This window comes from Phocaeicola sp. (genome assembly GCF_057861905.1).
On record NZ_DBMACV010000020.1, the window covers coordinates 1 to 49,274 of the forward strand.

Sequence of the window (49,274 nt, forward strand, 5' to 3'; positions counted from 1 at the left end):
ATTGTTTCTTTGAAAACAAACCGGATGCATTGCAAGGATACTATATTGAGGACTCAAAACAACTGGCCTTATTCTAAACTTATCCCGAACTCAGGTAACTATTGTTATGCAAGAAATAACTGCAAGCGGTTTCACATGACTGACGACTTCTCTGTTCCTCAATATATGAGCCGAAAATTGCATTTGATGGACAATCCTGAATCACACGTTTGGCTACTTACCGGTATGAGTGATTTCTCCGATTGGGAAACAGCTTGGAGAGAAGAAATATTCAAACGTATAGCCATGAATCCACAGCATGCATATATCTTTCTGACGAAGCGTCCTGAACGAATTAACTTTCAAACAGGCGATGAAAACGTATGGATGGGAGTTACTGTGACCAGAGCTTCCGAGGAGAAACGGTTGAAGGCATTAAAAGACCACGTTCGCTCCAAACATTATCATGCCACTTTTGAACCTCTCTTCGAGGATGTGGGTGAAATAGATCTGGAAGGTTACGAATGGATTGTTATTGGAACAGAAACTGGTAAAAGAAAAGGGAAAGTGGATGCCAAACCTGAATGGGTACTTCATATTGTGGAACAGGCGAAAAGAAATCACATTCCGGTTTTTATGAAAGAAGATCTTCTGCCTATCATGGGAGAAGAACGAATGATTCAGGAACTACCAGAACAATTTATAGAAAAAATATGGAAAAGGAAATAATCAGAGAAATAGATGTGCAGAATGTCATGACCAAGTCATCATTACCCGTAGGTGGTTTTTCGGTCAATCCTTACGTGGGTTGCCCGCATGCCTGCAAGTACTGTTATGCTTCATTCATGAAACGCTTTACGGGACATACAGAGCCTTGGGGTACATTTCTTGATGTTAAACATTGGAAACCGATTGACAATCCGCACAAGTTCGACGGGCAACGAATTGTTATAGGTTCTGTAACAGACGGATACAATCCGTATGAAGAAGAGTTTTGCAGAACCCGTAAACTGCTGGAAGAATTAAGAGGCACTAATGCTGAAATCATGATCTGTACCAAGTCAGATTTGGTTTTGCGTGATCTTGATTTACTGAAAGATTTCCCGAAAGTGACGGTATCTTGGTCGGTCAACACACTTGATGAACAGTTTAGATGTGATATGGATCGTGCCGTAAGCATTGAGCGCAGGCTTGAAGCCATGAAGCAGTTCTATAATGCTGGTATACGTACCGTATGTTTTATTTCACCGATTTTTCCGGAAATTACGGATGTGAAAGCTATCATTAACCGGGTAAAAGATTTCGCAGATTTGATATGGCTGGAAAATCTGAATCTTCGTGGACAATTTAAGAGAGAGATCATGGATTATATACGGGAAAAACATCCGGAACTTGAAACCTTGTACGATGAAATATATAACAAGAAAAGGCAAGATTACTGGCAGGCTTTAGAGCAGGAAATCTCTTCATTTGCTCAAGCGGGGAGTTATCCTTATCGCATAAATGATTTGCCATACGGACGTTCTTTAAAGGGGAAACCTGTTATAGTTAACTATTTCTATCATGAAAAAATCAGGCTGAAAAAATAAATTCATCTGATTTGGCTGGAGAAAAATTACGGTAATGCTAAGTTGTACAGCTACGGGATCTGGTCGTAGCCGTACGGCCCTTTATCAGGGTATGGGGGACATTTAGTTTGAGATAGCCATCACTTTTTTAGATGATATATCAGTCTGCATACATTGTTTCGGAATGTTTTAGATTCTTGTGGTGTTCATTGTTTCAAATAATGTCTTTAACGATTCTGTAGTGCCAGCATAAGGAGGAATAATGAAAAAGTCATGTAAATAGAAGGCTTATTCTGTATAAATTCAATTGAATCTTTAGTAAAAATAAGTCTGGGATATTTTCTTTCACGAAAAAAAGTTTGTAGACTTGCACCCATATTTAGATAACATGAATTTGATGGTATGATTATAGGAATTGATGTAGGTGGAAGTACCACTAAAATTGTAGGAATGGAGAAAGGATGTATTTGTCATCCGATGTTTGTAACCGCAGCAGATCCTGTTACTTCGCTGTTTGGCGCTTTTGGAAAATATATATACGATCATTCTATTCAACTTTCGGATGTGGAGCAGGTCATGTTAACGGGAGTTGGCAGCTCATATATACAACAACCTTTGTATGGTTTGCCTACAGCCCGCACAGATGAATTTATTGCGAATGGACTCAGTGCACAATATGCTACCGGATTGGATAAGTTGATGGTTGTAAGTATGGGAACCGGAACTTCGTTTGTCCGGGTTGAGAATGAGACAATCCGCCACGTGGGGGGAATTGGCATCGGAGGAGGAACGCTGATAGGCTTGTCCCGTCTGCTGCTCCATACACAAGATATATTATGGGTATCAGAGCTGGCAGGAAGAGGTGAACTGAAAAATGTGGATTTGCAGATACAGGATATTTGTCGCACGTCACTGCCCGGACTTCCGTTGGATGCAACAGCATCCTTGTTAGGGAAGCTGGATAACAATGCCTCACCCGAAGATTTGGCATTAGGCTTAATTCACATGGTATTGCAATCTATTGGTCAGGCGGCCGTTTTGTCTGCTCTGGAAACAGAAATTCGTAATTTTGTTCTGATTGGAAATCTGACTCAATTGCCTCAGTGCCGTCCGGTTTTCGATACGATTGGACAAATGTACGATGTCCGTTTTATCATTCCTGATAATGCAGAATATCAGACTGCTATAGGAGCAGCTCTGGCTTATATTAAAAAGATAGAAACAAATCCGGTAAGGGGATAAACCTTATCGGATTATTTTATGTCCGTTTGCTTCCGAACCTGATTTTGTATCAGCAATATCTTTGCGGATGCAGCTGCAATCCGATGGTGGTGGTAAAGAGTTTATATTGATAAGTGAAGATTAAGTTTATAAGAATATTTAAAAAACGGATGGTCTGTATGCTTTTTATTTTATAATACTTACTTTTGTCTTTAAAAGAATTAATTATAAAATGTTATCCTTATGCAAAAACACATTGCCTCATTAGTCGCATGCAGTGCTATAGCTTCTGTATCTGCGTGGTCACAAACGACAGCTCATCCTAATATTATTATGTTTCTGGTCGATGATATGGGCTGGCAAGATACGTCTGTTCCTTTTTATAATGATGAACTGACACCGCTTAACAAACGATTTGTTACGCCTAACATGGAGCGGATGGCGCAGATGGGAGTTCGCTTTACCGAAGCATATGCTTGTGCTGTTTCTTCTCCTACGCGGTGCAGTCTGATGTCTGGAATGAATGCTTCAAGGCACAGAGTGACGAACTGGACACTGGAATTAAATGAAAAGACCGACGAACCCAGTGACATGATAACTCTTCCTGAATGGAATTATAATGGCATTCAGCCCGATTCTACAGAAGGCAAGATAAACAATTCTACAGCTATCACGTCACTTCCTCAAATTCTTAGGGAAAATGGTTATTGGACCATTCATTGTGGAAAGGCTCATTTTGGTGCAAGAACTACGCCGGGAGCAAATCCGATAAACATGGGATTCGATGTAAATATAGCAGGCGGGGCAAACGGTGCTCCGGGAAGTTATCTGGGAACAAAGAACTTTGGCGAAGGTTCCCGCTTTGCCGTACAGGGACTGGAAAAGTATTACGGACAGGACATCTTTATAACAGAAGCGTTGACGCGGGAGGCATTGACAGAAATGGAAAAGGCTGTAAAGATGAACAAGCCTTTTTATTTGTATATGTCGCACTATGCCGTTCATACACCTTACGATGATGACAAACGTTTCAGCGACAAGTATTGGGGAAAATATGATGAGCAGTTGAAGACCGAATTGAATGAGAATGAAGCCAAGTATGCCGCTTTGGTAGAAGGAATGGATAAAAGTTTGGGAGATATTCTCGATTATCTGCAGAGAAATCCGGAGGTTGCCAAAAATACGATTCTGCTTTTCATGTCGGATAATGGAGGACAAGGTTTAAGTAACGTGCGTCAGGGAGTTGCCAATCGCGACCAGAACTATCCGGCCCGTGGAGGAAAAGGTTCTGCATTTATGGGGGGAGTTCGTGAACCGATGATGGTTTACTGGCCGGGAGTGACTAAGCCCGATACGGAATGTGATCAGCGGGTTATTATTGAAGACTTTTATCCTACGATACTCGAGATGGCAGGAGTGAAGAAATATAAAACTCATCAGGTGGTAGACGGAGTCAGTTTTGCCGACGTTTTGAAGCATCCAGAAACGAGAAAAGACCGTGTACTGGTATGGCATTTCCCGAATCTTTGGGGAGAGTCGCAGAATTTGGAAGAAGGATATGGTGCCTATTCGGCTATAATGAAAGGAGATTATCATCTTATTTATACATGGGAAACACGTCAGCTCCGGCTTTATAATGTAAAGGAGGATATAGGCGAACAGCATGACCTGGCACAGGCTATGCCGGACAAGGTGAAAGAGCTGGCTGCCGAACTGTCTGATTATTTAAGAGAAAGGGATGCACAAAGACCGTCGTTGAAAGCTACCGGCGAAGTTATTCCATTCCCTGACGGAAAATAATGGCAGAAATTGCTAAAGTTTGTTGAAACAGGAAGAGGGTTATTGATTCGACTGCTCTCAGAGTTCTTGCACTGTGGAAAATGTAACTTTATTATTTGTAATAAGTTCTCATCAGAAATTCCTCTATTTTTGCTTTCTTCATCGGGGAGAAGGTAAGGATAGAGGAATAAAACTTGTAGTTCCCAAAGCTGATTTGCTTCAGTTTTATGGAGATAACCATGATCAGTCGCAGATGTCTTTTTGTGACGCTTAAAAAAAATGATAAAGCCGAGCTGTTTTCCCAACAGCCCGACTCCCATCAAACATCCAATAAAAAAAATTAGAGTTTGTCTTTTGGTTATTTTTATCTTATGAATAACAGCTCTCTATATTTAGGAAGTGTCCACATCTGGTCGTCAACAATCAACTCCAGCTTGTCGATGTGGTAACGAATCTGTTCCAGCATCGGAGAAATATTGTCGTGATAAGCAATTGCTTTTTCACGTTCGTCCGTAATCTTGTTGGCAACCTTGCGGGCTTCGACCATTGCATCTACATGTTCTTTGATGTAGATAGTATGTTCTGAAATCTTCCGGATGATAGCCAGATTTTCTGATGACAGGTGATCGGCTTCTTCGGCAGGGAAAAGTCCTTTCATCTTATATACATTATCCAGCAGTTTTGTCTGATAGTCGGTAGCGATAGGTACAATATGGTTCATGACCAAATCTCCCAAGACACGTGCCTCTATCTGAATCTTTTTGGTGTAAGTTTCCCATTTTACCTCGTTACGCGCTTCCAGTTCTTTCTGGGTCATGACTCCGGTCGATTCAAACATCTTGATGCTTTCCGGAGTAAGATAACGGTCGAAGATAAGCGGGCAACTGGTTTCGCAATCCAGTCCGCGGCGGGCAGCTTCTTCCTTCCATTCATCGCTATAACCGTTCCCGTCGAAGCGGATAGGTTTAGACAACTTGATGTATTTGCGGATTACCTGAATAATAGCAGATACTTTCGGCTCGCCTTTCTCCATCAGTTCGTCTACGTCTTTCTTGAATTCGACAAGCTGTTCGGCAACTGCGGTATTCAGTGCGATCATGGCGCTGGCACAGTTGGCTTCCGAACCAACGGCACGGAACTCAAATCTGTTTCCGGTGAAGGCGAAAGGAGAGGTACGGTTACGGTCTGTATTATCGATCAGCAGTTCCGGAATCTGCGGAATGTCGAGTTTCATACCATGTTTGCCGCCCAATGAAATCAGTTCGTCTGTAGAACTGTCTTCCATGTGGTCGAGTACCTTGCTCAACTGTCTTCCCAGGAAAGAAGAGATAATTGCGGGAGGTGCTTCGTTGGCACCCAGACGGTGTGCATTGGTTGCGCTCATGATAGACGCTTTAAGCAGTCCGTTATGACGATATACTGCCATCAAGGTATTTACCACGAAGGTAATGAAGCGCAGGTTTTCTTCTGCTGTTTTTCCCGGAGCCATCAGCAAGATGCCGGTATCTGTACCCAGTGACCAGTTGTTGTGCTTGCCCGAGCCGTTGACTCCCTTGAAAGGTTTTTCATGAAGCAGGACACGGAAACCATGAGTACGTGCAACTTTTCTCATCAGCGACATGATGAGCATATTGTGGTCTACTGCCAGATTACATTCTTCGAAGATAGGAGCAAGCTCAAACTGGTTAGGAGCTACTTCATTATGTCTTGTCTTTACCGGAATGCCAAGCTCCAGAGCCTGAATTTCCAAATCTTTCATGAAGGCTGCTACACGAGTAGGAATGGCACCAAAGTAATGATCTTCCAACTGCTGGTTCTTCGATGCTTCGTGTCCCATCAGGGTACGTCCGGTAAGAAGCAGGTCGGGGCGTGCTGCATAAAGGCCTTCGTCTACCAGAAAATATTCCTGTTCCCATCCCAGATAAGCAACAACTTTCTTGACATCCGGATTAAAGTAATGACAAACGTCGACGGCTGCTTTGTTGACGGCACGCAAAGCCTTCAGTAATGGAGTCTTGTAGTCGAGCGATTCTCCGGTGTAAGCGATGAATATGGTCGGGATGCACAATGTGTCGTCTACAACAAATACTGGAGAAGACGGGTCCCATGCACTGTAACCGCGGGCTTCGAAAGTATTTCGGATACCTCCGTTAGGGAATGAAGATGCATCCGGTTCCTGCTGTACGAGCAGTTTTCCTGAAAACTCTTCCATCATACCGCCCTTGCCATCGTGCTCAACAAAAGCATCGTGCTTTTCGGCTGTTCCTTCTGTCAGCGGCTGGAACCAGTGAGTATAATGTGTTGCTCCTAATTCCATAGCCCATCGTTTCATGCCTTCTGCTACTTTATCGGCTATTTCACGGTCGAGTGCAACTCCATTGTCCATAGCATCTACCAGTTTGCTGTACACTGGTGTAGGAAGATACTTGAACATTTTTTCACGGTTGAATACGTACTTGGCGAAATATTCGCTCGGGCGCTCTGCCGGAACAGGCACTTCTAAGGGTTTTGTCTGAAAAGCTTTTTCTACCACTCTAAATCTTAACTTTGACATAATACCTTGATTTTGATTGATTATTTAATAAGATGTTTGATATGTTTTTTTAATGATTGTATGCTGATTCTCCATGTTCGTAAATATCCAGACCTTCTTCTTCTACTCGCTTGTCAACACGGATGCCGACCAGCCTGTCTGTTATCTTGAATAGGATGTAAGTCATCACGGCACTGAATACGATGGATATGACGGTTGCCAGAATCTGTACACCCAACTGATGCCAGTCGCCATATAAAGCTCCCTTTACACCACCTTCGCCGGAGATGAACTGTGTAGCGAATACACCTGTCAGGATAGAACCTACGATGCCGCCTATGCCATGAACTCCGAATGCATCCAGCGTATCGTCGTATTTGAATTTCGGCTTGATGACAGCTACCATGTAGAAGCAGATAATCGGAGTAATCAGTCCGATGCAGAAGGCTCCGAAAATATCTACCGTTCCTGCAGCCGGAGTTATGGCTACCAGACCTGAAACAGCGCCTGTACATGCACCTACAGTCGTAGGTTTCTTGTTATGAATCCAGTCGATTGCCATCCATGTCAGTGCTGCTACGCAGGTAGCCAGATGAGTCACCAGAAAAGCATTGGCTGCTATTCCGTCGGCCTGCAAGCCGCTTCCGGCATTGAATCCGAACCATCCCAGCCACAAGAAAGCTGTACCCAGAAATACAAATGTGATGTTGTGTGGAGTGATAGGATGACCGATTTTATAATCACTTCTCTTTCCTGCCATAATAGCCATTACGAGAGCCGAAATACCTGCATTGATGTGTACTACGGTTCCTCCTGCAAAGTCTATCGCACCCATCTGCTGGAGGAATCCTCCTCCCCATACCCAGTGTGCCATAGGAATATAAACCAATATGCTCCACAATACGGTAAATATCAGGAAGCCGGAGAATTTCAGTCGTTCGGCAAACGCTCCCAGAATCAAAGCTGGAGTAATGATGGCAAACATACACTGGAATAAGACGAAGATCAGTTCCGGAATGTTGCCGGCAGAAAGGCTGGAAGTTGTAATTCCCCTCAGCAGGACTTTGTCGAATCCGCCTATCAGGAACGACCACGTGCTGCCGCTGTCCATCAGGCTGGTTCCGAAAACGAAACTGTAGCCGAAAGCAATCCAGATAACGGTCACCGCACAAACAATAAGCATACACTGCATGATGATGCTCAGTACGTTTTTCTGCCGTACCAGTCCTCCGTAAAACAGGGCGATACCTGGAATTGTCATTAGCAGTACAAGTAGCGTGGCTACAATCATCCACGCTGTGTTTCCTGTGTCGAGTATCATGTTTGTATCCATAGTTCTTCTTGTTTAGTTGTATATTGTATTGTTATTTTTCCTGTTCTGCGTTGTAAAGTGAGATGTCGCCTCTTTCTCCTGTACGGATACGGATGGAATCTTCCACCGGAATGACGAAAATGCGGCCATCTCCAATCTCACCTGTCCGGGCTGCTTTCATGACAGCCTGAATTGTTTTCTCCACATTCTTGTCGCGTACAACGATTGATATAAGTATTCTTTCTATCGAACTGGTATCGTATACGATTCCTCGATAGATACGGCCTTCACGAGTTTTTCCTACTCCTCTTACGTCGTAGTAAGAAAACCACTCGATGTCGGCTGCCAGCAGGGCTTCTTTGACATCTTCGAACCGTGTTCTGCGGATAATGGCTTCAATTTTTTTCATAATTCTTGTATTTGTATTTTGTAGTGTTATAAATGTTATCCTGTCTTTTTGTCCTTAAGAAAACTATACCCGTTGACTTTCTTTAAAACATTCCTGAAATAAGTTTGCTGTTACCATGCAGCTTTGATACAGGTCTGCGTTCTCTTTAGTTGTATTTCCCTTTTCATTGCTTTTCGTCTTAAAATAGTTTTTATATGTGCCTATATGAAAGTATTTTCTTCATATAAATACTATTGATTTATTTAAATCTCTTATTTAGTTTCTTTTTGTTTTTTCTGTATTGCAAAATTATGTCTTTTTGATTTTATAGTAAAGCCTAAGCGGTTAATTGTTTCTCACTAATTTATATTTGTTTCATATTATAAGTTTATGTGGTTAATTTCTTCTTGATTGTAATCATATTACTTTATTTGTATTTCAAATTGTTACCGCGTGCATAAATAATGAATCTTTTTGTATTGAAAAAACGCCGGAAGTCTGACCGTAATGTCGGTCAAAAATGATTTTAGGTGACTTATTGAATTGAAATTTGTATGCAGACAATATTATTTGTTGTCGTGAAGAGAAAAGAAAGGCCTGCCGAAAGTCCTTTTATTTTTTGTACAAAAACTTAGAAAATTTGTACAAAAGATTTTGAAACGTCTCGACGTTTTCCGGAAGATGCCGGCATGTCCTTGCCGAAACGTTTCCACGGATAAAAAACGAAAGCCGTTGTTACCCTGCATGCAGCAGGAAGTAACAACGGCTTCTTTCAGATATTGTATATTGCTTGTGTTCTTTTAAATCCAGTTCTGGATGCGCTGCATGGCTTCCAGACAGTCTTCGCGTTCGCCGAATGCCGTGAGTCGCAGATAGCCTTCACCGCTGGGACCGAAGCCCACTCCCGGAGTACTTACGATGTTGACTTCGTATAACAACTGGTCGAAGAACTTCCATGAGGTTGTACCTTCCGGCACTTTCAGCCAGATGTACGGAGCATTTACACCTCCATATACGCTGAGGCCGACTTTCTTCAGGCTTTCGCGCATGATGCGGGCATTTTCCATGTAATAATTGATGGTTTCTTTTATTTGTTTCTGTCCGTCGGGCGTATAGATTGCTTCCGCACCGCGCTGGGTGATATAGCTTGTTCCGTTGAATTTGGTACATTGGCGGCGGTTCCATAACGGATTCAGTGGAATACGTTGTCCGTCGAGGCTGGCTGCTGTCACTTCTTTCGGGATGACAGTGTATCCGCAACGAACGCCAGTAAATCCGGCCGTTTTCGAGAAACTGCGGATTTCGATAGCTACTTTCTTGGCGCCTCGGATCTCGTAGATAGAGTGGGGGACGTCGGGTTCTTGGATGAAAGCCTCGTATGCGGCGTCGAAGATAATCAGTGTATCATTGGCAAGCGCATAGTCTACCCACTTCTTCAGTTGGTCGTGCGTAAGGGTAGTACCTGTCGGGTTATTAGGATAACACAGATAGATCAGGTCGACTCTGTGCTTGGGTAGTTCGGGGATGAAGTTGTTTTCTTCGGTGCATGGGAAATAAGTCACGTTGCTCCATTTTCCATTCTCGTCCAGTGTACCCGAGCGTCCGCACATGATGTTGCTGTCTACATACACAGGATAAACCGGATCGGTGATTCCCATACTGTTGTCCCAGCGGAGCAGTTCGCCGATGTTTCCGGTATCACTCTTGGCTCCGTCGCTGATGAATACTTCGGAAGGGCTGAGGCTGATACCTCGTGGTGCAAAATCATGCTTGATGATTGCCTCTATCAGAAAATCGTAACCTTGTTCGGGACCGTATCCGTGGAATGTCTTGGCATCTGCCATTTCGTCTACCGCACGATGCATGGCTTCGATGCTTACGGCAGGAAGAGGGCGGGTTACATCGCCTATGCCCAGTCGGATCAGTTTCTTTCCGGGGTGTGTAATTTTAAATGCGTTTACTTTTTTTGCTATGTCCGAGAATAAGTAACTTCCCGGTAATTTGAGAAAATGTTCGTTTACTAATGCCATATATTATGTCTTATGATTATATGTTAATTTCACCGTCGAAAACCTTGGTTGCCGGACCGGTCATGTAGATATGGTTGTCGGCAGCCCATTCGATGTCGAGAGTTCCTCCGTCCATTACGATGGAGCTCTTTCTTCCGCACCGGTTGGTAAATGCCGAAGCAACAGCCGTGGCACAGGCACCCGTGCCACAAGCCATGGTAATGCCCGAACCGCGTTCCCATACTCTCATGCGGACTTTGTTATCCGACAGAATCTGGGCAAATTCCACATTCACGCGGTCGGGGAACAACGGATGACGTTCCAGTACAGGTCCCACTTCTTCGAGTTTGATTTGATTGATGTCATCGACAAAAATAACCAGATGAGGGTTGCCCATTGATACGGCAATACCCTTTTCGAATGCATAACCTTCTCCCAAGGTTACTTCATGGATGTCTGAAGGTATGCCCATGTCTACGGTGACTGTTTCTACCGTATTCTTGTCGCCGACGTGCAGATGCAAGATCTTGATGCCCGATAATGTTTCGAGCCGTATATCCGTCTTGTCGGTCATCCCTTCTTCGTATAAGTATTTTCCGATGCAACGGCTGGCATTGCCGCACATGCGTGCTTCCGAGCCGTCGGCATTGAATATGCGCATCTTAAAGTCGGCTTGAGTGGAAGGGCAGATAAGTACCAGTCCGTCGGAGCCGATACCTGTATGGGGACGGCTCCATTCGATGGACAACTTTTCCGGTTCGTCTATTGGATAACGCAGTGTATTGACGTAAATGTAGTCATTGCCTGCGCCGTGCATCTTTGTAAATTTAATTTTCATTTTGTTTTTATTTAAAAAGTCTAGTATGCAGCCTCGTGTATTCCGGCTACGGCACGGCCGCTTGGGTCGTTTAAGTTCTTGAAACTTGCATCCCATGCCAGTGCTTCTGCCGTAGAACATGCCACACTTGGTACACTTGGTACGCTACGGGCAGCCGAGTCGCTGGGGAAATGTTCTTCGAAAATGCTGCGGTAGTAATATTCTTCCTTGTTCTGGGGCGGGTTGATCGGGAATCGTTCTGCTGCGTGCTTCATTTCCTCGTCGCTGACGGCTGCGGCTGTAATTTCCTTCAGGGTGTCTATCCATGAGTAGCCTACTCCGTCGGAGAACTGTTCTTTCTGGCGCCATGCTATGCTTTCCGGCAGGAGAGATGCAAAGGCGTCGCGTACGACACGTTTTTCGATGGTGTGCCCCGGGCACATCTTTACTGCCGGGTTCAGGCGCATGGCTACATCCAGAAACTCTTTGTCGAGGAACGGAACACGTCCTTCTACGCCCCATGCGGCAAGCGACTTGTTGGCGCGCAGGCAGTCGTACAAATAGAGTTTGGAAAGCTTGCGGACAGTTTCTTCGTGGAAAGCCTCCGGTGTAGGAGCTTTGTGGAAGTAAAGATAACCTCCGAATACTTCGTCGGCACCTTCTCCGCTGAGCACCATCTTGATACCCATCGACTTGATGACGCGTGCCAGCAGGTACATCGGGGTAGAGGCACGGACTGTTGTTACGTCGTAGGTCTCGATGTAATAGATTATGTCGCGTATGGCATCCAGACCTTCCTGGATGGTATAGTTGATTTCGTGATGCACGGTTCCGATATGTTCGGCAACGATACGGGCCTTTTCCAGATCGGGCGCTCCCTTCAGTCCTACAGCGAACGAGTGCAACTGAGGCCACCATGCAGGTGCTTTTCCGTCGGCTTCGATACGCTTGTCGGCATAAATCTTTGCAATGGCAGAGATAACCGAAGAGTCCAGACCTCCGGACAACAGGACACCGTAAGGCACATCACTCATCAACTGGCGGCGTACGGCAGCTTCGAGGGCTGTACGTACGTCGTTTACCTGAGCGGTATATGCCTCGGCTTCGGGCAATGACGTGTAACGGTCTTTAACGGCATCGTATTCCATCCAGTCGCGTTTGTACCAGCGTTTCATTTTTCCTTCACGGCTCCAGTAGTAGTGTCCGGGCAGGAAAGGTTCGTATTCCTCACAGAATCCTTCCAGGGCCTTCAGTTCACTGGCGCAATATACAGTTCCGTCTGCATCACGACCTATATATAAAGGTATAACGCCTATCGGGTCGCGGGCTATCAGGAACTCGTCGCGTTCTTCGTCGTAAAGAGCGAAAGCGAAAATACCGCTCAGGTCTTCCAGAAAGTGAATGCCTTTCTCCTGATAAAGTGCCAGAATTACTTCGCAGTCGCTGCCTGTCTTGAAGTCGTACCGGCCGGCATACTGTGCACGGATGTCACGATGATTGTAAATTTCACCATTTACGGCAAGCACTTTTTTCCCGTCGCTGGAGTAAAGAGGCTGGCCTCCCGACTGAGGATCTACAATGGAAAGACGTTCGTGTGCCAGTATGGCACTTCCACCGCAGTAAATGCCACTCCAGTCCGGGCCGCGATGACGTATCTTTTTTGCCATTGCCAAGGCTTTCTGCCTTAGCTCCGGCGTTTGTTTTTTGATATTGAAAATGCAGGCTATTCCACACATAGTATTTCTGTTTTTTTATAAATTCAACGATGACTCTTCTGCAGCATGGCATCAATGTCGGCTGCCGCCCGGCGTCCTGCCGCAATACATTTTACTACAAGACTTGGTCCGGTAGCAGCGTCGCCTGCAACGACGGCGTTTTCCGGAAGCTCTGGCAGTTGGGGTTTCAAGAATCCCATGGCAAGCAAGACGAGGTCGGCTTCAATGATTTCCTTCTTTCCGGTAGGACGCATTTGAGGGCGTCCGCCGTCGGCTGCCGGAATCCATTCTACTTCCTCTACTTCCACACCGCATACACGTCCGTCTTCGGTTCCTAAGAAGCGGTTCGAAGTCAGACTCCATCGGCGTGTACATCCTTCTTCGTGGCTCGAGCTGGTCTTCAGGACGATAGGCCACTGCGGCCACGGTGTTGCCGGATTATGACCAACAGGCGGCTTGGGCATGATTTCTATCTGGCATACGCTGACAGCTCCCTGGCGGTTGGCTGTTCCGATACAGTCGCTTCCCGTATCTCCTCCGCCGATGACAAGTACTTTCTTGCCTTTTGCAGTGATGTGTTCTTCGTCGCTGAATGTCTGTCCGGCCAGTACTCGGTTCTGCTGTGCCAGCATTTCCATAGCGAAATGTATGCCTTTCAGTTCGCGTCCCGGTATGTTCAGGTTGCGGGCTTCCGGTGTTCCGGTACAGATGGCGTAGGCATCGAATCCTTCGGGCAAGTGCGCCAGATCGATTTCTGCATTAGTCTTAAAACAGATGCCTTCGTCTTCCATGATTTTCAAGCGGCGGTCGATAATCGGCTTGTGTAGTTTGAAGTTAGGAATACCGAAGCGTAACAGTCCTCCTATGTATTCGGATTTCTCGAAAACCGTAACTTCGTATCCTCTCCGGTTTAGCTGATTGGCAGCAGCCAGCCCGGCAGGTCCTGAACCGATGACGGCAACTTTATGTCCATTTCTCGCGTAATGTTTGGTCGTGACATAACCTTCGCGGAAGGCTGTCTCGATGATGGCAGCTTCATCCTCTCGGATTGTGACCGGAGAGTCGATGCTTAGTTTCAGTACACACGACTTCTCGCAGAGTGCCGGACATACTCTTCCAGTAAATTCGGGGAAGTCATTTGTCCGTGTTAATATCTCGTAGGCTTCCTGCCATTTACCTTTACTTAGTGCATCCTGAAATTCAGGAGGACGGTTGCCTAGCGGGCATGCCCAGTGACAGAAGGGCACGCCGCAATCCATACATCGGGATGCTTGCAGTTTACGTTCGCTGGTATTCAGCGTTTGTTCCACTTCTCCAAAATCGGCTATGCGTTCGTGGATAGGACGATAGCCAGCCTCTTGCCGGGGTATATTTAGAAATGCTTTAGGATCTCCCATAACAATAATTTTATTAGTTGTTCGATGTTTTAGTAATCTCTCTGCACTTCAGCTATTTTCTGCTGGAGTTTCTTCATCTGTTCTTCTGCCAGTACACGTTTATATTCGATTGGAGTAACTTGAATGAACTCGTCTACGTGTTGCTGCCAGTTGTCGAGCAGCGTACGTGCCAGCTTTGAACCGGTATATTTCCAGTGCCGTTCTATCAGTTCACGCAGTTCTTTGCGTGCGGCAGAGTCTTCCAGCAGACTAAGTTCTACCATTTCCATGTTACAGAAATAATCGAATGTACGTTCACGATCCCATACGTAAGCGATACCGCCGCTCATTCCGGCAGCAAAGTTACGTCCGGTATGTCCTAAAACAACAACTCGTCCTCCTGTCATGTATTCGCAACAATGGTCGCCTACACCTTCTACTACAGCGATTGCTCCCGAATTTCTTACGGCAAAACGTTCACCCACACATCCGTTGATGTAGACTTCACCGCTGGTTGCACCATACATCAGTGTGTTTCCGGCGATTGTATTCTTGGAAGCATCGAAGCAGGAATCCATCGGGGGGAGAACAGCTATTCGTCCGCCGCTCAGTCCTTTTGCGACATAATCGTTTGCTTCGCCCTCCAGACGGAAGCTGATTCCCGGAGTAAGGAAGGCACCGAAGCTCTGACCTGCCGAGCCTTTGAACTTGACGCTGATAGTTCCGTCGGGTAATCCTTCGTGTCCGTATCGGGTTGCCACTTCTCCCGCAAGCATAGCTCCTACAGAACGGTCTGTGTTCGAGATGGTATATTCCAGTTCCACCGGGCGCTTGTTGTCCAACGCTTCATGTGCTGCAGCGATGATTGATTTATCCTTTACTTCCGAAAGGTCGAGCGGACGATTCATTGTGTAGTGGATGTCTGCTCCATTGTCTACCTGATGTAGTATACGGCTGAAGTCCAATCCACCTATTTTTCCTGTATTATCATGTGGAGCTATCTCAATAAGGTCGGTTCTGCCGATAATGTCTTGCAGGCGGGTGAATCCCATGGCAGCCAGATATTCTCGTACTTCCTGAGCCAGGAATTCAAAGTAATTGATCAGGTATTTGTAATGTCCGCGGAAATGTTCGCGCAATCTTTCATCTTGTGTAGCAACACCTACCGGACATAAGTTGGTATGGCATTTACGCATCATTACACATCCTAAAACAATCAGTGCGGCTGTTCCGAAAGCATATTCATCTGCTCCCAGCAATGCCATGCTGATGATGTCACGACCTGTCTTCAACTGACCGTCTGTTTGCAGGCGAACCTGTCCGCGCAGTCCGTTGAGTACCAGTGTCTGTTGGGTTTCGCTCAAGCCGATTTCAGGCGGAATACCTGCGTATCTCATCGAAGATGCCGGTGATGCTCCGGTTCCTCCTTCGGCTCCTGATATTACAATCAGATCGGCCTTGGCTTTTGCTACGCCGGCAGCGATTGTTCCTACACCGCTTTCTGCTACCAGCTTTACGCTGATGGCTGCTCGCGGATTGACATTCTTCAGGTCGAAGATAAGCTGAGCCAAGTCTTCGATACTGTAGATATCGTGATGAGGTGGAGGAGAAATCAGCGAAATGCCTGGAATAGAGTGGCGGGTACGTGCGATGACTTCGTCTACCTTAAAGCCCGGCAACTGACCACCTTCACCCGGTTTTGCTCCTTGTGCCACTTTAATCTGTATTTCTTCAGCATTGACCAGGTACTCGGTTGTTACGCCGAAACGTCCCGAAGCAATCTGTTTGGTCTTACTGCAAAGGCTGATATCTTCGTTGTCGCTGTCGGAATGATAAACAGCTTTGAATCGTTCACTGTCTTCACCTCCTTCACCCGTGTTGCTGCGTGCACCGAGTTTGTTCATGGCAAGTGCCATGGCTTCGTGAGCTTCTTTGCTGATGGCGCCGAATGACATGGCACCGGTTACAAAGTGCTTGACGATGCTTTCCACAGGTTCTACGGTGTTGATGTCTACGGGATTATTGCGGAAGCGGAAAAAGTCGCGCAAGAACATGGGTGATGCTTTTTCGTTTGCCTTTTGTGTGAATTCCTTGAACTTCTTATAGCTTCCTGTACGTGTGGCCAGTTGCAGTAAACTGATGGTTTCCGGATTCCATGCATGCTTTTCTCCATCTTTGCGGAAGGAGAACAATCCGATATGATCGAGCATGGAAGCTGCTTCATCATCGCTGATGCAGGCTCCCGACTGATGAAATTTCAGATAGTCGTTGGCTATGTCTTTCAGTCCGGCACCGCCGATGGTAGAAATTTCGGTACCGAAATACCGTTTCATCGTTTCGGCGTTCAGTCCTACAGCTTCAAAAAGTTTGGCTCCGCGATATGAACGGATGGTACTGATACCCATTTTGCTCATTACTTTATAGAGGCCTTTGCACAGTGCTTTGATATAGTTTTTTTCGGCTGTGTTGTAGTCCAGTTGGACATCGCCTTTCTTTACCAATTCGTCTATTACGGCAAATGCCATATACGGGCAGATGGCACTGGCACCATATCCTAACAACAATGCAGCATGCATTACTTCACGTGCTTCACCGCTCTCTACTATCAATGCCGTTTGTACACGTTTTTGTACCGAAATCAGGTGATGGTGTACAGCACTTACGGCAAGCAGGGAAGGAACAGGTGCATGGGTCGCATCGATGTCACGGTCGGAAAGTACAATGTAATTAGCTCCCGCATCGACAGCTTCTTCTGCTTTCTTGCATAAGTCTTCGATGGCAGAACGCAGGCCTTCTTCACCTTCTTTGATATCGAATATCATTTTCAGTTTGACAGTACTGAATCCCTTATATCTGATATTGCACAGAATGTCGAGTTGTGTGTTGGTCAGTATAGGATGTGGCAAGCGTACCATTTTGCAATGCATAGGGTCTGGGGTCAGAATGTTTTTCCCCACAGCACCGATATATTCGGTAAGTGACATTACCAGTTCCTCACGAATCGGGTCGATGGCCGGGTTAGTAACCTGAGCAAACTGCTGTCTGAAATAGTTGAATAGCAGTTGAGGCTTTTCCGATAATACGGCAAGCGGGGTATCGTTACCCATTGAGGCAGTCGGTTCTGCTCCGGTCTTACACATCGGAGTCAGGGTCCGTTCCACATCTTCACGGGTAAATCCGAATATACGCAGGCGGCGTCCTGCATTTTTTACTGCATTTTCAACCTTACGACCACTGCGAAGTGTGTCGAGTTCAATGCGGTTGGCAGAAAGCCATTCTGTGTAGGGAAGTGCCGAAGCCAAGTTTTCCTTTACTCCGTTATCGTAATATATCTTGCCTTCCTGCGTGTCAACCAGCAAAATCTTACCGGGTTGTAATCTGCCTTTAGCTTCTATTTCATCCGGATTGAAGCTGATTGTACCAGTTTCACTTGCAACAACCATGGTACCGCTCTTTGTAACCAGCCAGCGCGCCGGGCGCAATCCGTTACGGTCGAGCATACCTCCTGCGTAACGTCCGTCGCTGAATAACAAGGCCGCCGGCCCGTCCCATGGTTCCATCAGGATAGAATGGTATTCATAGAAAGCCTTCAGTGCCGGACTGATCGGGTTCTTTTCATTGGTAGATTCAGGAACCATCATGGCCAGTGCATGCGGCAGGCTCAAGCCCGACATGACAAAAAATTCCAGGACATTGTCCATTGATGCACTATCACTCATTCCTGGTTGTATGATCGGGCGTATCTGAGAAATATCACCCAGCTCTTTTGATGACAATACGCTTTCTCTTGCCTCCATCCATGCGCGGTTACCTCGTATGGTGTTGATTTCACCATTGTGAGCCATCATTCGGAATGGCTGTGCAAGGCTCCACGTCGGGAACGTATTGGTACTGAAACGTGAGTGTACCAAAGCAAGTGCGCTGGTAAAGTAAGGTTGTGTAAGGTCGGCATAATACTCTCTCAACTGGGTAGATGTAAGCATACCTTTGTACACCATATTCCGACTTGAGAGAGAAACTATATAAAAGTCTTTATGCTCGACTCTGTTCTCTATCTTTTTCCTTATTATATATAGTTTCTTTTCGAGATTCTGTTCGTCAGCTTCAGCTGTAATAAATATCTGTTTCACATCTGGTTCTGTAGCCAGTGCGTCTTTTCCAAGCACATTCGAGTTCACAGGAACACTTCTTACATGCATTAGCGTCATGCCTTCTCGCTCTATTTCTTCTATCATAATGCTCATTATGGCATGCTGCGCTTCTTTGTCTTTGGGCATAAATACCAGTCCGGTACCATATTTCCCTTTTTCGGGAACAGGGATTCCTTGCAGAAGAATGAACTCATGGGGTATTTGTATCATAATACCTGCACCGTCGCCGGTTTTGCTGTCGGCGCCTTCTGCTCCACGGTGCTTCATGTTTTCCAGCACTCTGAGGGCGGAGTCAATTAAATCGTGTGATTTTGTGCCATGTAGGTTGACTATCATACCTACACCGCAGGCATCGTGCTCGTTATCCGGGCTGTAAAGACCATGCCGATATTGCGGTAAATCTTTGTTTTCATCTGATAAAATATAACCTTTTTCTCTCATTTGCTTTCAATTTTTATTGATATGCTTGTTTAGTTGTTTCGGTGTGATTGCAAAAATACAAATATGCTTTCGAAAATCAAAGTAAAGCGTGATGAGAGTAAACAAAAAATATGTTCTTAAACGACTTTGCTTATAATTTGTTTGATTATGAGTTTTTATTATTACGAATTGTAATCAATTTAGTTTTTATAGGTTATAATCTGTGATAATTGCGGAGAAAAAAAGAAATTGACGAAATCTCTGATCTGCCTTTTTTAGCGGGAATGTAATAAGGCTGGAGAAGAATTCTTTGGTAAAATCTCCTTTTTGGGAAGGATAAAGAAATTGGCCTTTGATAAACATTTTGATATTTTACAGATGAATTTTGTATCTTTCTAAGGATTGTCCGGCACATTTGCAGAACATTTTTTACCTTTGTGATATGTTTAGACAGAAAATTAATCAGAGTATCAGCGAGAAACGTTTGTTTGCTCCTGATGATAAGATATTGGTTGCCTTGAGTGGTGGAGCAGATTCCGTCGCTTTATTGCGTGTATTATTGCTGGAAGGGTATACATGTGTTGCAGCACATTGTAATTTTCATCTTCGGGGTGAAGAGTCGGACCGTGATGAGAATTTTGTACGGACATTATGCAGCAATCTGCATGTTCCGTTGCAGGTCGTACATTTTGATACAACCGGATATGCCTCACAGAGAGGAATATCTATAGAAATGGCAGCTCGTGAGTTGAGATATGCATGGTTTGAGCAAGTACGTACTGAGGTTGGAGCAAAGGTGATAGCAGTAGCTCATCATCGTGATGACAGTGTAGAAACATTTCTGTTGAATCTGGTCAGAGGAACGGGAATTAATGGTTTGAAGGGTATTGCCGCTATTAATGGGGTAATCGTCCGTCCGTTACTGGATGTCAGCCGTGAGGAAATACTGGAGTTCCTGAAGAATCTTCATCAGGATTACGTGACCGATAGTACGAACCTGCAAGATGAATATACGCGAAACAAGCTCCGGTTAAATGTAATTCCTATGTTGAGGGAAATCAATCCGTCAGTTTGTGAGTCGATAGCCGAGACAGCACGCCGATTATCTGATGTGGAAGCCGTATATCGTGAAGCGATGAAGGTTGCTTGTGCCCGGGTTACAGAGGAGGAGGGGCGGTTCAGTATTCCCCGGATTGTAAAGGAAGTATCTCCTCTTGCTGTACTGTTTGAGCTTTTTCACCCGTATGGATTCAATGCTGCTCAATTGAAGGATATATACAGAAGTCTGGAGGCTGAGTCAGGACGCCTTTTTTATTCTGAGAACTATGTGCTGTTGCGCGACCGTGACTGTCTGCTTTTAAAAAAACGTGAGTCGTTGCCAGATGTTTCGCATAAGATATTGCATCACGAAGTTCGTGAGATAGAAACCGGATTTAAAGTTTCCCGTGACCCGAAGATTGCCTGCCTGGATGCTGATAAATTGGTAGAACCTTTGACATTACGCCGATGGCAGTCGGGAGATAAGTTTATTCCCTTTGGCATGAACGGCTTCAAAAAAGTACGTGATTACCTGCGTGACCGTAAATTCACCTTATTCGAAAAAGACAACCAATGTGTGGTATGTTCGGGAAACGATATTGTATGGTTGGTTAATGAACGGACTGACAATCGCTTTCGGGTAACGGAAAATACACGTCGCGTAATGTTGCTTTGGGTAGAATGACAGGACGAATAACTGTTTGCCTAAATACCTAAAAATAGGGATTGTATACCCTGTATGAATTATCTTACTTTGTAAACGAAAATAATATGAATTCTATTTTTGCTATGGGTGGAACCAAAATATATAAACCGACCGATAAAATGAGTGATCTGATTTGTGAGAACTACGCTTTACTGCAGGTCTTGAGCCGTTTTGGCGTACCATTGGGCTTCGGTGACAAGTCAGTACAGGAAGTATGCAGCATGAACGGAGTCGATTGTACTACCTTCCTTGCCGTAGTGAACTTTCTTACCGAAGAGAGTAACCGCATGCAAGACCATATAACCGGGCTTTCTGTGCCGGCTTTGATGGATTATCTGCAACGTGCTCATTCCTATTTCCTGGATTTCCAGTTGCCTACTATTCGCAGGAAACTGATAAAAGCCATCGACTTTTCTTCCCATAACGAGGTATCCTTTCTGATACTTCAGTTTTTCGACGATTATGTGGGCGAGGTAAGAAAGCACATGGAGTATGAGAACGAAAAGGTTTTCACTTATGTACGTGGCTTGTTGAACAGTGAGCGCTCTACACAATATAATATAGGTGTATTTGCACGTCACCACGATCAAGTAAATGCCAAACTGACCGAATTGAAAAATATTATCATCAAGTACTATCCGGCCAATGGCGATAATCAGTTGCTGAATGCAACATTATTCGATATTTTTAGTTGTGAAGAAGATCTGGCATCGCATAACCGGGTAGAAGATTACTTGTTTGTCCCTGCCATTATGGAACTGGAAAAGGGGGAGAAATGAAATCGCAGGAATTGATTTTAGTAGCTGTGGCCGAAACTTCGGTTATTGTGCGAAGCGGGTTGGTTGCCGTTCTCAAGCGTTTGCCCGACATGAACATACAGACCATAGAGGTCACCTCGAAGGAAGGGCTTCAGCATTGCATGGAGGCACATACTCCTAATATATTGATCGTTAATCCTCAGTTTGAGGGCTGGTTCGATGTCGATGCCTTTAAGGAACATTATCAGCATCCGGAAACCAAAATCGTGTCTTTGCTTTGTACGTTTGTCGATGCCAATCAACTGAAAGGTTACGATGACAGCATAAATCTTTTCGACGATACGGAATCGCTCGGAAAGAAGATTTCCGTACTTATGAATCTTTCCGAAGAGGAAGATGCTGATCTGGATACTCTGAGCCAGCGAGAAAAAGAAATTATTGGCTGTGTAGTACGAGGCATGACCAATAAGGAGATTGCAGAAAAACTGTTTATTTCGGTACATACCGTCATTACCCACCGGCGCAACATTACCCGCAAGCTGCAGATTCATTCGGCAGCCGGACTTACCATTTATGCCATCGTAAATAAATTGGTCGAGCTGAGCGAGGTAAAAATGAAACTGTAACATGCTTCCTTATCTGGAATGTTTCTAAAATACCTACATTTAGGTATTGCAGGGACGGGCAGACACCCGTATCTTTGCAGTGTTAGTCATATGAAATTACGTAAACCACAAGTAAAAAGTTAGTTATTAGTTGGGTGTCCCCTGCGAAGTGATTCGCGGGGGGCTCGCGCTTTGTGGTGTCTATTTTGTAAACAAATGCCAGTAATACTTGCATTATTTGTTCGATTTTGCCGGTAAGTATAAATTTCTGACTTTTTTTTCATTTTTCTTTTTTTGTTAATTCATCAATAAGCCATACCTTTGTTTGTGCAGAAACAAAATAGGTAAAATGATGAAAGTAGGATTATTTATTCCCTGCTATATCAATGCTGTCTATCCCGAAGTGGGAGTAGCTTCTTACAAGCTTCTGAAAAGTTTGGGTGTAGATGTAGACTATCCGTTAGACCAGACCTGTTGCGGACAGCCTATGGCGAATGCAGGGTTCGAAAATGAATCGAAAGAATTAGCAAAGCGATTCGACAAATTATTCGAGAGTTATGATTATATAGTTGGTCCTTCGGCCAGTTGCGTGGTATTTGTGCGCGACCATTACGGCAATCTGCTGGCGGAGGAGAAACATCGTTGTGCCAGTGAAGGTAAGATATATGACATCTGTGAGTTTATTCACGATGTAGTAAAGCCAACCTCCCTTCAGGCTTCATTCCCTCACAAGGTCAGTATTCAGAACAGTTGTCACGGAGTGCGTCTGATGAAACTTTCTTCTCCCAGTGAGTTGAATATTCCTTATTATAATAAGCTGCGCGATCTGCTGTCGCTGGTAAAGGGTATAGAAATCGTAGAGCCTGAGCGTCCGGACGAATGCTGTGGCTTCGGAGGAATGTTTGCGGTAGAAGAACACGATGTTTCCGGCCAGATGGGACGTGACAAGGTTAAGCGTCATATGGCGACCGGAGCCGAATATATCGTAGGAGCCGACAGTTCATGCCTGATGCACCAGCGAGGAATCATAGAGCGTGAAAAGCTTCCTATCAAGACCATTCATATCGTTCAAATATTAGCTGCTGGATTATGAGTACGAAACATGCAAAGGCTGCCGGAAAATTTCTGGAGAATCAGGAACTGGCAGCATGGCACGATGAAACATTGTGGATGGTTCGTGCCAAACGTGATAAAATGAGCAAACAGGTGCCCGAATGGGAACACTTGCGTGATATGGCGTGTGCCATAAAGATGTACAGCAACAGTCATCTGGACCAGTTGCTTCAGGAATTTGAAAAGAATGCTTTGGCAAACGGTGCCTGTGTCTATTGGGCAAAAGATGCCGATGAATATTGTTCCATTGTATACAATATCTTACAGGGGCATCAGGTAAAGCATTTCATCAAGAGTAAGTCGATGCTGGCAGAAGAGTGCGGACTGAATGAATTTCTGGAAAAGAAAGGTATCGAAGTGGTGGAAAGCGACTTGGGAGAGCGTATTCTGCAACTGATGCACAAGCGTCCGAGCCACATTGTCCTGCCTGCCATCCATGTAAAGAAAGAAGAAATCGGAGAATTGTTCGTTCGTGAAATGGGAACAGAGCCCGGCAATAATGACCAGACGTATCTGACTCATGCAGCCCGCAAGAACTTGCGCCGGAAGTTTATCGAAGCCGAAGCCGCCATGACGGGAGCCAACTTTGCCGTAGCTTCTACAGGAGAATGTGTGGTATGTACCAACGAAGGTAACGCTGATATGGGAACTTCCCAGCCAAAACTTCAGATAACAGCGTTCGGAATGGAAAAGATTGTGCCCGACCGCGATGCCTTGGGAGTATTTACCCGTCTGCTTGCCCGTTCGGGAACCGGACAACCTATCACCACTTATACCTCACATTATCGCAAACCGCGCAAAGGCGGAGAATTGCATATCATTATCGTAGATAACGGACGCAGCCGTATTCTGGCCGATCAGCATCATGTCAAGACGCTGAACTGCTTGCGTTGCGGAGCCTGCATGAACACTTGTCCCGTTTATCGTCGTTCGGGAGGTTACTCATACACTTATTTTATTCCGGGACCTATCGGCATCAATCTGGGAATGCTGAAAGCACCGTTGCATTACTATGAGAATGTTTCGGCATGCTCGTTGTGTCATTCGTGCCAGAATGTATGTCCGGCAAAAGTCGATCTGGCAGACCAGATTTATGACTGGCGTCAGAGATTGCATACATTGGGCGTAGCCAGTTCGTCGAAGAAGCTCATGTCGGGTGGCATGAAATTCCTCATGTCGCGTCCGGCTCTGTTTAATTTTGCGTTGAAGAATGCGCCGATTGTCAATTCTTTGCCTCGCGGTGTGGTATACAATGACTTGGACGACTGGGGAAAAGAACGTGAAATACCGAAGTTTGCCAAGGAGAGCTTCAACGAAATGTGGAAAAAGAATAAAGTGAATGAGTATGAGTAGCAGAGAAGATATATTACAAAGCATACGCCGCAATACAAGAATGCGCTATGAGAAGCCGGACTTGTCTGATTTGGAGCATGAAGCACTGACTTATGAAGATAAAGTCGCACAGTTCTGCAACATCATGAAAGTAGTTGGAGGGCAGGCTGTTGTATTGCAGAAAGGAGAAGATGTAAACGAAGCAATAAAGAAAGCTTATCCCGATGCCCGCCGTATAGCTTCGGTTGTACGTGAAGTGAAGACGGAAGACGGCATACAGTCCGTTACCTGCGGAACCTTTCATCCCGACGATGTGGAGAAATCGGGAGATCTCGACGGAACAGATCTTGCCATTGTCGACGGACGCATAGGTGTTTGTGAGAATGGTGCCGTATGGTTGCAGCAAGATGTTGAACAGCGTGCCGTATATTTCATTTCGGAAGCACTGGTTATCCTGCTCGACCGGAAGAATCTGGTGAACAACATGCACGAGGCTTACAAGCGCATCGATACCGGTGAATATGGATATGGCGTATTCATTTCAGGTCCGTCGAAGACGGCCGATATCGAACAGGCACTTGTTATGGGTGCACACGGTGCACGCAGTGTAACGGTTATTCTGCTCTGACAGGTATCCGGTAAGCGATAAAAGAATAAAAGCTTGCTCTATTCACATAGGGCAAGCTTTTTTCATATAGGAAGAAAGTTTATAAAGAGATTATTTTTGAGTGTCTGTATTTTTTTAATGCGTGCATAGTGAAACAATCCACCATGCCAGGTTCAGTATGATGATACCGCCTACTATGGCATAAATTGTCCGTGCAAGCATCTTTTTGTTATCTGACTTATATTCATCTGTTTCATTTTCGTTTTGCATGTTACTGAGCTGTGGTATTATCATATTCGTCTTGTTTGTTTATTACTAAAATGTACGATTCTGATAAATACTGCGTGCCGGCAGGTTATTTTTGTCTGTTTTTAAACAATTGTACTTTGGCTCCGAACGAAAAGCGTAGTATATCTTTCATTGTCAGACTCTTGTTTGTAGCCTTGCTGATAATATACAATTCGCAACTGCTCACCTCATAAAACAAGGAAATATGCTTTACTATACCGTGCTTCAGGTTGAAGTTCAGTCGTTGTCCTACAAATATATACGGACGAATCTTCGTACTGAAATTGTAATAGCGGTTAGGGTATCGTCCGGGTTCCTTTTCCCAGAACTCTTCTCCGGCTATAGTCGTGAGATACAGTCCGCAATAAAACGGTTCCAGTGCCCAGTGTTCGCCAAAACTCATACTCCACGGAATATAGTTTTGCTTTACAGTCAGTGTAAAAAGAAAGTCGGTAGCATATTTGGCAGGCAGATAACCTATCAGGAAGTCGGTTTCCCACTGTCGGCGTTTGCCGTAATCCCAGCCTACACCGGCCGACATTACACCCATTCCTCCTGCATATTGTATTTTTGCATGAGTCGGTTTCAGCCTTTCCCAGCCCTCATATTTCAGATGCACTCGCTTGTCCCAGCGTTTGGGAGCTGGCAATTCTTCCGTTTCGTCGGTTATGCCGAACAGATTAAGGGGAGCAGCCAGCAGTGCAGTCAGCAGATATTTAGAAATTGACCAGCTCATAGTTGTATTCATTTTTTTTGATTGTAAAATATACATAGTTTCTTTTGTTGATGGAAGGGGCAGAATAGTACATGGTGCCGTCTTCGAATATATCACTTTCCGAGAAGCTGTGTATGTGTCCGTATATGCAGAATTGCAGAGAAGGGAATTGCGAAATGCAATACTGGAAGACTCTTGCGATATTATTGTTGAATTGTTCGGAGCGGGGAGGAGCGTGCATGGCAACTACCGTCTTGCTTGCCTGAGAAGGAAAGTTCTGTAGTTCATGCTCCAAAAAAGAAAAGTCGGGTACGGCTTCCGAGTAATCAAACTCCAGAGCGTTGGTGTTGAGGCATACAAAACGCACATTTCCGGCTGTAAATGCAAAGTTTTCATCGCCGAAAATAGTGTTGAATACCTCCTTGCCTGTAGCCAGACAGTCGTGATTTCCCAGCAGGCATACATAGGGGACGCTCAGGCGGTTCAGAATATCGCGCTGTTTTTCAAATTCCATTTTCATGCCGAAGTCGGAAAGGTCGCCGCAATGTATCACGAAATCCACATCATTACGTTCGTTGATAGCATTTACGGCATCTTCCGTTTCATCATACCAGCGCTGTGTGTCGCTGATAAGGACAAACGAAAACTCTTCCTTTCCGTTCAAGTTTGCTTCAATGGTCTGTATGTTTTTCCGGTTAATGTCTGTATCTCCCTTTATATTCAGGTCGTAGGGATGATATTCTATCATGTCGCACCCGTTTGTCAGCATCGTAAGACCAGCAAGTGCCAGTGCGGCAAATGTGGAGTGTAAGATGCTGTTGCATCGATTTTTAGTGGTCATATAATTATTCGTTTTCCTGTTTTTTCATGCAAATTTTGCCATAAAAAGTTGCATTTTATTTATTATTTTTTCAGAAAAACTGTTCTGATTCGCTGGGTGTGGTAAAAAAGAATATTTTATCTTCCTTTTAGAATAGGTCGGAACGGATGCTTGGCTTCTTTCTGTCCGGATGCTCAATTAGTCTGTAGTAAACTTATACACCGTATGACTCTGGAAAACTTTACCAGGCCTTAGCGTGGTAGAGGGGAATTGTGGATTGTTCGGACTGTCCTGAAAGTGGCAGGTTTCAAAGCATACAGCTCCTCGGAACGGGTAACAAATGTCATTTTTCCCTTTCACTTTTCCTTTCAGTCCGTTGCCCGTATAGATATGAACAGCAGGTTCGGTAGTATAGATTTCCATTTTTCGTCCGCTGTTTTCGTCGTATATCCAGGCGGCAGGTCGGCTGTCATCGCCCGGAGAACGGAGTGCCCATGCATGATCGTATCCGTTTACTACTTGCAATTGTCCATACTCATCGTTGATATGCCGATCTATGGCATGAGGTTGAGTGAAGTCCAGTGGCGTACTTTTGACGGGCCATAATTCTCCTGTCACACATTTCTTTTTGTCATAAGGCGTAAAGTAGTCGGCATCCACCCACATAATCTGGTTTTCCACGCTGCTGTTCAGGTTACCCGACAGGTTGAAAAACGAATGATTGCACAGATTGATTACAGTTGGCTTGTCGGTAGTAGCTTCGTAGCGGATATCGAGTGCGTTGGCTTCGGTAACGGTATAGGTAATTTTTACTTTCAGGTTTCCGGGAAATCCGTTTTCTCCGTCGGGAGAGAGGTAGGTCAGGGTGACAGAAGAAGGAGTGACCTGCTGCACTTTCCACATGCGGGCACCGAAATTCGGATCGCCTCCGTGTGCAGTATGCCCGTCGGTATGATTTGCCTGCAAGCAATATTCTTTTCCGTCGAGCACGTATCGTGCATGCAAGATGCGTCCGATATATCGTCCTACGGTAGCTCCATAATTCTGTGGCTGGCTGAGGTAACCGTTTATATCAGGAAATCCGCAGACGATGTCCTCCAGCTTACCGTTGCGGTCGGGCACCATGAGTGATACCACGCGGGCACCATAATTGGTGATACAGGCTTCCAGTCCGTTTTTATTGCTTATTTTGTATAAGGCGGTCTTTTCTCCGTTAACCTTTTGGCGGAAATCCTCCGACCGTAGTCCCGATGATGTGATGAATTTATTCCCGCTACAGGAATCTAAGATGCCGGCAAAAGCCAGACAGGCAAAGAAATATACAGTTCGTTTCATACGTGTTTATTTTTGAGTTTTGTTGCAAAGTTATGTTTTTGCCGGACTTATGGAATAGGTTCTATATATAAAAAGTAGAAAAGATAGGGAGATGATTGGAGGGACATGCAGACGTTTGCTTAAAAACGTGCTGACGTTTTTGGAAAATTTGTACAAACTTTCTGATTTTTTGTACAAATTTTCTTGAGATCTCCTGAGCTTTGTTTGGGCTTGGGGGCATGTTTCTGAAATTTTTGGAGAGATTATCGGGCAGGCGATATGAAACGGGTTGTAAAGATTACGTGTCTTGTAGCTGATCAGTAGAAATGTTTAGATTTTTGTATAGTCTGTTGCGTTGGAACATATGGATAGGGAGTTTTTAAATGAATGTTTATGTCTGCCTTATGGTGAATAAATGTGAAATCCGTGTGACTTTGCTTGAAGGCTGCAATCGGCTGTTTTCATATGTAGGGAGGGCATAAAAAAGATACTCCCACTGAACACTATCAGTAGGAGTATCACAACACAAAAACTAAACTAGACTTAACTAAACTATTCAAATAAGAAGTTTCACAACTTCTGTTCTTATTATGTACTCTACAAATATAGAGGTTATATTTAGAAGTGACAAATGTTCGTTGGAAAAACTTTGAACAGGTCGGTAAAAAAAAGTTAAATAAACACGGTTCTTTCAAACAATATGTTCATTAACATAATTTTGGAGTTCCTGTTTGTAACTATCGGAGATCGGAATGTATTCTTTTCCGAAAACTATTCTTCCTTTGTCGATAACTTTTATCTTTTGCTTTTGGACAATAAACGACCGGTGCACGCGGATGAACTTGTCTGCGGGGAGTTTTTCTTCCATGGCGCGCATACTTACCAGTGAAAGTATGGGACGCTCTTCTCCTTCCAGATGAATTTTTATGTAGTCCTTCAGACCTTCTATATACAATATCTTGTTCAGTTCAATTTGTATCAGCTTGTAATCACTTTTTACATAAATGTAGTTTTTCTTGTTATCGTCTGCTGTTTCGGAGTTCTGCTTGACTGCCTTTTGTTGAAGCTCAAACCATCCGACAGCCTTGTTTATTGCTTCCATAAAATCGGAGTAACTGATTGGCTTCAGCAGGTAGTCGAGTGCATTTACCCGATAGCCGTCGAGTGCATACTGGTCGAAGGCGGTAGTAAAGATGATTCGGGTATCTTTCGGAACCATGCGCGAAAACTCCAGTCCGCTAAGTTCGGGCATCTGGATATCCAGGAAAAGCACGTCAACCGGATGCTCTGGCAAATATTTCATGGCTTGTATTGCACTGGAATAACTTCCCGAAAGTTCCAGAAAGGAAGTCTTCTTTATGTAACTCTCCAATAGTCCTAAAGCTAATGGTTCATCGTCGACAATGGCACATCTTAAGTTCATATTTTAGTCTTTTTTAGATTGATGGTTCAGATAGATTGTAATGTTGGAAAGATACTCCTTTCCATCGTCGGATACATGTCTGTCCCATTTGTAGGATTCGGGATAAATCAGTTCCAGACGTTTTTTCACTTGCTCCAGTCCGATGCCGGAACCACTTTTGTCGGCCTCGGTTTTCGGGTGATTGCTGTTGCGTATCGTGCACGTTATTTTATCATTGTCTTCCGAAATGGTGATGCTGATAAAGCTGGGTTCCACGGGAGAGATGCCGTGCTTGAATGCATTTTCAATCAGCGATATGAATATCAGGGGAGCTATGGGTGTCTGACTTTGAGGCTTGATGTTGAATTGTGTCTGTATGTTTACCCGCGCCGATACGCGGATGCGCATCAGTTCGATATAGTTGCATATGAAGTCAATTTCCTTTTTCAGCGGGACGAACATTTGCTGATTGTCGTATAGTACATAGCGCAACAGTTTGCTTAGTTCCTGTACGGCCTGTTGTGCTTTTTCAGAGTCGAAGGCAATCAACGCATAAATATTGTTCAGCGTATTCAGCAGGAAGTGAGGGTTGAGCTGGTTTCTCAGATTTTTCAGTTCTGCTTCCGTACGGCTTTTTACAGCTTCCCGACGTTCTGCCTCGGCTTCGCTCCAGCGTTTACTCATGCAGATGGCCACGCTCAGTCCGGCAGAGAATATCAGACTTGCCAGATCGCGCAGATAAAAGATGTATACTGGTGGTACAGGTCGGTCGTCGGGCGGGGGAGGACAGTTCAGGTTGTTCCAGTAGCGCAGCCCGATTGTCATGACTGCAATGACTATTGAATTCACGAATATGAACCGTTTGGTCTGGCCGTGAAAGAGAATATGCGGAGTGAAAAGAAAATAATTCAGATAAAAGATGACAAAGAGAGAGGCAGGAACAATGCAGTGATGTATGAATTCTTGCCACTTTATGGAACCGTCACTGTTTTGTGTAAAGAACAGTGGAAAGGTGAAAAAGAGTCCCCAGCAAATAGTGTGGATCAAAATTTCGAGTGAACGGTGAGTCGTATAAGTGAGCTGTTTCATAGGTTGTGTGGTCAGTGAGCAAAAGTAATCAAAAAACTTTAAAAAGTCCGGCTGCTTAGCAATACTTTTATTGCCATAGGCAGCCGGACAAGGAAACCAAAGTTATGAAGAACAAAGTTATAAAAATGAACTTTCACAAGCTCATTATCGTTATTCGTATCTTAATGCTTCGATAGGATCAAGATCGGCGGCTTTCTTAGCCGGATACCATCCGAAGAAAACACCTGTAAGCGTACATACAGCAAACGAAAGCAATACACTCCAGGGCTGGATGAATACAGGCCAGTGTGCTACAGTCTTTATTACGAAACTTGCTCCGCAGCCCAGTATTACTCCGATCAATCCTCCGGTAATACTTATTAATATAGATTCGATGAGGAATTGCGACAAGATATCAATGCCTCGCGCTCCTACAGACATTCGAAGTCCGATTTCACGTGTACGTTCGGTGACGGACACATACATGATATTCATAATTCCGATACCACCTACTACCAGCGAGATTCCTGCTATACATGCCAGCAAGGTAGTCATCAGGTCGGTTGTCGTATTCAGCATGGAGCTTAGTTCCTGCTGTGTACGGATGGTAAAGTCGTCATCGTCGGTAGCTTTCAGCTTATGTACACGGCGCAGGGTAGCGGATATTTCGTCGACAGCTTCTTCGGTCATGTCTTCGGTCAGTGCCGAAGCAAATATTCCGCTCAGGTACGTTTGTGCCAGCAAACGTTTCATTATGGTAGTATAAGGAGCCAGTACCACATCATCCTGGTCCATACCCATTGAGTTGTATCCTTTCGATTTCAGGACACCTATTACACGGAAAGGTATTTTGTTGCATCGTATTACTTTTCCTATCGGGTCGGTTCCGTCGGGGAAAAGATTATCTACAATTGTTTTTCCGATGACACATACTTTCGCAGCTGTACGTATATCGTTTTCGCTGAACATTTCTCCCTCTTCTACGGTGAGCTGGCGGATTTTCAGATAATCGATGCTGACGCCGCTTACCGAAGACGGATAGTTGTTCGAACCCGCAATCAGCTGTCCGGAAGAGGAAACATCCGGACTGATAGCCGAAAGATACATACACTCGTCGCGCAGTGTCTCGTAATTTTCCAGTTTCAAGGTCTGCATGGACGATGGATCCTGGCGGACACCTCCTCGCATTTCAGCTCCCGGGTGAATCATAATCATGTTCGAACCCATTTCCGAAATCTGCTTCTGTATGCTTCGCTTTGAACCTTGTCCGATGGCGAGCATTGCAATGACAGAAGCTACTCCGATGATGATGCCGAGCATGGTAAGAAATGCACGAAGCTTGTTGTTGGCTAATGCACGGAAGGCTATTTTAAAAAGATTTGTTCCATTCATGTTACTAATAGAATTTAATAATTATGACTGACTATAAGGCCGATCAGTCTTCGTCATTTTTCGGCAGGGCGGCCAGCGCATCTGCTGCCGACAGAATGTGATTGTTTACCTTATCTTCTATTATATGTCCGTCGCGCAGTCGGATATTCCGGCTGCTGTATTGCGACAATTCCGGATTGTGGGTAACGAAGATGATGGTACGTCCTTCTGCATGTAGCTTTTGAAACAGTACCAGTATCTCGAAAGAAGTACGTGTATCGAGGTTACCTGTCGCTTCGTCGGCCAGAATTACAGCCGGATTGTTGACCAGTGCACGGGCAATGGCTACACGTTGCATCTGTCCTCCGGACATCTGGTTCGACTTGTGTTCCAGTCGGTCGCCCAGTCCTACCGCAATCAGTGCTTCAACGGCCCAGCGCCGGCGTTCGGCTGCGCTGACAGCCGAGTTGTACATCAGCGGAAGTTCTACATTTTCTACGGCTGTAGTCTTTGGAAGCAGGTTGTAGTTCTGAAAAACAAAGCCTATCTTGCGGTTACGCAATACAGCCCGCTGGGGTTTGCTCATGGTTCTTACGGAAACTCCGTCCAGCAGATATTCTCCGCTTGTAGGCGTGTCCAGGCATCCTAAGGTGTTCAGCAAGGTAGATTTTCCTGAACCGGAAGTTCCCATAATCGTGACAAACTCTCCTTCGCAGATGGAAAATGATATGCCTCGCAGTGCATGTACGGTTTCATCGCCCACCTGGAAGTTTCGTTTGATATTTTGTAATTCTATGACAACTTTACTCATGGTGTATTATCTGTATAGAATTGTTTTTAGTTATTCTCTTTATTTTTGTTTTTGTTATTACCTCGAGGTCCAGGCATGAACGGGCTGCGTTCGCCTTCTCCTTCACTCGAAGTCATTTCCGGCATGCTGCTGGCTACAACGGCTTCGGTAACGATATTTGTTCCTTCACTGATACCTTCCAGAATTTCTGTGTGTGTACCGTCGCTGATGCCTGTTTTTACCGGATGTGCTACGAATGTATTATTTTCCAGTGTCCATACTTTATGTTCTCCCTGACAGTTTTTGATGCTTCGTCCGCCTGCTATTTCTTTATTCGGAGAGAAGCGCAGTGCCTTAGACGGAACAACCAATACATTGTCGCGAGTCAGTGTGTAGATGGTTACATTGGCAGTAAGACGCGGTTTCAGCTTCAGTTCAGGATTGTCGGCTGTAATGACGACTTCGTATGTTACGACAGTTTCGCTTGTTGTCGATGTGCTGCTGCTACTTGAACTGCTGTTTGTACTACCCAGACGTACCTGACGTACTTCTCCTTCGAACACATCATCCGGATAAGCGTCGACGGTAAAGGTAACACGTGCTCCCTCTGTAACACCGGCGATGTCGGCTTCATCAACATCGGCTACCACCTGCATCTTGGTCAGATCGGCAGCGATGGTGAACAATGTCGGAGTTTCGAAGCCAGAAGCTACGGTCTGTCCTTCTTCTACATCCTTGCTGGTTACGATACCGTCAATCGGTGAAGTAATGGTAGCATAAGAAAGGTTGCGTTCTGCTTTGGCAAGTGCGGCTTTGCTTTGTTCGTATGTACTGCGTGCACGCTGGTAATTGTATAATGATTCTTCGTAGTCTGTGTCGCTGATAAGTTGTTTCTTGTGTAATTTCTCGTTGCGGTCGTATAATTTTTTCTGATATTCATATTCGGCTTTGGCGCCGTCGTATGTAGCTTGCGCTGACTGGAGATCACTCGAAAGAGTTACTTTATCCATCTCGGCAATGACTTCACCTTCCTTTACTACGGAGTTATAGTCTACATATATCTTATCGATGATACCTGAAACCTGGGTACCGACTTCTACCTCTGTTACCGGCTCTATGGTTCCTGTTGCGGTAATCGAGTTGCTTACATTTCCTTTCTGTACCTGTTCGGTTGCAAAGTCTACTTTGTTTTTAGCTTTTGTTCCACCGAATATCCAGCATCCTCCGGCCACTACAATAATGACAGCCGCTGCGATGATGATTGTTTTCTTACTCTTCATATTTCAAGTTTTTATAGTTCAATTTTATTGCCTGCATAGAAATTAAGCAGTGTACGGTTTAAGATTGCCATGTATTTGGCTTGAACGCGCTGCTGCTGTGCGCTGAGCAGGTTGTTCTTTTCGGTAAGAAGTTCTACGGTATTTTTCATACCCAGGTTGAATTGCTCGCTTACCATATCGAAGCTTGTCTGACTGCTTTCCAGCTTGCTTTCGGCAGCCGCATATTGTTGCTGTGCATTCAGCGCATCCAGCCATAAGGTTTCGATGGTACTGTATAGCTCTTTCTGCTTGTTAATCAGTTCATACTGGCTGTCGCTGTATTGCAGTCGTGCCTTCTGCACGTTACTTTTGTTCTGACGGTTATCGAATATTGGAATGCTCAAGCTGATTCCTACCATGTTGTTCCAACCATATTTCATTTGTTGTGCCCAGTTGTTTGTGCTGGCTGTATTTGTTGTACTTGAGCTGGAAGCCGACAAACTGATAGTAGGATAATAACCGGCCTTGGCTGTGGATATAGCCAGTTTGGCATTTTCAATACTCAACTTGCTGCTCTGAATTTCAGGACGGGTTGTCAGGGCTGTCTGGTAAATGTCTGCCTGACTGGGCAATACTTGCATCACATGTTCGTCGTCCAGCATAGGGAGTGAAAGTTTCATTTCGGCAGTGCCGTCCAGTTCCAGCAGTTGCTTTAGCTGTAACTTGTAGGAACGTAAGGAACTTTCGGCGGTTACCACCTGATATCTGTCGTTGCTGACTTGTGCTTCCAGTTGGGCAAGGTCGGCTTTCGAAATACTTCCTTCCTTAAACAGCTCTTCTGCCCGGTGAAACGTTGCTTCGCTTACCTCCAGTGTATTCTTGTTGATGCTGATTGATTCGTCAGCATACAGAATCTGGATAAACAGCTTGGTGATTTCTTCCTGCAGGTTATTTTCCGTTTCGTTCACGGCAAGTCCTGCAATATCCCGGTTTGTTTTCTGCTGTTTGATGTTGTTAAGTCGTTTGCCTCCGTTCCAGAGTGTCCACTGAGCGTTGAGGCTATAGTTTCCATTGTAGGTTGTCTTATTGTCACTGGTAATGATTTCCGTACCACTTACCGTTGCACTCTGCTCCTGATAGGGTCGGTTCACTACATTGTGTCCGGTGCTGAACGACAGACTGGGGAAAAGACTTGCCTTTGCACTCTTTATGTCTATTTCGCTTTCTTGCAACGATATTTTATTCTGTTGCAGCTGAATATTCTTTTCGAGTGCATAATTGATGCAATCTTCCAATGTCCATTCTTTCTCTTCCTGGGCGTAAAAAGGAGAGGCGGCCGAAAGAATTGCGATAAAACATAGTGCTCGTTGTTTCATATTCTGTTTATTTAATTTTGACGCTACAAAAATACATGTTGTTATATAGAGGTTCAAATGAATTAGATTAATGCTGATTTTATCAGGACAAAGGCTTGCTTTTTACCGATAAAAGACTTTTCTTTGTAATCATTATAAAAATAAACTATGATTAAAAAACATATCATTCATATTTGGGAGTTCTATCGGGACGGCTTCCGGGGCATGACGCTTGGACGTACTCTTTGGTTACTTATACTGATAAAACTCTTTATCATGTTCTTTATTCTGAAACTGTTTTTCTTTCCCTCCTTTTTAAAAGGAAAGACCAGCGAGGAAAAACAGGAGTACGTAGGTTCGGAGCTTATAAATCGTTCAACTGATTCAATAACTAAATAAAAACGAAAACTTATGTTAGAAAGTATTGACACATCGATGGTCGACTGGTCGAGAGCCCAGTTCGCCTTGACTGCCATGTATCATTGGCTATTTGTGCCGCTTACGTTGGGCTTGGCTGTTATTATGGGATTAATGGAAACGCTTTATTATGTTTCCGGAAATGAATTTTGGAAGCGGACGGCTAAGTTCTGGATGAAGTTGTTCGGAATAAACTTTGCCGTGGGAGTTGCCACCGGACTGATTCTGGAATTTCAATTCGGTACCAACTGGAGCAATTACTCGTGGTTTGTAGGAGATATATTTGGAGCTCCGCTGGCTATTGAAGGTATTGTCGCTTTTTTTATGGAAGCAACTTTTATTGCTGTCATGTTCTTTGGCTGGAATAAAGTGAGCAAGAAGTTTCATTTGGCTTCTACTTGGCTGACAGGACTGGGAGCAACTTTTTCTGCCTGGTGGATTCTGGTTGCCAATTCATGGATGCAATATCCGGTAGGTATGGCATTCAATCCCGAAACGGTACGTAACGAAATGGTCAGTTTCGCTTCAGTAGCTTTTTCGCCTGTGGCTGTAATGAAATTCATGCATACTGTACTTAGCAGTTGGATACTGGGAGCGGTATTTGTTATCGGTGTCAGTGCATGGTATTTGTTGCGTAAGCGTGAAAAGGAATTTGCTGTAGCCAGCATCAAAATTGCAGCTGGAGTAGGATTGTTTGCTGCATTGGTTACGGCTTTCTCCGGTGACAAGTCGGCCTATCAGGTTGCCAAATATCAACCGATGAAGCTGGCAGCTATGGAAGCTCTTTATGACGGAGGAACTCATGAGCCGCTTACAGTAGTGGGCAGCCTCAAGATTCCAGAAATGCTTTCGTATCTTGCTACTCACGATGCAGCCGGATATGTTCCGGGAATAAACGATCTGCTGTTGGGCGGATATACGCTCCCCGACGGATCGAAAGCTCTTTCTGTTAACGAAAAAATAGAGAAGGGAAAAGTAGCTATTAAGGCTCTTTCCGATTTCCGTCAGGCAAAAGAAGAAAAAAATGAAGAAGGTATGCAGCGTGCGCGTCAGGTGCTGGATGAAAATATGCCTTATTTCGGATATGGATATATAAAGGATCCTAATTCGATTGTGCCGAACGTATGGTTGTCTTTCTGGTCGTTCCGTGTAATGGTTGGTCTGGGAATGTATTTTATTCTTTTCTTTATTGTCATTCTATTCTTGTCGTGGAAACATCAGTTGTCGAAAGCCAATTGGCTGCATTGGGTAGCTCTCTGGAGCATTCCATTGGCTTATATTGCCAGTCAGGCGGGATGGGTTGTTGCCGAAGTTGGGCGTCAGCCGTGGGCAATTCAGGATTTACTTCCGGTGAATGCTGCCATTTCCAGACTGGAAACCGGCTCTGTGCAGACAACTTTCTTTATATTCCTGATCATGTTTACCGTGTTGTTGATTGCAGAAATCGGCATTATGCTGAAAACTATCAAGAAGGGACCGGAGGAAGTACAATAATAATCAATCAACCATTGCTTAAATCATAGAAATTATGGATACTACATATATATTTTTACAGAACTATTGGTGGTTCCTGGTGTCCTTGCTGGGAGCATTGTTAGTATTTCTGTTGTTCGTACAAGGAGGAAACTCACTATTGTTCCGTCTGGGACGGACTGAAGAAGAGCGTACATTGCTGGTAAATTCTACCGGACGCAAATGGGAGTTTACGTTTACTACACTGGTTACTTTCGGAGGAGCTTTCTTTGCATCTTTCCCGTTATTCTACAGTACCAGCTTTGGAGGTGCTTACTGGTTGTGGATGATTATTCTGTTCAGCTTCGTGTTGCAAGCTGTTTCTTATGAATTCCAGTCGAAATTAGGTAATCTTCTGGGTAAACGTACCTATCAGTATTTTCTGGTGATAAACGGAATTGTAGGACCTTTATTGCTGGGTGCAGCCGTTGCGACCTTTTTCAACGGTTCAAACTTCATTGTCCGGAAGGCAAACATGGCCAACGAAATGATGCCGGTTATCAGTCGGTGGGCAAACGGCTGGCACGGGCTGGATGCTTTTACCGATCCGTGGAACCTGATTCTTGGGCTGGCAGTCTTTTTCCTGGCGCGTTTGTTAGGCAATTTGTATTTCATCAATAACATTCGCCATGAGGAACTGATTCTTCGCTGCCGTCGCCAGTTGATTTCAGACGCCGTACCCTTCCTGATATTCTTCCTGGCCTTTGTGATCCGTACTCTGCTGAAACATGGATTTGCCGTCGATCCGGCTACTCAGGCGATTGTAATGGAGCCGTATAAATACTTCCATAACCTGATGGATATGCCTCTTCTGCTGATTTTATTCTTGGTGGGAGTTGTTGGAGTCTTGTTCGGCCTGATAAAAAGTATTCTCAGTACAACCTATACAAAAGGCATTTGGTTTGCAGGAATTGGAACAGTGCTTACCGTATTGGCATTGTTGTTGTGTGTGGGATATAACCATACTGCCTATTATCCATCTACGGCCGATTTGCAAAGTTCGCTGACACTCGCCAACAGTTGTTCCAGCAAGTTTACGCTTACAACCATGGCTTATGTTTCTATTCTTGTTCCATTTGTTTTGGCATACATCGTTTATGCTTGGAGAGCGATAGACAGAAAGCCGATAACGACGGAAGAAATGAAGGAAGACGACCACGCCTATTAAAAAGCTATTGGGCAGAGCGAAGTTGTAAGGACTCTGCCTGATCTAAATGCAGCATCGTCCGATCCTGAATGACAGGAGGGCAAAAAAGGAATCAGCCTCCGGTGAGAGATATATCCATCTTCATCGGAGGCTGATTCTTTATCAAATTTATAGGTCTTGCATTAAAGGAAATTTATTTCTGTGAAGCCGGACATCTGTCGCAAGATGCCGGAGCTTGTCCCATTTTTCCCTTAGGCTGTTGCGGGCACTGAGAATTTTTCATGCACGAGCGCTGAGCACGTTTGGGACCATTGTCCTTGAACAGAGCTTCTACCTGACGGATGTTTAAAACCTTTTTAAACTTCTTGTAATACGTTTCCTGCGTTTCAACAAGTTTCTTGCGGGCAGCGAAACGGTCTTGCATCATCTGGTCTATCTCGGCATCAGTCAGTTCTTTTTTCTCACCTTTTTGCAATTTCTTGCAGGCAGGCTTGCATTGCTGCATTGCTTCCAGATACTCTTTGTACAACGGTGCGAATTTTGCAGCAGTTGCTTCGTCCAGAAGAAGACGTTGCTGTGCTTTTTTAACCTGCATTTCGATACGCAGTTCCGGTGTAAGTTTCTTGTCCTTCTGTCCCGGCTGTGCCAATATAATACCGCAACTCATCATGGTTGCCATCATCAGTGTTGTGAATAAACGTTTTGTTTTCATTGTTGTTGTAATTTTGGTTTATACTAAAAACTATTTTTAGCGCGCTTTCTGATGCTATGACACGACGCAGCCGAAAAGGTTTATCGGAAATAACAAATTTTAGTACTTTCGTCTATTCGAGCGAGAAGTCGGCTTCACGGCAGATTGTAATATCTTTTCCGCTTACAGGATGTGTAAAACTCAGCTCTGCCGCATGCAGATACAGCCTGTCGGCACGTTTCCCGTACAGTTCGTCGCCCACGATTGGACACGACAGCCCCTGCTGGTGGGCAGCATGTACACGCAACTGATGTGTCCGTCCCGTAAGAGGGTAAAAGGCAATCAGTGTTTTCCCGTTTTTACGTTCCAGCACCTTGTAGCGAGTTATGGCAGGTTTGCCATGTTCAAAGCTCACTATCTGACGCGGCCGATCGTGCAGATTTGGGCAAAGCGGCAGACTGATAACCCCTTCGTCGGTACTGACCGTTCCGGACAAGATGGCGGTATAGCGTTTTTTTATTTGTCTTCCGCTGAAAAGTGCTTGCAGTACTTGATGAGTATCTTTGTCTTTTGCAGCAAGCAACAATCCGGAAGTAGCCATATCAAGCCGGTGGACGAGCATGGGACCTGTGGCTTCCGGGTAATGTTCATGCAGAAACTGATATACCGAATTCAGCGCTTCCTTGCCGGGAACAGACAACATGCCGGCGGGTTTGTTCACTACGAGCAGCCACTCATCCTCGTAAACGATTTCGGGTTCCATGTTTTTGTGTACATTCTCTGCCAGCGGATTCTTTGCCACTTGGAGTCCTATCAGCATATGCTTCAGGATAGGAGCGCACTTGCCCTTGCAGGAAGGGTAGAAGTGCCCTTCGTGCCTTACTTCTTCTTTCGGCGATTTGCCACACCAAAACTCTCCCATGGCAAGAGGCTTGAGCCGGTGCTGGTAAGCGTATTGCAGCATTTTGGGCAGGGCACATTCGCCTGTTCCGGCAGGAGGAGTACCTTGCGGAGTATCTTTAAACAGTTCACACAGATCTTTTACTTCTCCTTTCGCATTCAGCATGCGGAACTGTTCGAACAACTTTTGCTGCAAGGCAGCAGAACGCGTCTTGCGCTCCTGTTTCAGTTGCCGGATAAGCTGCTCCTGATTTTCCAGTCCTTCCGCTTGTTGTTGCATCTCTTCCTTCAGCCTTTTTTCCAGACGCTTGTATTCTGCCTTCTGAAACTGGCTTTCACGAATCATGGCTTTCTGCTCTTCCTCGCCGGCACCTTCCGAACGCCGTTGCTCGCGTACGATTTTTGCCTCCTTCATCTGTTGTTTGGCATCAGCCAGCGTACGGTCTACCCGTGCCCGACATTCAGCCAGAGCCGTTCGCATCTCCGTCAACTGCCGACTGCTTTCCAGCTCCTTAATCTGTTTGTTTATGGCCGAGATATTTGCCTCTTCTATGCGGAAGAAACCATCCGGCTGCAACAAGTCGTATATAGGAGGCACAAAAAAACTGTGCAGATTACTGCCTGCCAGATTTCCGGAGAAGGCAGCCAGATAAGCGACTTTTCCCTCAGGGGTCTGCACAATCAGTACTCCGAACATTTTGCCTTCCGACAGTTCTTCCGTCCAGTCCGTCCGCGATGCCAGATAATCCTGAACCTCGCGGGCAGCCATGACAGTCAGTGGATGAGGAATATAGTGAAAAGGATAAGTAAATTCCGACGGAAGCTCTATTCCGTCGGAATCAAATGAAAGATAATGTATTTTATCGTCGATGAAATCTGCCATACAGAGATTATTCCAGTTCACGCTGACGGCAGAAACATTCGCCGAATTTTTCATCAACATTTTCTATTGCCTCCTTAAAGATACCATAGACAGCCGAGCCGGAACCGCTCATTGAAGCATAGAGAGCTTCCAGATCATACAGCTTGTCTTTGATAGCAGCAATCTCAGGATACTTTTGGAATACACTACATTCAAAATCATTCTTCATGCAGTCTTTCCATGTTTCTACCGGCTGTTTTGCTATTTCTTTCAGCGATACTTCCGGATGCTGAGGCTTGACCGCTGCATAAGCGTCGCGTGTAGCCACAGAAATATTCGGCTTCACAAGAACCAGATAATACCCTTTCAGAGAAAGCTCTATCGGTTCGAATATATTTCCGATGCCGGAAGCAAACACCGGTTTGTCCTTGATGAAGAACGCACAGTCGGCTCCCAGTCGGGCTGCGTACTCCTCCATCTTTTCTTCGCTCAGTCTAAGCTTGAACTTCTCGTTCAGCAGTTTAATCATAAAGGCAGCATCCGACGAGCCACCTCCCAGTCCCGCACCAGTCGGAATATGCTTAAACAGATGAATATCTACAGGAAGCATTTCGTAATTCTCCGCTTTCAGCAGATTGTACGCCTTGATTACCAGATTATCTTCGGGCGCTCCTTCTATCAGCGTACCCGTAGTATGAAACTTGTAAGGTAAATCGGAGCCCTCCAGAAGGTTTACTTCCAGCGCATCTTGCAGCCTGATCGGGTAAAAAATAGTTTCCAGATTATGGTATCCGTCGGGACGTTTCTCCACGACGTTCAGTCCAAGGTTTATTTTAGCATTAGGAAAAGTAATCATATCGTTAAATTTTATTTCCTCAAAGATAATGCAAAGTTTTTAAAATCAGTTGGCATTTTTTCAAAAATATAGTTCGGCAGCAGGGAAAACGATACCGCATGTCGGCGATAAAAAAAGTTTGGTATGCCTGCCATAATGAAAATAAGAATCATTTTTTCTATCTTTGCGGAGTTAAAATCTAAAAGAGAGAAATGGCAGAAACGAGAAGAACTACCCGTGTTCCGAAGGCAACCAAGGCAAAGCCTGTTGATGAATACGGACATTTGCAGCCGCAGGCTCCTGAACTGGAGGAGGCTGTACTGGGAGCATTGATGATTGAAAAGGATGCATATTCGCTTGTCAGCGAAATTCTCCGTCCCGAATCTTTTTACGAACACCGCAATCAGTTGATATATGCAGCCATCACCGACCTGGCGATACAACAGAAACCGATTGATATCCTGACGGTGACAGAACAGTTGCGCTCACGTGGTGATCTGGATGAGGTGGGAGGACCTTTTTATATCACCCAACTTAGTGGAAAGGTAGCGTCTTCTGCCCATATCGAATACCATGCCCGCATCATCGCCCAGAAATTTCTGGCGCGCGAGCTTATCTCTTTCACCAGCAATATCCAGACAAAGGCATTCGACGAAACGCAGGACGTGGACGATCTGATGCAGGAAGCCGAAGGAAAACTCTTCGAAATTTCGCAGCAGAACATGAAGAAAGACTATACGCAGATTAATCCTGTCATTCAGGAAGCGTATGAAATGCTTCAGAAAGCAGCGGCTCGTACCGACGGTCTGAGCGGTTTGTCGAGCGGTTTCCACCAGCTTGACAAAATGACTTCCGGCTGGCAGAATTCCGACCTTATTATTATAGCAGCCCGTCCGGCGATGGGTAAGACGGCTTTCGTGCTCTCCATGGCAAAGAACATGGCGGTAAACAATAAAGTTCCCGTCGCTTTGTTCTCTTTGGAAATGAGTAACGTGCAGTTGGTGAACCGTCTGATTGTAAATGTCTGCGAAATCCCCGGTGAGAAAATCAAGAGCGGTCAGCTTGCTCCTTATGAATGGGGACAGCTCGACTACAAGATCAAGGAACTGTACGATGCTCCGCTCTATGTCGACGATACACCTTCACTGTCCGTCTTCGAGTTGCGAACCAAAGCACGCCGACTGGTACGCGAACACGACGTAAAGATTATCATCATCGACTACCTTCAGCTGATGAATGCCAGTGGTATGTCGTTCGGAAGCCGTCAGGAAGAAGTAAGTACTATCTCGCGTTCGCTAAAAGGACTTGCCAAGGAGCTGAACATTCCGATCATCGCCCTGAGTCAGTTGAACCGTGGTGTGGAAAGCCGTGAAGGTATCGACGGAAAGCGCCCGCAGTTGAGCGACTTGCGTGAATCGGGAGCCATCGAGCAGGATGCCGATATGGTATGCTTCATTCACCGTCCGGAATATTATAAAATCTATACCGACGAAAAAGGAAACGACCTGCACGGCATGGCAGAAATCATCATCGCCAAGCATCGTAACGGTGCGGTAGGCGACGTGCTCCTGCGTTTCCGTGCCGAGTTTGCCCGCTTCCAGAATCCGGACGACGAAATGATTGTACCGATGCCCGGCGAGGAAAATGCAGCCCCGGTTCTCCGGTCAAAAATAAACAACGGCGGCGGAGGACAGTCGTTCGTTCCTCCTCCCGTGGAGATGGCTCCGCAACCCGAAAATCCGTTTGGAGGTCCGGTTCCGGATGTGCCGTTCTGATGTGCACTTCCGCATGACAGAAAGACCGGAAAGAGGGTGAAGGAGTGGGGTATCTGTCTTTGAGTGAACGTAAAAAACTCCTTGCACTCATATCCTATCCCAAATATTTATATTACATTTGCACGACAATTAAGAAATACATAAAACTATACATATATGAATATCTCGTATAATTGGCTGAAAGAATACGTCAACTTCGATTTGACACCCGATGAAGTGGCAGCCGCACTTACCTCCATAGGTCTGGAAACAGGCGAGGTAGAAGAAGTTCAATCTATAAAAGGAGGACTGGAAGGGCTTGTTATCGGCGAAGTGTTGACTTGCGAACCGCATCCAAATTCAGATCACATGCATATCACTACCGTAAACTTAGGACAGGGCGAGCCTGTTCAGATTGTTTGTGGAGCTGCTAATGTAGCTGCCGGACAGAAAGTGGTAGTGGCAACGCTCGGCACCAAGCTGTACGACGGCGACGAATGTTTCACCATCAAGAAGTCGAAACTGCGTGGCGTTGAGTCGAACGGTATGATTTGTGCTGAAGATGAAATCGGTATCGGTACAAGCCACGAAGGTATCATCGTGCTTCCTGCCGATGTTGTGCCGGGAACCCTTGCCAAAGATTATTATAATATCAAGAGCGATTACGTGCTGGAGGTAGATATTACTCCAAACCGTTCGGACGCCTGCTCACACTATGGCGTAGCACGCGACTTGTATGCATGGCTCATTCAGAACGGCCGTCAGGCAACCTTGAAGCGTCCTTCGGTTGATGCCTTCAAAGTAGACAATCACGATATGGACATCGATATCGTTGTTGAGAACACAGAAGCATGTCCACGCTACGCAGGCGTTGCCATCAAGAACGTAACGGTAAAGGAAAGCCCCGAATGGTTGCAGAACAAACTGCGTCTTATCGGTGTGCGTCCTATCAACAATATAGTCGATATTACCAATTACATCCTTCACGCATACGGTCAGCCGATGCACTGCTTCGATGCCGACAAGATTAAAGGCGGTAAGATTGTTGTAAAGACTTGTCCGGAAGGCACCAAGTTCGTTACACTGGATGAGGTAGAACGCAAGCTGTCCGACCGTGACCTGATGATTTGCAATACGGAAGAACCGATGTGTATTGCAGGTGTATTTGGCGGACTCGATTCTGGAACCACCGAAGCAACAAAAGATGTATTCCTGGAAAGTGCTTATTTCCACCCGACATGGGTACGTAAAACTGCCCGCCGTCACGGACTGAGCACCGACTCTTCTTTCCGCTTCGAACGTGGTATCGACCCGAACAATACCATCTATGCTCTGAAAGAAGCTGCCTTGCTGGTAAAAGAACTTGCCGGTGGCGAAATCGCTTCTGAGATAAAAGATAACTATCCGTCGCCGATTGCCGATTTCCCGGTAGAACTTTCTTACAACTATGTTAACGCTTTGATTGGAAAGGTTATTCCGGTAGAAACTATCAAGAGCATTGTAACCAGCCTCGAAATGAAGATTACCGGCGAAACTGCCGAAGGTCTGTCACTGCTGGTTCCAGCATATCGTGTAGACGTACAGCGTCCGTGCGACGTAGTAGAAGACATTCTCCGTATTTACGGATACAATAATGTAGAAATACCTACTTCTGTCAAGTCGAGTCTGAGTGTAAAAGGCGACGTTGACAAGTCGGTTAAACTTCAGAACCTCATTTCCGAACAGCTCGTTGGCTGTGGTTTCAATGAGATACTGAACAATTCGCTGACAGCCGCTGCCTATTATGACGGACTGGAAACCTACAAGCCGGAAAATCTTGTCCGCCTGATGAATCCGTTGAGCAACGATTTGAACGTGATGCGTGCAACTTTGCTGTTCGGTGGTCTGGAAAGTATCCAGCACAATGCCAACCGTAAGAATGCCGACCTGAAGTTCTTTGAATTCGGTAACTGCTATCACTTCAATGCCGAGAAGAAGAATCCGGAGAAAGTTCTTGCTGCCTATTCAGAAGAACTGCATCTGGGCTTGTGGCTGACAGGAAAACGCGTAAGCAATTCTTGGGCACATCCCGATGAAAACAGCTCGGTATACGAGTTGAAAGCATACGTATTGAATATCTTCCGCCGTCTGGGAGTGAACTTTGGCGGACTGGTATTCGGAAACTTGACCGACGATATCTATTCTGTAGCCATTTCGGTACATACCCGTGGCGGAAAACTGCTGGCTACCTTCGGTATCATCCACAAGAAGATACAGAAAGCCTTCGATATCGACAATGAAGTTTACTATGCCGACCTGAACTGGAAAGAACTGATGAAGGCAATCAAGAACAACACTGTCTACTACAAAGAAATTTCCAAGTTCCCGGCTGTAAAACGTGACCTTGCACTTTTGATAGACAAGAAAGTACAGTTTGCCGAAATCGAGAAGATAGCTTACGAAACCGAAAAGAAACTTTTGAAGAACGTAGAGCTGTTTGACGTATACGAAGGCAAGAATCTGGAAGCAGGCAAGAAGAGCTACGCCGTAAGTTTCATGCTTCAGGACGAAAATGCTACCTTGAACGACAAGCAGATTGACAAGGTAATGCAGAAACTTATTACCAACTTGCAGAACAAGCTGGATGCAAAACTGAGATAAAAGAACATTATAACATATATAAAAAACATATTAAAACATAAAATCCAATGGGAAGAGCGTTTGAATATAGAAAAGCTACTAAGCTGAAAAGATGGGGCCACATGGCTAAAACATTTACAAGACTGGGTAAACAAATTGCGATTGCTGTAAAGGCAGGCGGTCCGGAACCGGAAAACAACCCTACACTTCGTTCGGTTATCGCAACTTGTAAACGTGAAAACATGCCGAAGGACAACATCGAGCGCGCTATCAAGAACGCAATGGGTAAAGACCAGAGCGAATACAAGGGAATGACATACGAAGGATACGGTCCTCACGGAGTTGCCGTATTTGTTGATACTTTGACTGACAATACTACACGTACCGTTGCCGATGTACGTTCTGTATTCAACAAATTTGGCGGCAACCTGGGTACAACAGGTTCACTGGCGTTCCTGTTCGACCACAAGTGTGTGTTTACTTTCAAGAAGAAAGATGGAGTAGACATGGAAGAACTGATTCTCGATTTGATTGACTACAACGTTGAAGACGAATACGACGAAGATCCGGAAGAAGGAACTATCACAATTTATGGTGATCCGAAGAGCTATGCAGCTATTCAGAAACACCTGGAAGAGTGCGGTTTTGAAGATGTAGGTGGTGACTTTACTTATATTCCTAACGACCTGAAAGACGTAACTCCTGAGCAGCGTGAAACTATCGACAAGATGATAGAACGTCTGGAAGAGTTCGATGATGTTCAGACCGTGTATACAAACATGAAACCTGAAGAGGGCGAAGAATAATATATATTCATCATTCATTCCGGATAAAGCGGCAGCCTGACAGTGATAAGCTGTGAGGATACAAATGCCCGGCTTTGTCCGGAATGTCTTTTTATAACGCTTTATTTAACTTTATGAAGATTAATTACAGAACACAAGGCACATGCAGCAGCAATATCGAGGTAGAAGTAGAAAACGGCATCATTAATGACGTACATTTTACCGGAGGCTGCAACGGAAACCTGAAAGGCATCTGTTCGCTGGTCAAGGGAATGAAGGTAGACGACGTAATCAGCCGTCTGGAAGGTATTCACTGCGGAAGTAAAAGCACTTCCTGCCCCGATCAGTTGTGTAAGGCGTTGCGTGCCATGAATGCCTGATACCCCGTAGTCCGAAAAGTAAAACTCACTCTTTATGAATGTACTGATTATCAACGGAAGCCCGCGCAGGCACGGTAATATCTCTGCTATGCTGGAGGCCATTCGGGAAGAAGCCGAACACAACGGAGCCGAAATAACCACTGTATTTGTTTCCCAGTTGCAGGTAAAGCCCTGTACCGGCTGCATGACCTGCCGCAAGACTCGCCGGTGTGTACTGCCCGAAGACGGAGCCCAGCAGGTACTCTCCGCCATTGACCGCTGCGATGTGCTGGTTGTAGGAGCACCGTGTTACTGGGGAAACATGCCCGGGCAGTTGAAAATCATATTCGACCGCATCGTCTACGGCCTGATAGGAGAGAGCTCCCGCGGGCTGCCTCTTCCCCTGCATAAAGGGAAAAAAGCCATTCTGGTTAGCACCTGCACCACCTCTTTCCCGTTCAATATCCTTTTCAGTCAGAGCCGGGGAACCATCAAGGCATTGCGAGCTATCCTGAAATGGACCGGATTCAAGGTCGTGTCCGCCATCGAACTGGGAGGAACCCGCCAGCGTCCGGCCGGAGAGAAAATACTGAACCGCTGCCGTAAGGCGATAAAAAAATGCATGTAAGCAATGGCCCTGTCAGATTATTCCTGCGACTTGCGTAGTAAATTACTCGGCAGGATACACGAAAACGACATCCGTGAGCTGTGTCACATGATTCAATGCTGTGAAAACCATTCGCTGACGGAACAGCTCTACAAGCTCATGTTCGATGCCGATAAACGAGTTTCGGACAATGCCGCATGGCTGTTTACCCATCTCGCCCCAGCACATCAACGATGGCTGTACCCGAAATGTAACGAACTGATGCAAGAAGCCATGCATACACCCAGCGAAACCAAATGCCGGCTGCTGCTCACATTGCTTGCAGCGCAGCCGTTCCGTGAAGAAAACCTCCGTACCGACTTCCTGGATTTTTGTATGAGCCGGATGACTTCATCGGGCAGTCCGACAGGAATCAGAGCCTTGTGCATGAAACTTTCCTATCTTCAGTGCCAACTGTATCCTGAACTTCTGGCAGAATTCCGTTCTGCACTTGAGATGCTGGAGGAAGCATCACCGTTAAGTCCCGCCCTGAAAGTTGCCAGAAAAAACATTCTCAAGAAAATGCGCTGAGCCTGCTTTCTACGTTAATCTATATAAAATAGGTGCTTGCCTTTTTGGAAAAGCAATCAGAAAGACTTATCTTTAAGCAAATCACTCAAAGTAAGTTGCCATGGGAACCTTAGGATGCATAAATAACATGATGCGGCGCGACAAAGAGAACCGCGAGCTTCGGAAAGCCGGAAAGAAACGCATGGACGAAACACGCTACAACCTGTTGAAACTGACCGGCAAGCATCGCCCTACGTCGGATGTTTCCCTCGAACAGTTGGAGCAGATTCACGCCGAAACAAAAGCGAGAAAAGAATGGGAACAGGAATATTTACGTGAGTTCGGGATAAGAAAGTATCTTTAAAAGTTGGTAATCACCGAATTATTTTGTATATTTAAGTCTGACAAACAATTAATTACAAATTAAC

At 45.2% G+C, this 49,274-nt stretch carries 41 protein-coding genes; 20 read left to right on the forward strand and 21 right to left on the reverse strand.

The window, feature by feature from the left end; genetic code table 11:
* Positions 1–45: 45 nt before the first annotated feature.
* The 4 genes from ACZM60_RS05765 to ACZM60_RS05780 all read left to right on the forward strand — a co-directional run bounded on the left by ACZM60_RS05765 (position 46) and on the right by ACZM60_RS05780 (position 4,568).
* On the forward strand, positions 46–708 hold the full coding sequence (locus tag ACZM60_RS05765) for a DUF5131 family protein (protein ID WP_489521036.1): 663 nt from the start codon (positions 46–48) through the stop codon (positions 706–708).
* Positions 693–1,568 (forward strand): radical SAM mobile pair protein B, encoded by an 876-nt coding sequence (locus tag ACZM60_RS05770; RefSeq protein ID WP_021970617.1) that lies wholly within the window; start codon positions 693–695, stop codon positions 1,566–1,568. The genes ACZM60_RS05765 and ACZM60_RS05770 overlap by 16 nt, the downstream gene beginning before the upstream one ends.
* A gap of 381 nt (positions 1,569–1,949) precedes the next feature.
* Positions 1,950–2,789: a type II pantothenate kinase gene (gene coaW, locus ACZM60_RS05775; protein ID WP_021970616.1), complete on the forward strand. Its 840-nt coding sequence runs from the start codon at positions 1,950–1,952 to the stop codon at positions 2,787–2,789.
* A 222-nt stretch (positions 2,790–3,011) separates the two neighbouring features.
* Positions 3,012–4,568, forward strand: coding sequence for a sulfatase (locus tag ACZM60_RS05780; protein WP_489521018.1), 1,557 nt, complete (start codon positions 3,012–3,014; stop codon positions 4,566–4,568).
* 343 nt (positions 4,569–4,911) lie between these two features.
* Here ACZM60_RS05780 and ACZM60_RS05785 read toward each other — a convergent pair whose 3' ends face one another.
* From ACZM60_RS05785 to gltB, 8 genes are all read right to left on the reverse strand, one after another.
* Positions 4,912–7,101, reverse strand: a complete 2,190-nt coding sequence (locus ACZM60_RS05785) for a glutamine synthetase III family protein (RefSeq protein WP_021970614.1) — start codon at positions 7,099–7,101, stop codon at positions 4,912–4,914.
* A 49-nt stretch (positions 7,102–7,150) separates the two neighbouring features.
* A complete protein-coding gene (locus ACZM60_RS05790) occupies positions 7,151–8,413 on the reverse strand; it encodes an ammonium transporter (RefSeq protein WP_340319265.1) in 1,263 nt (420 codons plus the stop codon).
* Positions 8,414–8,444: 31 nt separating this feature from the next.
* Positions 8,445–8,801, reverse strand: coding sequence for a P-II family nitrogen regulator (locus ACZM60_RS05795; RefSeq protein ID WP_021970612.1), 357 nt, complete (start codon positions 8,799–8,801; stop codon positions 8,445–8,447).
* 779 nt (positions 8,802–9,580) lie between these two features.
* Positions 9,581–10,810: an LL-diaminopimelate aminotransferase gene (locus ACZM60_RS05800; protein WP_021970611.1), complete on the reverse strand. Its 1,230-nt coding sequence runs from the start codon at positions 10,808–10,810 to the stop codon at positions 9,581–9,583.
* Positions 10,811–10,826: 16 nt separating this feature from the next.
* Complete coding sequence (gene dapF / locus ACZM60_RS05805) at positions 10,827–11,627, reverse strand: diaminopimelate epimerase (RefSeq protein WP_021970610.1); 801 nt, start codon at positions 11,625–11,627, stop codon at positions 10,827–10,829.
* 20 nt (positions 11,628–11,647) lie between these two features.
* Positions 11,648–13,342 (reverse strand): asparagine synthase B, encoded by a 1,695-nt coding sequence (gene asnB / locus ACZM60_RS05810; protein WP_489521019.1) that lies wholly within the window; start codon positions 13,340–13,342, stop codon positions 11,648–11,650.
* 23 nt (positions 13,343–13,365) lie between these two features.
* Positions 13,366–14,718, reverse strand: a complete 1,353-nt coding sequence (locus tag ACZM60_RS05815) for a glutamate synthase subunit beta (protein WP_489521020.1) — start codon at positions 14,716–14,718, stop codon at positions 13,366–13,368.
* Positions 14,719–14,747: 29 nt separating this feature from the next.
* Positions 14,748–19,289, reverse strand: a complete 4,542-nt coding sequence (gene gltB, locus ACZM60_RS05820) for a glutamate synthase large subunit (RefSeq protein ID WP_489521021.1) — start codon at positions 19,287–19,289, stop codon at positions 14,748–14,750.
* A gap of 421 nt (positions 19,290–19,710) precedes the next feature.
* On the opposite strand from gltB, the gene tilS reads away from it, so the two are divergent.
* From tilS to ACZM60_RS05850, 6 genes are all read left to right on the forward strand, one after another.
* Positions 19,711–20,991: a tRNA lysidine(34) synthetase TilS gene (gene tilS, locus ACZM60_RS05825; RefSeq protein WP_489521022.1), complete on the forward strand. Its 1,281-nt coding sequence runs from the start codon at positions 19,711–19,713 to the stop codon at positions 20,989–20,991.
* A gap of 104 nt (positions 20,992–21,095) precedes the next feature.
* On the forward strand, positions 21,096–21,791 hold the full coding sequence (locus ACZM60_RS05830) for a hemerythrin domain-containing protein (protein ID WP_489521037.1): 696 nt from the start codon (positions 21,096–21,098) through the stop codon (positions 21,789–21,791).
* Positions 21,788–22,396 carry a response regulator transcription factor gene (locus ACZM60_RS05835; protein ID WP_021970604.1) on the forward strand — a complete coding sequence of 203 codons (609 nt, stop codon included), beginning with the start codon at positions 21,788–21,790 and terminating at the stop codon, positions 22,394–22,396. Before ACZM60_RS05830 ends, ACZM60_RS05835 begins: the two co-directional genes overlap by 4 nt.
* A gap of 331 nt (positions 22,397–22,727) precedes the next feature.
* The gene (locus tag ACZM60_RS05840) at positions 22,728–23,468 is read left to right on the forward strand and encodes a (Fe-S)-binding protein (RefSeq protein WP_021970603.1); all 741 of its coding nucleotides are present in this window, start codon (positions 22,728–22,730) and stop codon (positions 23,466–23,468) included.
* Entirely contained in the window at positions 23,465–24,841 is a 1,377-nt protein-coding gene (locus ACZM60_RS05845) for a lactate utilization protein B (RefSeq protein ID WP_489521023.1), read from the forward strand. The genes ACZM60_RS05840 and ACZM60_RS05845 overlap by 4 nt, the downstream gene beginning before the upstream one ends.
* Positions 24,834–25,448 carry a LutC/YkgG family protein gene (locus ACZM60_RS05850; protein WP_021970601.1) on the forward strand — a complete coding sequence of 205 codons (615 nt, stop codon included), beginning with the start codon at positions 24,834–24,836 and terminating at the stop codon, positions 25,446–25,448. The genes ACZM60_RS05845 and ACZM60_RS05850 overlap by 8 nt, the downstream gene beginning before the upstream one ends.
* 114 nt (positions 25,449–25,562) lie before the next feature.
* Here ACZM60_RS05850 and ACZM60_RS05855 read toward each other — a convergent pair whose 3' ends face one another.
* The 10 genes from ACZM60_RS05855 to ACZM60_RS05900 all read right to left on the reverse strand — a co-directional run bounded on the left by ACZM60_RS05855 (position 25,563) and on the right by ACZM60_RS05900 (position 35,830).
* Complete coding sequence (locus ACZM60_RS05855; RefSeq protein ID WP_021970600.1) at positions 25,563–25,721, reverse strand: hypothetical protein; 159 nt, start codon at positions 25,719–25,721, stop codon at positions 25,563–25,565.
* A 61-nt stretch (positions 25,722–25,782) separates the two neighbouring features.
* Positions 25,783–26,451 (reverse strand): hypothetical protein, encoded by a 669-nt coding sequence (locus tag ACZM60_RS05860; protein ID WP_021970599.1) that lies wholly within the window; start codon positions 26,449–26,451, stop codon positions 25,783–25,785.
* Entirely contained in the window at positions 26,432–27,199 is a 768-nt protein-coding gene (locus ACZM60_RS05865) for a metallophosphoesterase family protein (protein WP_340318599.1), read from the reverse strand. The genes ACZM60_RS05860 and ACZM60_RS05865 overlap by 20 nt, the downstream gene beginning before the upstream one ends.
* Before the next feature lie 249 nt (positions 27,200–27,448).
* Positions 27,449–28,585 (reverse strand): aldose epimerase family protein, encoded by a 1,137-nt coding sequence (locus tag ACZM60_RS05870; protein ID WP_489521024.1) that lies wholly within the window; start codon positions 28,583–28,585, stop codon positions 27,449–27,451.
* Positions 28,586–29,255: 670 nt separating this feature from the next.
* Positions 29,256–29,987: a LytR/AlgR family response regulator transcription factor gene (locus ACZM60_RS05875; protein ID WP_340318413.1), complete on the reverse strand. Its 732-nt coding sequence runs from the start codon at positions 29,985–29,987 to the stop codon at positions 29,256–29,258.
* 3 nt (positions 29,988–29,990) lie between these two features.
* Complete coding sequence (locus ACZM60_RS05880) at positions 29,991–31,055, reverse strand: sensor histidine kinase (protein WP_340318414.1); 1,065 nt, start codon at positions 31,053–31,055, stop codon at positions 29,991–29,993.
* Positions 31,056–31,205: 150 nt separating this feature from the next.
* Positions 31,206–32,426 carry an ABC transporter permease gene (locus ACZM60_RS05885; protein WP_489521025.1) on the reverse strand — a complete coding sequence of 407 codons (1,221 nt, stop codon included), beginning with the start codon at positions 32,424–32,426 and terminating at the stop codon, positions 31,206–31,208.
* 43 nt (positions 32,427–32,469) lie between these two features.
* The gene (locus tag ACZM60_RS05890) at positions 32,470–33,216 is read right to left on the reverse strand and encodes an ABC transporter ATP-binding protein (protein WP_489521026.1); all 747 of its coding nucleotides are present in this window, start codon (positions 33,214–33,216) and stop codon (positions 32,470–32,472) included.
* Positions 33,217–33,242: 26 nt separating this feature from the next.
* Positions 33,243–34,475 (reverse strand): efflux RND transporter periplasmic adaptor subunit, encoded by a 1,233-nt coding sequence (locus tag ACZM60_RS05895; protein WP_489521027.1) that lies wholly within the window; start codon positions 34,473–34,475, stop codon positions 33,243–33,245.
* Positions 34,476–34,486: 11 nt separating this feature from the next.
* On the reverse strand, positions 34,487–35,830 hold the full coding sequence (locus ACZM60_RS05900) for a TolC family protein (protein WP_489521028.1): 1,344 nt from the start codon (positions 35,828–35,830) through the stop codon (positions 34,487–34,489).
* A 147-nt stretch (positions 35,831–35,977) separates the two neighbouring features.
* On the opposite strand from ACZM60_RS05900, the gene ACZM60_RS05905 reads away from it, so the two are divergent.
* From ACZM60_RS05905 to ACZM60_RS05915, 3 genes are read left to right on the forward strand one after another with little or no spacing between them, the layout of a single operon-like run.
* Positions 35,978–36,208, forward strand: a complete 231-nt coding sequence (locus ACZM60_RS05905; RefSeq protein ID WP_021970703.1) for a DUF4492 domain-containing protein — start codon at positions 35,978–35,980, stop codon at positions 36,206–36,208.
* 12 nt (positions 36,209–36,220) lie between these two features.
* Complete coding sequence (locus ACZM60_RS05910) at positions 36,221–37,720, forward strand: cytochrome ubiquinol oxidase subunit I (protein WP_489521029.1); 1,500 nt, start codon at positions 36,221–36,223, stop codon at positions 37,718–37,720.
* A 34-nt stretch (positions 37,721–37,754) separates the two neighbouring features.
* The gene (locus ACZM60_RS05915; RefSeq protein ID WP_489521030.1) at positions 37,755–38,906 is read left to right on the forward strand and encodes a cytochrome d ubiquinol oxidase subunit II; all 1,152 of its coding nucleotides are present in this window, start codon (positions 37,755–37,757) and stop codon (positions 38,904–38,906) included.
* A 172-nt stretch (positions 38,907–39,078) separates the two neighbouring features.
* Here the strand turns inward: ACZM60_RS05915 and ACZM60_RS05920 are convergent, their stop codons facing one another.
* From ACZM60_RS05920 to ispE, 3 genes are all read right to left on the reverse strand, one after another.
* The gene (locus ACZM60_RS05920) at positions 39,079–39,597 is read right to left on the reverse strand and encodes a hypothetical protein (RefSeq protein ID WP_489521031.1); all 519 of its coding nucleotides are present in this window, start codon (positions 39,595–39,597) and stop codon (positions 39,079–39,081) included.
* A gap of 112 nt (positions 39,598–39,709) precedes the next feature.
* Complete coding sequence (locus ACZM60_RS05925; protein WP_489521038.1) at positions 39,710–41,359, reverse strand: RluA family pseudouridine synthase; 1,650 nt, start codon at positions 41,357–41,359, stop codon at positions 39,710–39,712.
* A gap of 7 nt (positions 41,360–41,366) precedes the next feature.
* Entirely contained in the window at positions 41,367–42,194 is an 828-nt protein-coding gene (gene ispE, locus ACZM60_RS05930; protein WP_489521032.1) for a 4-(cytidine 5'-diphospho)-2-C-methyl-D-erythritol kinase, read from the reverse strand.
* Positions 42,195–42,385: 191 nt separating this feature from the next.
* Between ispE and dnaB the strand changes: the two genes are divergently transcribed.
* The 7 genes from dnaB (at position 42,386) to ACZM60_RS05965 (ending at position 49,210) form a co-directional block, all read left to right on the forward strand.
* Complete coding sequence (gene dnaB / locus ACZM60_RS05935) at positions 42,386–43,948, forward strand: replicative DNA helicase (RefSeq protein WP_021970709.1); 1,563 nt, start codon at positions 42,386–42,388, stop codon at positions 43,946–43,948.
* A gap of 156 nt (positions 43,949–44,104) precedes the next feature.
* On the forward strand, positions 44,105–46,567 hold the full coding sequence (gene pheT / locus ACZM60_RS05940) for a phenylalanine--tRNA ligase subunit beta (protein ID WP_021970710.1): 2,463 nt from the start codon (positions 44,105–44,107) through the stop codon (positions 46,565–46,567).
* Between the two features lie 47 nt (positions 46,568–46,614).
* Entirely contained in the window at positions 46,615–47,352 is a 738-nt protein-coding gene (locus ACZM60_RS05945; RefSeq protein WP_021970711.1) for a YebC/PmpR family DNA-binding transcriptional regulator, read from the forward strand.
* A 113-nt stretch (positions 47,353–47,465) separates the two neighbouring features.
* Positions 47,466–47,711 (forward strand): TIGR03905 family TSCPD domain-containing protein, encoded by a 246-nt coding sequence (locus ACZM60_RS05950; protein WP_021970712.1) that lies wholly within the window; start codon positions 47,466–47,468, stop codon positions 47,709–47,711.
* Between the two features lie 34 nt (positions 47,712–47,745).
* Entirely contained in the window at positions 47,746–48,318 is a 573-nt protein-coding gene (locus ACZM60_RS05955; RefSeq protein ID WP_489521033.1) for a flavodoxin family protein, read from the forward strand.
* Positions 48,319–48,321: 3 nt separating this feature from the next.
* Positions 48,322–48,867, forward strand: coding sequence for a hypothetical protein (locus ACZM60_RS05960; RefSeq protein ID WP_489521034.1), 546 nt, complete (start codon positions 48,322–48,324; stop codon positions 48,865–48,867).
* 100 nt (positions 48,868–48,967) lie between these two features.
* Positions 48,968–49,210: a hypothetical protein gene (locus ACZM60_RS05965; RefSeq protein WP_489521035.1), complete on the forward strand. Its 243-nt coding sequence runs from the start codon at positions 48,968–48,970 to the stop codon at positions 49,208–49,210.
* The last annotated feature ends 64 nt before the right edge of the window (positions 49,211–49,274 follow it).

Bases quoted from the DNA above. Each gene is read 5' to 3' on its own strand.
- ACZM60_RS05855 (WP_021970600.1), bottom strand. From the start codon at position 25,721: ATGATAATACCACAGCTCAGTAACATGCAAAACGAAAATGAAACAGAT.
- ACZM60_RS05925 (WP_489521038.1), bottom strand. From the start codon at position 41,359: ATGGCAGATTTCATCGACGATAAAATACATTATCTTTCATTTGATTCC.
- ACZM60_RS05840 (WP_021970603.1), top strand. From the start codon at position 22,728: ATGAAAGTAGGATTATTTATTCCCTGCTATATCAATGCTGTCTATCCC.
- ispE (WP_489521032.1), bottom strand. From the start codon at position 42,194: ATGATTACTTTTCCTAATGCTAAAATAAACCTTGGACTGAACGTCGTG.
- ACZM60_RS05850 (WP_021970601.1), top strand. From the start codon at position 24,834: ATGAGTAGCAGAGAAGATATATTACAAAGCATACGCCGCAATACAAGA.
- ACZM60_RS05785 (WP_021970614.1), bottom strand. From the start codon at position 7,101: ATGTCAAAGTTAAGATTTAGAGTGGTAGAAAAAGCTTTTCAGACAAAA.
- ACZM60_RS05920 (WP_489521031.1), bottom strand. From the start codon at position 39,597: ATGAAAACAAAACGTTTATTCACAACACTGATGATGGCAACCATGATG.
- dnaB (WP_021970709.1), top strand. From the start codon at position 42,386: ATGGCAGAAACGAGAAGAACTACCCGTGTTCCGAAGGCAACCAAGGCA.
- pheT (WP_021970710.1), top strand. From the start codon at position 44,105: ATGAATATCTCGTATAATTGGCTGAAAGAATACGTCAACTTCGATTTG.
- dapF (WP_021970610.1), bottom strand. From the start codon at position 11,627: ATGAAAATTAAATTTACAAAGATGCACGGCGCAGGCAATGACTACATT.
- ACZM60_RS05880 (WP_340318414.1), bottom strand. From the start codon at position 31,055: ATGAAACAGCTCACTTATACGACTCACCGTTCACTCGAAATTTTGATC.
- ACZM60_RS05890 (WP_489521026.1), bottom strand. From the start codon at position 33,216: ATGAGTAAAGTTGTCATAGAATTACAAAATATCAAACGAAACTTCCAG.
- gltB (WP_489521021.1), bottom strand. From the start codon at position 19,289: ATGAGAGAAAAAGGTTATATTTTATCAGATGAAAACAAAGATTTACCG.
- ACZM60_RS05860 (WP_021970599.1), bottom strand. From the start codon at position 26,451: ATGAGCTGGTCAATTTCTAAATATCTGCTGACTGCACTGCTGGCTGCT.
- ACZM60_RS05835 (WP_021970604.1), top strand. From the start codon at position 21,788: ATGAAATCGCAGGAATTGATTTTAGTAGCTGTGGCCGAAACTTCGGTT.
- ACZM60_RS05790 (WP_340319265.1), bottom strand. From the start codon at position 8,413: ATGGATACAAACATGATACTCGACACAGGAAACACAGCGTGGATGATT.
- coaW (WP_021970616.1), top strand. From the start codon at position 1,950: ATGATTATAGGAATTGATGTAGGTGGAAGTACCACTAAAATTGTAGGA.
- ACZM60_RS05945 (WP_021970711.1), top strand. From the start codon at position 46,615: ATGGGAAGAGCGTTTGAATATAGAAAAGCTACTAAGCTGAAAAGATGG.
- tilS (WP_489521022.1), top strand. From the start codon at position 19,711: ATGTTTAGACAGAAAATTAATCAGAGTATCAGCGAGAAACGTTTGTTT.
- ACZM60_RS05800 (WP_021970611.1), bottom strand. From the start codon at position 10,810: ATGGCATTAGTAAACGAACATTTTCTCAAATTACCGGGAAGTTACTTA.
- ACZM60_RS05830 (WP_489521037.1), top strand. From the start codon at position 21,096: ATGGGTGGAACCAAAATATATAAACCGACCGATAAAATGAGTGATCTG.
- ACZM60_RS05960 (WP_489521034.1), top strand. From the start codon at position 48,322: ATGGCCCTGTCAGATTATTCCTGCGACTTGCGTAGTAAATTACTCGGC.
- ACZM60_RS05895 (WP_489521027.1), bottom strand. From the start codon at position 34,475: ATGAAGAGTAAGAAAACAATCATCATCGCAGCGGCTGTCATTATTGTA.
- ACZM60_RS05885 (WP_489521025.1), bottom strand. From the start codon at position 32,426: ATGAATGGAACAAATCTTTTTAAAATAGCCTTCCGTGCATTAGCCAAC.
- ACZM60_RS05950 (WP_021970712.1), top strand. From the start codon at position 47,466: ATGAAGATTAATTACAGAACACAAGGCACATGCAGCAGCAATATCGAG.
- ACZM60_RS05955 (WP_489521033.1), top strand. From the start codon at position 47,746: ATGAATGTACTGATTATCAACGGAAGCCCGCGCAGGCACGGTAATATC.
- ACZM60_RS05915 (WP_489521030.1), top strand. From the start codon at position 37,755: ATGGATACTACATATATATTTTTACAGAACTATTGGTGGTTCCTGGTG.
- ACZM60_RS05780 (WP_489521018.1), top strand. From the start codon at position 3,012: ATGCAAAAACACATTGCCTCATTAGTCGCATGCAGTGCTATAGCTTCT.
- ACZM60_RS05905 (WP_021970703.1), top strand. From the start codon at position 35,978: ATGATTAAAAAACATATCATTCATATTTGGGAGTTCTATCGGGACGGC.
- ACZM60_RS05910 (WP_489521029.1), top strand. From the start codon at position 36,221: ATGTTAGAAAGTATTGACACATCGATGGTCGACTGGTCGAGAGCCCAG.
- ACZM60_RS05870 (WP_489521024.1), bottom strand. From the start codon at position 28,585: ATGAAACGAACTGTATATTTCTTTGCCTGTCTGGCTTTTGCCGGCATC.
- ACZM60_RS05900 (WP_489521028.1), bottom strand. From the start codon at position 35,830: ATGAAACAACGAGCACTATGTTTTATCGCAATTCTTTCGGCCGCCTCT.
- ACZM60_RS05815 (WP_489521020.1), bottom strand. From the start codon at position 14,718: ATGGGAGATCCTAAAGCATTTCTAAATATACCCCGGCAAGAGGCTGGC.
- asnB (WP_489521019.1), bottom strand. From the start codon at position 13,342: ATGTGTGGAATAGCCTGCATTTTCAATATCAAAAAACAAACGCCGGAG.
- ACZM60_RS05965 (WP_489521035.1), top strand. From the start codon at position 48,968: ATGGGAACCTTAGGATGCATAAATAACATGATGCGGCGCGACAAAGAG.
- ACZM60_RS05795 (WP_021970612.1), bottom strand. From the start codon at position 8,801: ATGAAAAAAATTGAAGCCATTATCCGCAGAACACGGTTCGAAGATGTC.
- ACZM60_RS05845 (WP_489521023.1), top strand. From the start codon at position 23,465: ATGAGTACGAAACATGCAAAGGCTGCCGGAAAATTTCTGGAGAATCAG.
- ACZM60_RS05875 (WP_340318413.1), bottom strand. From the start codon at position 29,987: ATGAACTTAAGATGTGCCATTGTCGACGATGAACCATTAGCTTTAGGA.
- ACZM60_RS05865 (WP_340318599.1), bottom strand. From the start codon at position 27,199: ATGCTGACAAACGGGTGCGACATGATAGAATATCATCCCTACGACCTG.
- ACZM60_RS05770 (WP_021970617.1), top strand. From the start codon at position 693: ATGGAAAAGGAAATAATCAGAGAAATAGATGTGCAGAATGTCATGACC.